Genomic DNA, 57,671 nt, shown 5'->3' with positions numbered 1-57,671 from the left:
TTCACCAAAGCCGAAAAGGATTTGGACAAAATGAACAACGTACATTATGTATCAGACTATACCGTTGAAGAAGGCGTTATAAACTTTGCATTAAAGGTAGGAGCCGATATTATTGCCATACCCACACATGGCAAAACAGGATTGGCACACTTTTTAGAAGGAAGCATTGGTGAAGACGTTGCAAACCATGCCAACTTACCAGTTATTACATTTAAAATTTAATAGTTTAAAACTCAAGAAAAGGTATGATTTAATAATTATCTTACCTTTTCTTAATTTATTCCAAAGAAGGCGATAATATATTAAACAAGTTTGCCTTTGTACTCAAAAAATCATTTTCTAGTTGAATAGCCTTTAACTTAACATCAATTAATTTTGATTCTCTAGAGTTTACCAAAAACAACGAACTTTCACCCAAAAAAAGCTTTCGCTCTTCGGCAGTAAGCATCGTACGGTAGTCTTTCACAATAGTTTCAATATAATTGTTTTGCAAAATATATGAATCCAATTCTTGATTTACAGCATCAATTTTATTTTTTAGAGCAACTCGTGTTGAGTTTATTTCCAATTCGGTATTCAATAATTTAAGTTTGGCTAGTTTTAATTCAGCACGTTCTTTTCTTAAAAATAATGGAAAGCTAACATTAACTCCCGTTTTATAAGCTGACGTACTAAACGACTGTGTAACTTCAGGTGTTTGAGATAAAAAGTTGTATTGCAAATCTATTTTAGGTAACAAATTGTTTAACTGCAATCTTTTTTCCAATGTTAAACTTTGGGACTTGTAACCCAAAGATTGAAGTTTTGGATGATTTTCTAAATTTATGTCTCCAATATCTAATGCTGATGTATTGAGTACTCCATCAACGGTTTCTAAAGTATTTGTATCAGGAATGATATGGTCTTTTATTTCAATAGGGGTGTTGTCGTTAAGCCATAAATAATTTGATAGTTCCAAAGAAGCTTTAAGGTATTTTATACGCGATTTTTCAAGATTTAATTTTCGGTCGTTTAATGCTATACGAGCTTCTAAAGTATCAATAGCCGACATTTCGCCCACTTCAAAATTCTTTTTAATGCCACTAAAACGCTGTTGTGCATTTGCAAGAAAACTTTCATAAAGCTGTTTTTCATTGTAGGTTTTAAGCCAATTAAAGTAAGTTAATGTGGCCTCATAAAGAATGCTGTTTACCAAAAGCTGCCTGTCAACTTGTGCTTGTTTTACAAATAATTTTCCTTGTTTTAGCATGGTCATACGCTTATTCGTCAAAAGACCTTGTGCCACAGATAACGACACACCAACACTGTACAATCCATCCTCTGGAAGTGTAGATTCGGGGTTTAAATACACCCCATCGTTTTCTTCAAAGTTTCCTTTTATTTCAACCCCATACCAAGTTGGTATTTTAAACGAAGCATTTAACTTATCATAATACTCGGTATTTTTAAACTTTTTCCTATCGTAATCAACTTCGAATTTGGGGTCGAATGCACCTCTAGCCTTCATAAGTTTAGCTTCGCTTTCCTTAATTACTAGGTTAGCTTGTTTAACAATTGGGTGATAGGTTTTTACATAACCTAAATATTCAGCTAATGATATAGTAGATGTACTGTCTTGGGCAAAACCTATATTGCTTATCAATAACCATATTACAAGTATAAAAGCCCTCATTATTTTTTATCTTTTAAAGCTGTTTGGGGTTGGTAATAGTTTGGGGGGAAACTATTAATCTGTCTCCACAATTCAAACCAAATTGGCACATCTTCCAACAAGGCTATGGTTTGTGCGCCAGAGCCAATTCTTATAGCCTCTGGCCATTTTTCAGCATTTGGATCGGGAGCCAATAGAATTCGATATTTGCCATTTTCACTAATAAAATTCTCTATAGCCACTATTTTAGCTCCATATGTTCCATAAGACACATTGGGCCAACCGCTAAAAACTATGGCTGGCCAACCATCAAATTGTACACGAACTTTGTCACCAATATGTAAAAGTGGTAAGTCAATAGGCCTTACAAAAGTTTCTACAGCCAAATCGTAATTCGATGGCATGATACTAACCAATTTATCTCCTTCTTTAAAAGTAACACCTATACCTCCTGTAAGCGCCTTGTTTATATAACCGTTTTGAGGAGCGGTAACATACAGCAAATCATTTCGCATTTTGTAATTGGTGTATTCATTTTCTAATTTTGAAACTTGTGCTTCAGAGTCAAATTGGCTTGATTGCGCGGTGAAGATATCACTTTGTGCTTTCGATATTTTATCGGTATACTCTGCGTTTATACGTGATAACTCTATCTTGGCATTTAATATATCGTTTTTACTAGCCAAATATTTATTTTCTTGGGCAATAAGCTTAGCTTGGGCTTCTTGTAATTTTAAACGCTTTTCTTCCACATCTTTTACGGCTTTTAAACCTTCATTTTGCAATGTTTGAACACGATCAAATTGCCTTTCTGCTATACCTATATTGGTTTTTGCCGCTTCTAAATCTATACTATCACTCTTTACTTTAAGATGTGCCTGAATTAATTTGTTTTTGCTCTGTTCTATTTTTAGTTTCTGCTCATTAAATAAGGCTGAAACTTGCCTGTTTAAAGCACTCACTTTTGATTGATAAGCATCTACCGATGATGCTTTTGCTGTAATTTGCTGATTAGTTCTTTCGGCTAGTTTATTGTCAAAGTATTCACTTTTTACCTCAGAAATCCTTAAAATAGTATCGCCTTTTTTCACAAAGTCTCCTTCTTGTACAAACCACTCTTCTATCCTTCCTGGTATTTGCGATTGTATGCTTTGTGGCCTTTGGTCAAGCTTTAAAGTTGTTACTTGCCCTTGCCCTGTAATATTCTGCGTCCATGGCAAAAAAAGAATTACAAAACCAATAATGGCAATAGCCAATAGGAATTTGTTGAATTTCTTGTAATAAGGAATATCAAAAACTGCTTTCGCTGATTTGTATTTTTTTAAATCTACTTTTTTGTTTAAACTATTATGAGATATGTTGAGCATGATTTATATTTTTTTAAAGGTAGCTTTTCCATTATCCAGTAAAATAAATTCGTCACATTTTTCCACCCAGTTTTTACTTGTACTAACAACAATTAAAGCCCAAGGTTGCGATTTATCGGTTAAATAATTAATAATACTTTTCATTTCAGATTGATTGAACCTATCTAATGGATCTTCTAACAGGAGAATTTTTGGCTCTTTTATAATGGCCCTAGCTAATATTATTTTTTTTGCAATGGTATATGGCAATTGACCTCCTTTTGGACTTATAATGGTTTGCAAACCCATATTCTGTTCTCTTATAAATTTGGTTAAGCCAACTTTGTCTAATATGTCGTAAATTTTTTCATCTGGAACATTAGGGTTTCCAAAAGTTAAATTTTCCCTTATTGTTCCTTCAAAAGGCGATTCTTCCAATAAAGACATCCCTAATTGAGTTCGATAGTGGTTTAAATACAAGCTACTAAGTGAAAGGTTGTTTACATATACATTTCCTGAAGTAGCCTTAGTAAGACCCAATATGATACGGAATAAGGTAGATTTTCCAGAACCACTTTCACCATTAACCAATATGCGGCTTTTTTGATTGATTTTAAATGATATGTTTTCTAAGATGGGCTTTTCTCTATTGGATACTTTATATGATACATTATCAAGTTCTATTTCCAAACCATCTTTAAACAAAGGTTGTTCACCTTCTTGTTTTTCCAAATCCTTATCAACTATTTGACCAATTTTTTCGATGGATGTAAGCACATCATAAAAAGGCTCCAAACCAAGTATTAATTTTTCAACCGAAGCTATAACTAGTAAAATGATAATTTCGGCCGCAACAAATTGCCCAATATTCATTTCTTGATTTAAAACCAATGCACCCCCAATTAGTAATAAGCTAGCTGTTACAATAACTTTAAAACTTACCATTTGAATAAATTGAAGCATTAAAATTTTAAAATGACTTTCTCTAGCTTCTAAATAATCGCTTACTAAATCATCGTTTTTGTTTAACCCTAAACTTGTACTTCCAGAAAGCTTAAAACTAACCACAGCACGTGCAATTTCTTGAATCCAATGAGCTACTTTATATTTGTGCTTAGATTCTTTCAAACTCGTTTCCATACCCTTTTTTGCGGTAAATTTAAAAACCACAAAAATCAACCCAAGCAAAAGGATTCCAAATACAATGAAAACGGGATGATAAAAAGACAGTAGGATTAGTGCAAATATAATTTGTAAAACGGCAGAAGGAACATCTATCAATATCTTCGATAATCCTTTTTGAATAGTTAAAGTATCGAAAAATCTATTTGCCAATTCAGGCGGGTAATAATTGCGTAATTCTTCCATCTTTATTTTAGGAAAACGGTATGCCAATTCAAAAGACGACCGCGTAAAAACCCGTTGTTGTATGGTTTCTATAATACGTAATTGCATAAGGTTTAATGCACCCGAAAAGGCAACTCCAATGGTAACTAAACTTACTAGAACAACCCAAGAAGTTGATATCTGTGCGCCTTGCAATAAATTAATAATTGCTTGGATTCCTAAAGGAAGGGATAAAGCAACAATACCCGAGAATATAGCATAATAAAATATCTGCAAAATATCTCTTCGTTCCAATTGCAATAAGCCTATTAAACGTTGCCAAGGAGTCATTGTAGATTGAGCCATATTTAGAGTTTTAAAACGTTTAAGGTTAAATTCACAAAAAAATCAGAAGGCATCACCTTTGAATTACAATCTGTTATAGTAGAAAAGTGGTCTTTCAAAAAGTGTTGGTGCAAACCGCCTTCCATAATTGTGCTTGCTAGTGATGAAGGAAATTGATAGTTAGGAGCCGCATTAATTATCATATCTCGCAAACGTTGTACAATACGTTTGTAAATAACAAAATAACCATCCTTGTTTTCTTGATCTACCTCTTTGGTTAAAAATGATTTTGAGTTTTCATTAATTATAACATTGTTAAGAGCAACCTTATTGATATGCATAAAGTTAGAATCTTCCACAGTTGTTCTGCTAAGAATTTCAATAGCTTTTATCAATTTTTCTTTATTGTTTGAAACTCCATGTGTTTCAATTACCAATTGATACTCAATCCATGCCCAGTACCAAGATGATAAATAAAGCAGTAATTTATGCTTACTTTCAAAATAGCGATAAATAGAACTTTCATTAGAACCTATATTTAAAGCTAATTTTTTAAAAGTAAAGGCATCAAATCCAATATCATCAATCAACGAAATGCTATTTTCAATAATGCGCTTTCCTAATTCAGACGATTCTGGATCTTTTATAAATATATTTTCTGGTACAGTAATCTTTAAACTGGATAGTAAGTTTTTCATAAATCAACTCATATTTACGCAAAGTTAATAGTAATACTATTAAAAATGAAAATAAAACTATCATTTAAATCAATATGAGATAAATAAAAACTATTGCTTTAAAATAATTGCAGGCAAATATTTAATTTTTGAGAAGATACATTAATGACAGTTAATGGCACTTGAAACCGTTTCATGCACTGGAGCTGGTGAGATATAAGGAATACCTAAGCTTAAGCCCCGAAGAATAAACAAAACTCCTATAAGAGCCACAAACACAGGTATCACTTTTTGGATGCGCTGTTTTGCTTTACCTTTCAAAAACTTACCAAGATAAATAGCCGAAGTCATTAACGGCATGGTTCCCAATCCAAAAAGTGCCATATACAAACTGCCCTGAACGGCGTTTTGCATGGTTAAGGATGCAAATACCGCCATGTAAACCAAGCCGCAAGGGAGAAATCCGTTAAGAAAACCAATAGTTAAAAAAGTATCGGCGGTTTTCTTTTTTAGAGCTTTACCTAAAGCCGATTTAACTTTAGATATAATGGAATAAAGCGGTTTTGAAAAATTGTATTTGTTGAATGTTTTTGTTGGCAGCAGTACAACAACAATCATTAAAACACCTATAATGATGGAGAGTTGTTGTTGCATTCCGAAAATGTAAAGACTTTTGCCTACCAAGCCAAAAAACATTCCTATGAAACTATAGGCCAATAATCGCCCTAAATGATAGGTAGCTATTTGGCTTATTTTTCGAAAAGAATGACTTCTATCTACTGGCAACATGAATGCAATTGGCCCACACATACCCACGCAGTGAAAGCTGCCTAATATGCCAAATATGAATGCCGACCACAACATTTAATAAACAATTTCTTTTTTGTACAAATAAGCTTCGCCGTTTACTTTCCAATCAACCTTCAAATTCCAACGACCTTCCAACAAACGCTTTTCTGTTATTAAAAAAGTATGATTTGATAATTGAATGGCTGTTTCAAAATCCAACAGTTTATTGGAGGGTCTGTATAAAGATATTGTTCCTGTAATATCTTCAGGTTTAAAGTTTTTCGGAAACTCAATAAGCAAACCTTCGGAAGTGCGTTTCCAAACAACATCCTGCTTTAAGGTTTGTGAATGAATTTCTTTGTTTATAGCATTTTGAAACTCCAATTCTTGACCATAATAATTATCAATAACCAAGTCGTGTTCATACTTTTTGTTGGTACTCATTGTAATAACAAAATACAATATAAAGCTGATAAAGGCTATAAACGCCACTACAATACCTGTTCCCCAATTGAATTTCATATACTTTGTTTTTTAGTTTTATTTAATTTACTTGTAACTACGTGGACCTAAAAAGTTAACTGTGGTTGTTTCAATTAAATCTTTCCCACTATAAACCTCTATCATGAGTTTATTTTTATCACCTTCCAATTCACTTTGCGGCAATTCTATAAACAGTGTTCCTTCTGCAAGTCCTTGTGCTGGCACTATAAATGTTTTTTCCGTTGAAACAATTTTAATTGTGCCTTTATATTTTCGCAATTTAAAACTGATATCGATAATATCTTTAGTGGTTTTATTAATCAATTTATAAGTGAATACGTTGCTTATAATATTATTGTCTTTATGCTCGTATAACTGCCCTGGCAAACGGAGCACTCTAGCTTCCACATCATTTCTTAACAAAAGCATGCCTATTAAAACCCCTGTAAGAATGAGTAATACAGCGCTGTAACCTTTTAATCTAGCTGTAAACTCGAATTTCTTTTTCTCCTCAATATTTTCTTCACTGGCATAACGTATTAATCCTTTTGGAAAATTAACACTTTCCATAATGTGGTCGCACTCATCAATACATGCGGTACAATTTACGCATTCCAACTGTGTACCATTTCTAATATCAATACCTGTAGGGCACACATTCACACATTGATAACAATCTATACAGTCTCCAAAACCAAGCGCTTTCCTATCTTCATTTTTTCTGAATTTTTTTCTGCCTTTTTCAGCTTCCCCACGCTTGTGGTCGTATGCCACTACAATCGATTTGGTATCCAGCAACACCCCTTGCAATCTCCCATAAGGACAAGCTATGATGCATACCTGTTCGCGAAACCAAGCAAAAACAAAATAAAATACGGCGGTAAAAATCAATAGTGATATTAAAGTACTTAAATGGCTAAAAGGCCCTTCTAAAATGTATTGAATAACTTTATCTCCTCCTATCAAATAAGCTAAAAACACATTGGCAATAACAAATGAAATAACCAAAAATAGAAACCATTTGATGCCTCTCTTTTTTATTTTATCAGCATTCCAACCTTGTTTATCCAAACGTATTTGCGCACCTCTATCCCCTTCTATCCAATATTCAATGCGCCTAAATACCATTTCCATAAAAATGGTTTGTGGACAAATCCATCCGCAAAAAATACGTCCGAATGCAACCGTAAATAAGGCTACAAAAATAACCCCAATAAGCATGGAAAGCACAAACAAATGAAAATCTTGAGGCCAAAATGGAAAACCGAATATATTAAATCGACGGTCCAATATATTGAACATCAAAAATTGATTACCACCAATTTTCACAAATGGTGCCGCCAATAAAAACAGCAAAAGCACATAACTAACCAATTTTCGATAGTTATAAAACTTACCACTTGGCTTTTTTGGATATACCCATGCACGTTTCCCGTCATTCGTTATCGTGCCAAGAGAATCTCTAAAGCTTTCGGTATCTGGTATGCTCATGGTTCTAATTACCTTAAAAGGTTTGTTGTAAACAATCTAAATAATTTGTGCTACTTTTTATATATCTAAAAAGTCCATTTAAATAGATGTAATAGTGTCTTATTCAGTTAATGTAACTGTAGAATCCACTTTTATGATATTTTCATTAATTTCAGAAGGGATTTGCAAGTCTTTCACCTGATCTGTGGACCATATATCACCTTCTGGAGCTTTTGGATTTGCTGGGATTGTTCCGTGTAATGTGAGTACATAGCTTGCCACTTGAGCAATTTCTGAAGGTTTTAAGCTTTGCTTCCAAGCAATCATCCCTTTTCCGGAACGCCCTCCTTCTGATATGGTATGGAACACATTTTTAATGCCTCCACCTAAAATCCAATGCTCATCTGTAAGGTTAGGCCCTATACCACCGCCTCCATCTGCCATATGGCAAGCTACACAATTGGTTTGAAAAATTTGTTTACCATTTGCTAAATCGGCAGCATCAGTTAAAACTACAACTGTATTGTAATCTACTAGATCTTTTGCGGTTTTTTTGTATTCTTCAAGCTCTACTTTTGCTTGTTCTAAAGTTACCTGTAATTCATCATACTGATTATTACCATTAAAGACATGGTAACGCAACATATAAATAAAAGCGAATGCAATTGAAGCATAAAAACCATATAACCACCAAGGTGGCAAATCGTTATCCAACTCTTTAATACCATCGTAATTATGGTCTAAAATAATTTCGCCTTCAGCCTCTATAGGTTTAGAACCTAATAACTTCTTGTAAGTGTTTTTTACCCATAAAATGATTTTAGGCGTTTGTTTTTTTTCAGACAAATACGATGCTTTTCCAGCTTCATCTAAACTTTGAAACAAAATATTTTCTAAAGCATTTACAATTATTTCAATAGCTATCAAAATTAGAAGCACCAATAACAGGAACAACATAATTATTGGATACTTTAGAAATGCAGGCTCATTGCCCGAATCTATACTATATTCAATGCATCCAAAAATTGCAAAGAACACTAATGGAACTCTTATATATGATGGAAGTATACGTCTCATAATGTCATGTCGTTTTGGTTATCTAAAGGAATGTTACTCATTTTGTTGACATAGGCTTTTTTAGCTGTTACAACCCACCAAAACAAGCCTACAAAAAATGCAAAGAATATTAATAATGAGATGATTGGATAGATTTCTATGCCATCAATACTATCCATATAGTTTTTGACAAATTTTAACATGGTCTATTCGTTTTGCGTGACTTTTTCTTCTAAATCTTTAACTTTAATATCGGTACCCAAACGTTGTAAGTAAGCTATAATGGCAACCACTTCACGGTTACGCATTTCTACAAAACTTGCACCTCCATTTTTCTTGTCGTTTTCATAACTATTGGCAAAATCTGGATCGGAATAAAGATTTTTTTCAATTTGTTCACCTTGTTCTGCCATGCTTTTTTGGGCATTAGCAATATCAGCATCTGTATAAGGCACACCTAAAGACACCATCACCTTCATCTTTTTTTCAGTTTCAGATTTATCCAATTCATTAGTCACTAACCATTTGTAAGCAGGCATAATAGAACCACTGGATGTGCTTTGCGGATCGTAAAGATGGTTCAAATGCCAGTTATCAGAATATTTAGCTCCAACCCTATGCAAATCGGGTCCTGTGCGTTTACTTCCCCAAAGGAAAGGATGGTCGTACACATATTCCCCTGCTTTGGAATAATCACCATATCGTTCTACTTCATCTCTAAAAGGACGCACCATTTGTGAATGGCAACCTACGCAACCTTCGCGGATATAAATATCACGACCTTCTAATTCTAAAGGCGTATAAGGTTTTACGCTAGAAATAGTTGGTATATTGGATTTTACCATAATGGTTGGTACAATTTGAATGATACCACCAATAAGTATGGCTATGGTAGCTCCAATGGTTAACTGAATTGGTTTTCTTTCCAACACTTCATGCCAACCTTCTCCTGCAGCACGTTTTTTAGAAACTTTTTGAAGTGCAGCAGCCTCAGCCAATTCATCGGTTACCTCACTGCCTCGTTTCATGGTTACCACTACATTATAAATCATGACAAACACACCAATTATATATAATGAACCTCCAATGGCACGCATCCAATACATGGGCATAATTTCAGTAACGGTTTCCAAGAAGTTACCATATACCAACGTTCCGTCAGGGTTAAATTGTTTCCACATACTAGCTTGTGTAAAGCCCGCAACATACATAGGAAGTGCGTACATGATGATACCCAATGTGCCTATCCAGAAATGTAAATTGGCCAATTTGTTTGAATATAATTTTGTTTTGAACAAACGTGGTACCAAGAAATAAACCATACCAAAGGTTAAGAACCCGTTCCAAGCCAAAGCTCCAACATGTACGTGAGCAATAATCCAGTCAGTGTAATGTGCAATAGCATTTACATTTTTTAACGAAAGCATTGGACCTTCAAAAGTTGCCATACCATAACCAGTAATGGCTACTACCATGAATTTCAATACGGGATCTGTGCGAACTTTATCCCAAGCACCTCTAAGAGTTAATAAACCATTGATCATACCTCCCCAAGAAGGCATCAAAAGCATAACAGAAAAGGCAACACCTAAATTTTGGGCCCACTCCGGTAAAGCGGTATATAATAAGTGATGGGGACCTGCCCAAATGTAAATGAAGATTAACGACCAAAAATGAACAATGGATAAGCGATATGAGTAAATAGGTCTATCAGCAGCTTTAGGTACAAAATAGTACATAAGGCCTAAAAACGGAGTCGTTAAGAAAAATGCCACGGCATTATGCCCATACCACCACTGTACCAAAGCATCTTGCACCCCTGCATATACCGAGTAACTTTTCATACCACTAACAGGCAACTCCAAACTATTAAAAATATGCAATACAGCGACCGTTACAAACGTTGCGATATAAAACCAAATAGCCACATACAAATGGCGTTGGCGACGTTTAAGAATGGTGGCAATTAAATTCCAACCAAAAACAACCCAAATTAAAGCAATGGCTATATCTATAGGCCATTCCAGTTCAGCATATTCTTTAGATGATGTGTAACCCAATGGCAACGAAATGGCCGCGGCAACAATAATTAATTGCCAACCCCAAAAGTTTATATTACTTAACACATCACTTGCCATTCTAGTTTTAAGCAAACGTTGTGTAGAATAATAAACCCCTGCAAAAATAGCATTTCCTACAAAGGCAAATATAACGGCATTGGTATGTAAAGGACGTATGCGGCCAAAACTCAACCAAGAAATACCATCTGTAAGGTTAGGAAACAAAAATAGAAATGCCAGTAATAAACCTACTAACATTCCAACAACGCCCCATAACATGGTGGCCATAAGAAATTTTTTGACAATTTTATTGTCGTAATAGAACTGTTGTACTTCCATAATAATTAAATGGTCTTTTTTGGTTTTACGGTTACTTTTGTTTGGTCTTTAACAAGTTCGTCTTCAAAAAGCATACGAACCGAAGGCGTATAGCTATCATCGTATTGCCCTTTTTTAACAGCTATTATAAAAACAGCAAAAAAGAAAACTGCAACAACTACACTAATGGTTAATAAAATATAAATAGCACTCATTTTTTATTCTGTTTACGATGTAAAACTACTATGGAGCTTATTTTTAAAATATGATATATGTCATGTTTAACCTATTTGGAATTATTTTAATTTCCTGCAGTACCAGTTGGTGGATATGGTTGTAAAAACTACAACACTAATAGAACTTAAAGGCATTAAAATAGCAGCTATAACGGGTGCCAACTGGCCTGTAACCGCAAAATACAACCCAACAACATTGTACATTAGCGACAATAAAAAACTCCATTTTATTATTTTAATGGCTGCTTTTGAAGCTTTGATATAATCGTACAACTTATTGAATTTTGAAGCTTCCAAAATAGCATCGCAGGCAGGCGAAAACACATTAACATTTTCAGAAAGCGCAATACCAACATCACTTTGTGCCAACGCGCCAGCATCATTTAAACCATCACCTATCATCAAAACTTTAGCACCTTCTGACTGGTGGTATTTAATATATTCCAACTTATCATTCGGTTTTTGATTGAATATCAATTTGGTTTTTGATGGCAATAACTTCTTTAGGTTATCGCGTTCACCCTCATTATCACCTGAAAGAATCACCAAATCATAATCTTTTTTCAGTTTGTTAAATAGTTTAGACAATCCTTTTCTATAACTAGAGTGAAATACAAACTTTCCTTTGTATTGGTTATTGGCACTAACAAAAACTGAGGTATCCAATACCGCTATCGCTTCCATTTGACCAACAAATTTTGAAGACCCCACCTTTATACTATCGTTAAGATATCTGGCTTCTATACCATGCCCCAAATGCTCCTCAAAATAATTGAGCGTTACAATGTTGTGTGCATCCAATAAATTGTAAAGCGACCTACTCAGCGGGTGGTTAGATCCTCTTAATGTGTTTTTAAGAAGGATTTCTTCAGCAGTTGAAAGTGTTTCACCTTCATAAACTACCTGATTTTTTTTACTGGATGTAATGGTTCCTGTTTTATCAAAAATAAGGGTATTGATGCTTGCCAACTGCTCTATAACGGTGGCGTTTTTTAAATAGAATTTAAGTTTCCCGAAAATTCGCAGCACATTTCCTAAAGTAAAAGGTGCCGCCAAAGCAATGGCACATGGGCATGCAATAATTAATACCGAAGTGAATACATTTAAGGCTTTTGAAGCATCTACAAACAACCAAAAGGCAGTTGATATAAATGCAATTGAAAGAACCGCAATGGTAAAACGTTTACTAATAACATTAGTTAATGTTGTGAAACTTTTAGCATCGGTTTGGTTAAAAACATCGTTGCTCCAAAGCTGGGTAAGATAACTTTGCTCTACCGTATGCAGTACTTCCACCTCAATAACACCCGTGGTTTGCTTTCCACCTGCAAAAAGTTTATCTCCCGATTTTTTAATAACGGTTTCCGACTCTCCTGTAACAAAACTATAATCGATAGATGCATTTCCATGTATTAAAATACCATCTACCGGGATAAGCTCTTCGTTACGTATTAATAAACGATCGCCTTTTTGAATATCATATACTTGAATAGGGGTTTCTTTTCCATCGGTATCAATTTTAGTAACCGCAATAGGGAAATACGATTTATAATCTCTTTCAAAAGACAAAAATTGATAGGTTTTTTGCTGAAAGAATTTCCCCAGAAGCAGAAAAAACACCAACCCTGTAAGGCTATCAAAAAAGCCCGAACCAATATTGAGTATAATTTCAACCGAACTTCTTACAAATAACACGGCAATTCCCAACGCTATGGGCACATCGATATTAAGGATTTTAGAACGCAGCCCTTTATAGGCGGAAATAAAATAATCCCAACTGGCATAAAAAACAACCGGCAGTGAAAAGAAAAACATCAACCATCTAAACAGGTGCTTGTATTGTTCCAACCAAAATTCACCCACCTCAAAATACTCTGGAAACGATAAAAACATCACATTACCAAAAGCAAAACCTGCAATGGCAACTTTGTAAACCAAAGAACGATTTACGGCCGTTTTTCCTGTTTTATAATCTTCCAACGAAATATAGGGCTCGTAACCTATGCTGCTTAAAAGCAAAACAACATCTTTAAGTGCACAGTTTGAGGCTTTATAAGTAACCCGCACCTGCTTTTTTCCGAAATTTACTTGAGATGCGTTAATATTAGCATTGAGCTTGTTAAGGTTTTCCAAAATCCAAATACAGGAACTGCAATGAATGTGTGGAATGTACAGCGTTACAATTTGCGTGTTTCCATCGTTAAATTCGGTAAGTTTCTCGATGATATTCGGTTGTTCTAAAAAATCGTACTTACCTGCTATGTCCTTGGGCGTTGCTCCAGGAGCCGATTGCAAATCGTAATAACAGCTCAAATCGTTTTCAGAAAATATCTCATAAACCGTTTTGCAGCCATAACAGCAAAATAGTTTATCGTCAAAATTTACAATTTCATTTTGACAAGAATCTCCGCAATGAAAACAGGTTTGGTCTGTCATAGTTATTTAAAATTCTAAAGTTTTGCAAAGGTTGATAAGATATACCATGGATAAAATGATATATATCAGATTTGACAATGAGCCTTATAGTTTCACTTTTAAGAAACCTATTTTTTAGGCAACTGATGTTTGAATTTTTGAAAGTGCTTCAATTTTAGAATGAATTTGCTGAAGTACTATTGTGCTTTTATCTAACTCATTTAAAATATCTTTTTTGGCATTTTTGAATATATCTTTTAAACTACCGAAGAGTTTTTGATAATACTGAACACCTTCCTTCATATTAGTAGTAAAGGTCAATAAGTATTTTTCGTCTTTTTTGTTCATGGAATCTTTTACTTCTTCCAGTTTCGCTTTAAGATATTCTAAATAAATATTCAATTCTTTAACAAATAGATTGGGACGATCGGTTCGCGTAATCATGTTATCACGACCATAAATATGATCGGTTATGTTTTTTAAGCTCATGATTTTAGAATAGTACGCCATGTTTGGACCTGGGCAAATGGAAACCCCTGCTCCTTCTGTTTTAGTATCTAAATCATATGCCAATAATGCGGAAGTACCAAGGCCCACACAGGTACAAGATTTCTCTACAATTTTATTAAACTTACTTTGATATATTTCTAAACTTAAATTTTGAGCATCTAACTCTTTTATTTTATGGTGTTGGTATTCTCTAGATGCGGTGCAAACACCGGTTTCTTTAAACTCTTTATTTAAAGCAACAAACTTTTTAGGGCAGGAACTACCTGGTCTTCCTTTGTTGATTAAATTTTCTTTCTCAGCATCTTTAGTGTTATTTCTAAGATTATTAAAAGGCACACCTAATGGTGAAATATCACTTAAATACAAATCTTCTTCCTTGGCGTTTACAAGTTTACTTAAAGTTAAATCGTCTACCGTGGTCGCTTCTGGAACCAACAAAAATGGTGTTCCCCAGCCAACAGAATCTAAATTGTAATAATCCATTAAAAAATTGTGCTCTTCCTCTGTGCCAACACCTCCTTGCGCTGTAATTTTTAATGGTAAGATATTTTCTGGTACGGGTTTTTGCTTATTTACTAGTTCTTGTATAAACAAATCGTACGTAGAAGCAATCAATTCATCTCTCTTTTCTTTAAATTCAGCTAAAACAGGCCCTAAAAGATACCCATCGGTAGCAAAGGCATGTCCACCACAGTTTAGTCCTGATTCAATTCTATATTCAGATACCCACAACCCCTTTTTTGCTAGAAACTTACCTTGAATTAAAGCAGACCTATAATCGCTAACCTTTAAAATAATTTTCTTTTTAATTACCCCATTTATATCGGGATAAAAGGCATCAAATTGTTCTATGTAACTGTACAATCTAGGGTTCATTCCTGCCGAAAGCACTACTGAGGAACACAGTTTACTGTTGGCATAACCTCGAAGTGCCGCATGCGCATCATTATATTCTGATGATAATTTAACTCCTTTTACATAGTTTTCCTTATCTACCTTTGTCATAATATTGACATCAATACTTCCCTTTTTTAAGTTTTTTGTTGCCCACTTTTTTAATTCTGTAAAATTAAAACCGTTCTCTGTTAGCTTTTTAAATTCTAATTTTAGTATGGATTGTTTTGGCAACATATCTATATATGCCTTTAGTTTTGCTTCATTTTCTTTTGTTACATTTTTTAAAGCTTCAAAGTTTTCATCACATAAATCACTAATTAAATTTAGATAGGACGTAATTCTTTTTGCTCTAAAATCTTCAATCTTATCGCTAATCTCTTTAAAAGGAAGTTTGTGTTTTTCGCAGTACATTTTCCTTAATTTCTCCAATAAAATATCATCTACCAAAGAAATTACCGAATCTATACCGTATTGTGCTACCTTTAAAGGCGTGTCTATAGTAAATCCTATTCCCATTACTGGAATATGGAATGTATGTGTATTTTTCATAAGCTTAAATATCTAACCGATACTATTTTACGGAATTAATTGGCAAATGTATTGATAGCAATTATTTAAGAATATGACAATTATCATGTTACACTAATTTTATTTTTTCTTATGATTGCTAAGTTAATCTCTTAGCAATTATATTTTTTAACTTAACGTTCAGTTCAATTTGGTAATTCCACATCTATATATTTACACTAGAAAATTTGATAGTTAAAAAAGTGGTTACCTTTAGTAAGGCTATTTAAAATCTGGAAACCCTTTAAAAATCAGTGCTTAAAGTTTTTTTTATTTTGCCCATTTTAAGCGCATAGAACAGTTACCCTAACACATTTTAGGTCCAATTCTATTAAGGGTTCCAGGATATCATGTTTCCAAAAGGCTCTAAATTTTTACTAAAAAATGAGGAACTCAGAACCATTAAAGTCAACATAACTTTTGATCTAAAAAATTCATTTAAAGATGATTACATCAATAAAAAGAAAAGAACCAAATTGAGTCTCATTTAGTAGAGCGAACAGAAAAATGTAGAACCCTTTTATATCAGAATTAGATAAGCTTGATCAAATAATTTAACTATTCTTCTACAATACTAATCGCATAACCACCTGCCTCGACACTTTTTAGTGATATATTTGATTTGCTTGTTACTTTCATCTTTTTAATAGTGTATGCCTGTGGGTTGGTTTTATAATTGGCATCTTTGGCATCGGCATAAACCGTTGCAACATATGTTTTTCCTTTATCTAAAAAGTCTAATGAAATATTGGATTCTCTATTTTGCTTTCCGTTTACATTTCCAATAAACCAATTGTTTGTGCCTTTTGCTTTTCTTGCAATGGTAATATAACTTCCCGGTTCGGCTTCTAAATACAAACTTCTATCCCAGTCTAACCCAACATCTTTTATAAACTGAAAAGCATCTAAAAATCTATTATAATTCTCTGGTAAATCGGCTGCCATTTGCAATGGACTGTACATGGTTACATACAATGCTAATTGGTTAGCGATGGTACTATTTACATGCGATTTATTATCCGAATTTAATTTACTTATGTCCATTTCAAAAATTCCTGGAGTATAATCCATGGGGCCGCCTATTAAACGCGTGAATGGTAACACGGTAACATGATTTGGTTTCGAGCCTCCAAAAGCTTGATATTCGGTACCACGCGCCGCTTCATTTCCTATTAAATTTGGGTAGGTTCTGGCAATTCCCGTAGGCCTAACCGCTTCATGAGCATTAACCATAATCTTATAATTAGCAGCTTTTTCAAGAGCATACTGATAATGATTGATCATCCATTGGCTGTAATGGTTTTCACCCCTTGGCAAAATATCTCCTACGTAACCACTCTTTACAGCGTTATAACCGTGATCTTTCATGAACTTATATGCTTCATCTAAATGCCTTTCGTAATTTCTAACTGAAGATGATGTTTCATGATGCATAATCATTTCTACACCTTTAGATTTGGCATACTCTTGAATTTCATCGACATCAAAATCTGGATAAGGGGTTACAAAATCAAACACATAATCTTTAGAATGCCCATACCAGTCTTCCCAACCAACATTCCATCCTTCAACCAAAACACCATCAAAACCATGTAATGCAGCAAAATCAATTAATTCCTTAACATGTTTATTATTTGCACCATGCGTTCCATTAGGTGTGGCTTTATTATAATTGGTAACTCCTAATTTTACTGCTTTAAAATCGTTGGTATATGCCCAAGAGCTTTTACCAGTAATCATTTCCCACCAAACGCCAACGTATTTAACCGGTTTAATCCATGAAGTATCTTCTATGAGACAAGGTTCATTTAAATTATAGGTTATTCTTGATGCTAAAATATCGCGCGCATCATCGCTAACCATAATGGTTCGCCATGGCGTATTCGCTGGTGCAATCATATAAGGTTTTACACCCTGTGAATCTGGAGTTAACCAGGCATTAAAAATGAAGTTTTCATCATCCAATTCAAGGTGTAAAACTGAAAAATCAATAAGTGCTGCCTCATGGATATTAATATATAATCCTTCATCGGTTTTCATCATTAAGGCTGTTTGAACTCCAGTTGATGAAAATGATTTTTGCGATAGGTTTTCTGTTATAGATTTATTCATTAAACCGCGTATTTCTGAAAGGCGCGATTCAGTATAATCATACTCCTGTGTATCGTAATCGCCTGGAATCCAAAAAGCATTGTGGTTGCCAGTCATCGCGAACTGCGTTTTCTCATCTTCAATAACAAAATGATTTAAATTGGGTTGTTCAGGAAACTCATAACGAAACCCTACACCTTCATTAAATACTCGAAAACGAATATTCATAACGCGCTGTGTAGTTGTTTGATTTAAACGTACCAGTAATTCATTATAATGGTTTCTAATTTCACTTTCTTCACCCCAAACTGGTTTCCAGGTTTCATTAAAAGTTGCTGTTTCACTATCTAAAAGTTCAAATCCTTTATTAAGATTTTCGGAAGCCTTAAGTGTAAATCCAAGCTTACTAGATTTAATTACTGTCTTGTTTTTATAAAAAACTTTATAGGTCGGTTCTCCTTCTGAATTTATTGAAAATTCCAAAGAAATATTTCCCCCAGGTGAGGAAACTTGCTGTGCTTTTACACCGAAAATTGTTAAAAGGGTATATAGCAATAAATACTTTTTATGCTTCATTTTTATGGTTTTATTTAGTTAGATATTTTTTATTTGCTGATTAGAATTTTGAATTCCCAAGGTATCAAAGTCATGTTTGCCCCTTGTTGATAATCAACACTAGTATTTGATTTAAAATCGACATAATCGCCATGTATAGGAAGCTCAAAAGCGTGTTCTTCTTTTGAAAAATTACCTATAAACGTAATTTTATCTTTTTTATTCGTGCGTTCCAGAAACAATATATTTGCGTTTTGAGTCTCCAAAATCTTCAATGCTGCCGATTGTTTTCCTCCATTTAAAGCAGGGTTGCTATTTTTTAAATTACCCAACGCACTTAACAAGTCCCATGCTTCACCTTTGGTTTTAGGGATGGAATCTTTTTCAAAAAACTTTAATCGATAATCTAAACCGTATTCCTGTCCGGAATAAATTAGCGGCATTCCAGGCATTACATAGCTTAAGGCTGTCATTAATTTTGAAGCATCACCAAGTCGCTCTTTAACCGTTCCATTCCAGGAATTTTCATCATGATTCGTTACAAAATTCATTAAAATATCATCGGCTTCATACTTGGTTTTATTTTTATCAATATATTTCTTTAAATCGTTTAATTTCATTTTCCCTTTAGCCATGTCATTCATAATATGATGAAATTCCCAACCGTAAGCCATATCAAAAAGACTGTCTTTCATTAACTCAGGTTGCCAAGCTTCAGCTAACATAAAAATATCTTTCTTGGCTCTTAATTCTGGAATGGCCTTAGCCCAAAAATCGGTAGGCACATTGCTTGCCACGTCGCAGCGAAATCCATCAATATTTTCCTCTGTTATCCAATAACTCATATCGGCAATCATTTCTTTTCTCAAATCTTGATTATCGTAATTAAGGTCTGCTACATCTTCCCAACCCCACGATTCGCCAGTGTCGGGATTAATTGGGTCTATTATTTCTCCCTTATCATTTTGCGTGTAATAATCTGGATGCGTGGTTATCCACTCATGATCCCAACCAGTATGGTTAGGCACCCAATCTAAAATGACATAAATACCATAATTGTGGGCTGTTTTTACAAGTTTTCTAAAATCTTCAATAGTTCCAAATTCTGGATTTATCTCCGTGTAATTAGATACAGCATAATAACTTCCAAGCATTTTTTTGCGTTCGGCTTCATCCTTTAATTTATAGGCGAAATCTCCACCAGTTGCTTTTCTTTTGGTTTCTGAAATTGGAAATACCGGCATCAACCAAATAATTTTAACTCCCAATTCTTTTAGCTGTGGAATATCTTTAGCAAAGGCATCAAATGATCCGTCTTTAGAATACTGCCTTATATTGGCTTCATAAATAACTGCCGATTCTAAAACGTTATTATCAATTGGACTTAAAACGCTTAATTCCTGAGCTACATCAACCTCCTGTACAGCCTCTTTTTTCTCATTTTTACAGGAAATAAACAGCATTAATACAGGCACGAATAACATTAATTTTTTCATTGTAATTATATTTATTAATTGTGAATTTTAGTTGAAAACAAACTAATTCCGTTGGGGTTTACTGTGATTTTATCTCCCCAAATACTTAATTCTTCATTTATAATATTTTTGATTTGTCTACCTTTCAAACCAAGTTCGTTAAAAGTTACTGTTTGTAAACTAACCTCGTTACTTTTATTTAAAATAACTATAACAACCTCATCTTCGAGTACTCTAAACAAGGCATAAACACCATTTTCAGGTGCAAAATGAATGGTTTTACCTCCATGAATGGCTTTGCTATGTTTTCTGTAATTCATTAATTGTTTTACATACAGCTGCATATCTTTTTGCGAACTTGTTAATCCTTCACCAGAAAAAGCATTAACAACATCACCATCCCATCCGCCTGGAAAATCTGTTCTTATTAAACCATGATCTCCTGGGTTGATAGAATCATTAATTAAAATCTCGGTTCCGTAGTAAAATTGGGGTATTCTAGGCAATGTAAACATGTAGCCTAATGCCATTTTTACTTTATCGACATCTTCATGTAATTGTGTACTAATTCGACTCATATCATGATTATCGGGAAAAATTAAAAGGTTTTTTGGTGATGCATAATTAAAATCGTTTGCCAAACCTTCATACATCTTAACTAAACCGTTTTCCCAACTTTCATCTTCGTTTAAAGCATTCACAATTTGATGCTGCATAGCAAAATCCATTGGAGATTTTAAATTAGAATCGTAACCATCTCGGTTTTTTGCTCCTTCCTGCCAATACCCAATAAGTAATGGATTCGTACTCCATTCTTCTCCTACAATTGAAAAATTTGGATATTCGGCCATAATTGCACCTGCCCATTTGCTCATAAAGTCTTTATCGGAATACGGGTAAGTATCTTGGCGAATGCCTCCCAATCCTGCAGTTTCTATCCACCAAATACTATTTTGTATAATATACGTTGCCATAAACGGATTTTTTTGATTTAAATCCGGCATGGATGCCACAAACCAACCATCAATCATATCCTGTTTGTCTCGCGTTGAAGCATATAAATCTTGATTAGTGGTGCGGCGATGGTTAGAGTTTTTTAAGTTTTCTTTGTTTTCAAAGGTTTTTTGTTGATTTAACCAATCGGAAAATGGTAAATCTTTCATCCACCAATGCTCAGACCCACAATGGTTCGCAACCTGATCCATAATAAGCTTTATACCTTTTTTACTAGCTTTTTCAGACAATTCCAAATACTCTTCTAAACTTCCAAAACGTGGATCAATTTCGTAAAAATTGGTCATTGCATAGCCATGGTACGAACTATTGGACATATTGTTAGTTAACAACGGACAAGGCCAAATGGCAGTAAATCCAAGGTCTTCAATGTAATCTAAATGATTGGTAATGCCTTTAATATCTCCACCATGTCTGGCATAATCATTTGTTCTATCGATGGTTTTCTCTAATAACGTTTCATTAATATCGTTTGAAGCGTCTCCGTTTGAAAATCTATCGGGTGTAATTAAATAAATAGCATCTGTACTATTAAAACCTATATAGGCTTCTGAAGGCTTCACTCTGGATTTAAGCTCGTAAGTTTGACGTTTAATCTTTCCATTTTCAAACTTAAAAAGGATATTGAATTTTCCTGGCTGCGTCTGTACATCGATATGTAAATCGATAAACAAATAATTAGGACTTTTTGCATTATGAACTGCTGAAATAGTTACTCCAGGATATTTAATTTCTGGTTTAGACCTCGAAATAACGGAATCCTTAACCAATAATTGTATGTCCTGATTTTTAAATCCTACCCACCAATTTAAAGGCTCTATACGTTCTACATCGTTGTGAACTTCGGTACTTACTTCGATATCAGATACTACTTTTTTCTCTTTTCCTAGATTATTGCATGCCACATTGAGCACGCCCAATAAAAGCATAAACAGCAGTAATTTAAAGCTACTTATTGCTATTTTATCTCGAAACATTCTCATAATTATTAGGTTTAAGAATCCTTACTGTATCATTAATTTCAATTTGTAAAGTGTCATGACCTTCCAATTCAAAAGTCGTGTCTTGTTGAGTAACATGAACCTTTAAAATTAGATTTCTAAAGTTTATTTTAAAAGAGTACCCCTTCCATTGCTTAGGTATTTTAGGTGTAAACGATAGTTTATTATCTTTTACTCGCATACCTCCAAAACCTTCAACAATACTCATCCAAGTTCCTGCCATAGAGGTGATATGAAGTCCTTCGTGAACCTCCTTATTATAATCATCTAAATCTAAACGAGACGTGCGTAAATAGAACGTATAAGCCTGCTCCATGCGGTCTAATTTAGCAGCCTGAATACTATGCACACAAGGTGACAAAGAGCTTTCGTGAACTGTAAATGGCTCATAAAAATCGAAATGACGTTCTAATTCCTGTTGCGTAAACTGCTCTTCAAAAAAGTAGAAGCCCTGCAATACATCGGCTTGTTTAATATAGGGTGAACGTAAAATACGATCCCAGCTCCATTTCTGATTAATAGGTCTTTGCGAGGTGTCTAAATTAGCCACAGTAATCAAATCTTTATCTAGGAAACCATCTTGTTGTAAATAAACCTGATGTGTTTTTGAATATGGGAAATACATATTATCGGCTACGTTTTTCCATGCGTCAATTTCAGAAATAGATAGCTTAACTTTGTTCATAATTCTTATATAATCTGAACTATACTCCGCTTCTACTTTCTTAATATTTTCTATGGCATATTGGATACACCATTGTGCTAAATAGTTGGTATACCAGTTATTATTTACATTGTTTTCATATTCATTTGGTCCCGTAACGCCAAGAATAACAAATTTATTTTTACTTTTTGAAAAGCTGGCGCGCTGATGCCAGAATCGTGCAATACCTATAAGTACTTCTAGACCTTTTTCAGGTATATAACTGTAATCGTTTGTGTAACGGTAATAATTGTAAATAGCAAAAGATATAGCCCCATTACGATGAATTTCTTCAAAGGTAATTTCCCACTCGTTATGGCATTCTTCCCCATTCATGGTCACCATTGGATATAAAGCCGCACCACTTGTAAAACCTAATTTCTCAGCATTTTCAATAGCACGCTCTAAATGATTGTAACGATACTCCAACAAACTCCTTGCTACACTTTGGTTCTTGGTTGCCATGTAAAACGGTATGCAATAGGCTTCGGTATCCCAATAAGTACTTCCGCCATATTTCTCGCCAGTAAAGCCTTTCGGTCCAATATTCAATCGGGAATCTTTTCCTAAATACGTTTGGTTTAATTGAAAAATGTTAAAACGAATACCCTGTTGTGCCTTAACATCACCTTCAATGGTTATATCGGCCATATCCCAAATGTTAGTCCAGGCCTTTTTTTGATTTTCTAGTAAGCCAGAAAACCCGATTGTTTTTGCTTGTTTTAATACTTTCTTAGCCGCAACAGTTAATTCAGATTTATCGTGATTACAATCAACGGTATAGCCACCAATTTTTTCTATGGAAAAAGTTTCTCCTTGTTTTATATTATGAAAATAACTGAATATAATAGAATTTGAAGTCGATTCAATTTCTGGAGTTATATCTACTAAACTATTATTTATAAAAACCTGAGATTCCATAAAAGTGCAAGTATGAAATGCTGTTTTCATGGTTTTAGCGTCAATAAATGCTTGATTATTATCATGATTTACACTTAGAACATCCCAAAATTTATCATCCCAATTGGTGTCTTCATTAGTGATTCCAGCATCTAAATACGGAGAAAATGTAATGGTAGCATCTGTGTTTAGAGGAGTAATCTCATATCGAATAGCGCCAACTTCATCTAAATCCAAACTTAAAAAACGCTTCGTTTTCACGGCAACCTGAACATCGTTTTGAAGCGTCGCCTTAAAACTTCTGGATAGCCAGCCTTCTTTCATATTAAGTTCTCTTCTAAAACCCTCAATACCTTTACAGGTAAACAAGTCCAAAATTTCGTTATTAACTTTTACGTTTATACCTATCCAATTTGGGGCATTTAAAACTTTTGCAAAGTATTCAGGATAGCCATTTTTCCACCAACCTACACGAGTTTTATCTGGATAATACACGCCAGCAATATAACTACCCTGAAATGTAGATCCAGAATACTGTTCTTCAAAATTGGCTCGCTGCCCCATCGCACCATTCCCGATGCTAAACAGACTTTCTGATGACTTTACGCGACTTGCATCAAAGCCTTCTTCTATTATAGACCATTGATCTGGTTTTATATAATTTTGATTCATTTTTAGTTGCAAACTGTTTTAGGATTAATTAGTTTATCTATAAATTCTAAAGACATTTCTGTAAAGTCTTTAAACACATAGTCTGCCTCATGTAAAACATGGGCGTCTCCAATACCAATACTTACCATGTTGGCTGCATTTGCAGCTTGAATACCAGCCACAGCATCTTCAAAAACAACACATTGTTCTGGTTGAATATTTATTTGTTTTGCAGCATTTAAGAACACCTCTGGATCTGGCTTTGCATGTGTTACTTGATTTCCATCAATAATAGCATCAAAAAAGGGCGTTAAATTGACTTTATTAAGAATACCGACCGCATTTTTACTAGCTGAACCTAGGGCAATTTTTTGATGCTTCTTAGATAAATAATTCAGAACTTTCGAAACATCTGGCAAAACCTCATCTTCATTCATGGTTTCAATCAAACCTAAATATTGATCGTTTTTTTCAGTCATTAAAGCCATAAACTCTTCTCCAGAAATTGTTTTTTGTCCCCAATGAAGAATCTTTTTTAAAGAATCTACCCTACTCACACCTTTGAGCTGTTCATTTTGTTCCAACGAAAACTCTACTCCAATTTTGTTAGCCAATTGCTTCCAAGCCTGGTAATGATACTTTGCAGTATCTACAATGACCCCATCGAGATCAAAAATAAAACCATTCATTATGATATTTTTTAAGATTGAATAACGTCGTCGACGTCTTTTACTTTAAATACAAGCGTAGCAGCAATTAAAAAACTAAATCCGCTTACCATAAGAGCCATAATCGCTTGATCGCCATAAGCATACTTTACTAATGGACCACCAATTAAGGCATTGATAATTTGTGGAATAACAATGAAAAAGTTAAAGATTCCCATATACACCCCCATCTTTTTAGCAGAAATAGAACCCGCCAAAATAGCATAAGGCATAGCCAAAATACTAGCCCAGGCAATACCTATACCAACCATAGAAAGGATGAGCCAGTTTTTATCTGGCATAACGTAAATGGACAACAAACCGAGACCTCCAATAATTAAAGACAAGGCATGTGTTCGTTTTCTGCCTATCTTTTTCGCTATAAATGGTAAAGCGAAAGCATACAAGGCTGAAATAAGATTGTAAACTCCAAAAAGAATACCTACCCAGTCTCCAGCATTTTGATACGAAACACTACTACTATCGCTAACCGGTAGTCCGTAAATATGCTGAGCAATCGCTGGAACGGCAAATACCCACATACCAAATAAACCAAACCATGAAAAAAATTGTACCCAGCTTAACTGGCGCATGGTGGTTGGCATGTTTTTGAAATCCTCAAAAATGGTTTTTAACCCGGTTTTTTCTGAAACAACTTCATTTATAGAATCTAAAGCATCGTCATCAAATTGAGCTAATTCTTCTGGCGTATATTCCTTGGTTGTAAACACTGTAACCAAAATAGAAAGTACCAAAATAATGGCTCCAATAATAAAAGATAAAATTAAGTTTAAAGGAACTTCACCTGCCACAGTAGTATTAGATACACCAAACCAATTGGTTAAAGTGTATGGCAACCAGGATCCAATAACTGCACCAAAACCTATTAAAGCGGTTTGCACACTAAATCCTAAGGTTCGTTGGTCGGTTCTTAAATTATCCCCTACTAAAGCACGAAACGGCTCCATGGCGATATTAAAAGATGCATCCATAATCATTAAGAATCCTGCACCAACCCAAATAGCTGGTAAAAAAGCCGTAAAAATATCTGCCTGCGGCATTAAGACAAGACCTATGGATGCTAAAATAGCACCGACTAAGAAGAATGGTTTTCTTCTTCCAAACCGTCCCCAAGTTTTATCGCTATAATACCCAACTATAGGCTGAACGATTAAGCCCATTAATGGCGCTATAATCCAAAACCATGATAACTGATGTACATCGGCTCCAAAAATTTGAAGAATTCTACTTGCATTGGCATTTTGTAGAGCAAAACCCATTTGAATTCCCATAAATCCGAAACTCATGTTCCAGATTTGAAGAAAACTTAACTTACGCTTTTCCATCGAAATAGTATTTAATTGATACTATTGATAAGCATAAAACTTATCAAAACTTACTTTGTGAGAAGTGAAAATATAAGTTTTGATTCTGCGTCAAAGATATAGAAAAGAATTTTAAATTTCCAAAAAAAAAATTATTTAGTTGATTCTCTTTCAATAATTTCCGTCTCGATAATATGGGTTTTAAAAGCTTGATCACTATTGTTTTCGGCAATACTTACATCACTTTCATCGTCTTCCATTTCTAATCTATCGATTAATAAATCGGCTGCTTTTTCCCCTATTTTTTGTCCGTGCTGACTTACAATGGTTAAACTAGGCGATGCGTGTTTTGACAAAACACCATCGGTAAAACCAATAACCTGCAGAGCATCTGGAATAGAATATCCTAATTTTTTTGCAACTTTCATAGCAGTAACTGCATACAATTCATTTACTGCAAAAACACCATCAATTTTTGGATTCTTTTTAAACAATTGTTCAATTTCAGCTTCAAGTAAATCTAAATTTTCTTCTACAGACAAATTATCATCTATCTTCAGAATAAGGTTTGGTTCGGCATAAATATGACTTTCCTCTAAAGCACGTAAATACCCTTGGGTACGCAATCTGCCCACACTTACATAATCCATTGTGGTGATTAACCCTATATTATTACAACCGTTTGTAATGAGTTTTTTTACTGCTTTAACCGAACCTTTAAAATCGTCAACTATAACTTTGTCGCATTCTACCTCGTTAACCACACGATCGAACATAACAATAGGAATGCCTTGGCTTATTGTTTCGTTAAAATGATGATAATCTTGATTAAGAAGGGTTTCTTTTGAAATAGATAAAATAAATCCATCAATACTCCCATTTGCCAACATTTCCATATTTAACACCTCTTTAGAAAAAGATTCATTAGAAAGCCCTACAATTACATTATAACCACGTTGATTTGCTACAATTTCGATGCCTCGTATAACAGTTGAAAAAAAGTGATGTACTATTTCGGGAATTAAAACTCCAATAGTTTTGGTCTTCTTGTTTTTTAAACTTAGCGCAATATTATTTGGCTTATAGTTAAGAAACTTAGCAAATGATTGTATTCGTCTTCTGGTATTCTCTCCTATTTCCTTGCTGTCTGCCAAGGCTCTAGAAACTGTAGATATCGATACATCTAACTCTCTTGCAATTTGCTTTAATGTTACTTTTTTCTTCATTTCTAAATAAATATAGGCTAATTTTAAGTGTAAAGACTATTACAAAACTAACCGAGTAAAGCTAATTTAATATGTTTCTTCTTAATAACCTAAATATCTAAAAATTATCGGTCCGCAAACGTTTCCGTTAAAAATTTCGCAAAAGTTATTAACACGCAAACGTTTCCGTTACGAATTTGATAATTTGTGTATAGGTCGAATTACTACTTTAGCAATAATTCAACGTGAGAAGTGAAGATATAATAAACTAAAACTAAGACATTAACAAAAGAAATGTATGAAGACAATTATTAATGGCATACTGCTTTTTCTCTTTTTTGTGCCCACTAACATTTTAGCACAAACAAGTATTAAAGGAACAGTAACAGAACAATCTACATCTTTGCCACTTCCTGGAGTAAATATTCTCGTTAAGGGTACTACTAATGGTACCGCTACTGATTTTGACGGCGAATATCAGCTTCAAGTAAATCAAGGAGATGTAATCACCTTTACATTCATCGGATATCAAACTCAGGAAATCACCTATACAGGACAAACTGTATTAGATGTTGTATTGGTTGAAGATACGGCCAGCTTAGATGAAGTTGTAGTTATAGGATACGGAAGTGTAAAAAAGGAAGACTTAACAGGCTCTGTTGATGTTATCTCTTCTGATGACTTTAACCAAGGAGCCGTAGTATCTCCCGATCAACTCCTTCAAGGTAAAGCTGCTGGTGTTAGAATAACAAGTGCTGGTGGACAACCAGATGCAGCACCAAACATTAGAATACGTGGTGGTTCTTCGCTATCAGGCAACAATGCCCCATTAATTGTAATTGATGGTGTACCGTTAGATAACGGTGGCGTTGCCGGAGTTGGAAACCCTTTAAGTTTAATTAACCCGAATGATATTGATAGCTTTAGTATTCTCAAGGATGCTTCGGCTACAGCTATCTATGGTTCTAGAGCTTCGAATGGTGTAATTATCATTACCACTAAAAAAGGAACATCGGGAGAAGCTAAATTCAATTTTTCTGCAAGAACTTCAATTAGTAGCATTTCAAATAGTCAGCAAATTGACATTATGGATGGTGATACTTTTGTGAAGTTTGTACAAATGTATTATCCTAATAACTTAGGAATCTTAGGTGTTCCTGTGGGGTCTGTTTCTACATCGCAGCCTGTTTCTCAAATTATTAGTACAACCGAAGGTGATAGAGCCATTTACAATACCAACTGGCAAGATGCTATTTACAGAACGGCCGTAACTAAAGATTACAATTTTGGAGTAAGGGCTAATTTATTGCAAGCTATTCCTTTTAGAGCGTCTATTGGGTATAACAATACCGAAGGTGTTGTAAAAACAAACAACTATGAAAGAATTACGGCTTCAATCCGCCTAACTCCAAAGTTTTTTGACGAACATTTAAAACTGGATATTAACGCCAAAGGAACACTTGTAGATAAAAACGCAGTAGATGATGGTGGCGCTATTGGAGGAGCTATTTCCATGGATCCAACAAAACCCATTTACGATAACAATTCTATTTTCAATAGATACTACCAACAGTTAAGAGCTTCAAATGATGCTAACAACCCAAATGCGAAAGCTGGTGCTAGTAACCCTTTAGCCGTATTGGAGCAAAGAATTAGACCTGAAAAAGTAAAACGTATTCTTGGTAATATAGAGTTAGATTATAAATTTCATTTCTTACCAGAATTAAGAGCCGTAGTAAACTTAGGCCTAGAAGCAGCAGAAGCCGACATTAAAGAACGCTTTGCAGAAAACGCTGTAAACGCATATACGTTAGTTCCCGATCCTAGTGTGACTCTAGGAACCTATATTTTCAATCCAGGATTAAGTTTTGCTGAAAGACAAACCATTACCAATACAACCTTAGAGTCTTATTTAGCTTATCGTAAGGAGTTTGACAATTTGTTTATAAACAACTTTGATATTCAAGGAGGTTATTCATACCAGAATTTTAAAAATGATGGTAATAAAGATGAATTTATGAATGATGAAACTTCTGGAGTACGTATTCCAAATGTAGATCCTTTAAATCCGAATAACAGATATTTTAATGAGTTAAACTTGCAATCCTTTTTTGGTAGAGCAAACATCAATTTAGCTGATAAATATCTATTAACGGCTTCGTTTAGAGCAGATGCTTCTTCATTTTTTACAAAAGAAAATCGTTGGGGATATTTCCCATCGGCTGCATTAGCTTGGAAAGTTAAAGAAGAATCTTTTTTGAAAAACTCAAACATTGTAAACGACTTCAAAATTCGCATAGGTTGGGGTGAAACAGGACAACAAGATATTTCTGGTCAAGTAGGGTTCTACCCTTCCATTCCTTTGTTCGAAATTGGATCTCCTCAAAGTCAGTATTTGTCTGGAGTAAATTTGTATAACGCAAAGGAATTCAATCCAGATTTAACATGGGAAAAAACAACCACTTATAATGCAGGAGTAGATTTCGATTTCTTTAAAAATAGTTTTCTATCGGGATCCTTCGATATTTACAAGAAAGAAACAACCGATTTATTAGTTTTAACAAACGTTCCTCCTGGACAAGCTTTAAGTGATCAAGTAATTCAAAATGTTGGTACAACAGAAAGTAAAGGTTTTGAATTGAATTTAAACATGAATCCTGTAAAAACAGAAACTTTTAACTTAGCGGTAAACGGAAACTTATCATACAACTATACCGAAGTAACCGATTTAAAAGGAGTACAACAAATTAATGCTAAAGATGGCGGTTTATCCTTTGGTACAGGAAACATTTTATTAAAACATGCTGTAGGCCAACAAGCAGGTTCTGCTTGGGTTTACAAACAGGTTTATGACACTAATGGTGATCCTATTCTTGGTTCATTTATTGATTTAAATGATGATGGAAGAATTACCGAAGCCGATAGGTATTACAGAGCTATTCAGCCTAATTGGACTTTTGGTTTCGGACTCAATCTAGATTACAAAAACTGGAATTTTACGGCAAGCTTTAGAGGACAGTTAGATGGAGAAATATACAACTCCAGACGTTTAACACATGGCGAAATTCAAAATGTAAAATCTCAAGATGGTACATTCTTTAATAATGCCTTAAACTTCTTTAATGGCGCTGCAAACCCTGTGTTTACAGATATTATCGACCCTATTCAGTATTCTGATTACTTTATAGAAGGTGCTTCATTCTTAAGATGTGAAAATATTGTAATAGCACATATTTTAAACAATGTGATTAAAAATGCCACCCTAAAAATTTACGGAGCTGTAAATAATCCGTTTCTATTTACTAATTACTCAGGTCAAGATCCAGAAAATTTCTTAGGAATTGACAATAACTTTTACCCGAGACCAACAGTTTACAATTTAGGTGTGAATATTGACTTTTAAACTATAAAAACAATGAAAAATAATATATTTAAATTACTACTTGGTTTGGTCTTTATTGGTACTCTAAATACTGGCTGTACCAGCGATTTAGAAACCGAACCATTAATTGAACTATCGTTAGAAGAGCTTTTATCTCAAGACCCTAAAGCTGTCGAAGGTATCTTATCGCGTCTTTACGGTTCGTTCGCTCTTTCTGGAGCAGATGGTCCTGAAAGTTCAGATATCAGTGATAACGCAGGAGAATCTCCTTTTTTAAGAGGCATTGTGAATCTTCAGGATTTTGCTGCCGATGGCATGAAAAACCGTTGGGGAGATAATGGTTTAGACCAATTAACAACTACAAGCGACTGGACCCCAGAGAATAAATTCTTTAGATATTTGTACAACAGAATTTTCTTTACCATACCCCAGTGTAACAACCTATTATCTATTTTACCAAATGTAGATGTAGAAAATAAAGATGTTATTATTTCTGAAGTGCGATTCATCAGAGCTTTAGCATACTACTACCTTATTGATGTTTTCGGAAAAGGCGTTTTAGCAACCGAAGAAAATTACGGACAAACCGCCCCATTACCAGAAGCTTCAAGACAAGAGTTATTCAATTACATTGAAACTGAGTTATTAGATATCGAACCACTTTTATTAGCCAAAAACACCTATGGTCGTGCAACCAAAGGAGCTGCTCAAATGCTATTAGCTAAATTATATTTAAATGCTGAAGTATATATTGGTTCGCCTAAATATGCCGAAGCTGCAACCTATGCGAATAAAGTTATAACCGATGGAAATTATATTTTGGCTACAAATTTTGTAAGCATGTTTTCGGCTGATAATGATTCATCAACAGAAATCATCTTTCCACTAATAGCAGATTCTCAGGTAAGTCAAAGTTTTGGAAATACCACATACATTGTTAATGGTAATTTAAATGCAGATACCATGCCTCTTGCAGAATTTGGAGCAACCGAAGGTTGGGGTGGCCATAGAGCAACAAAAGCTTGGTATGGACTTTTTGGCGATTTAGCAACCTCTACCGATGATAGGTCTAAACTTTTCTGGACCGATGGTCATACCTATGAAATGGATGATTATAAAGAATGGATCAATGGCTACCCTTCTATTAAATTTAGAAATACCAATTTTTCAGGCAGTTCGTTGTCATCAAGTTTCTCTAGCACCGACTTTCCTTTATTCAGATTAGCGGATGCGTATTTAATATATGCCGAATGTGCAGTTAGAACAGCTGCCGGAACAGATATGGGAACCGCCGTAAATTATGTTAACGAAGTAAGACAACGTTCTCATGCAAGTACAATTTCTCAAAGTGATTTAACATTAGATTTTATTATTGATGAAAGAGGAAGAGAATTAAATCTTGAAGGTCACAGACGTACCGATTTAATTCGATTCGAAATGTTTACAGGCAGTTCTTATTTATGGCCATGGAAAGGTGGTGTAAAAAATGGCACTTCCATTCCTTCAACCTATAATCTTTATCCTATTCCGTCGTCTGCCCTACAGGCAAATCCCAACTTAACTCAAAACCCAGGTTATTAAAACTAAACTAATTATCATGAAAAATATAAAAATTTTATCGCTTTTAATTTTAGCCATCATAGGCTTTACATCTTGTGATCAAGAAGACGATTTAATGTTCGTCGCTAAAGTACCTGAAGAAGGTATTCGTTTCTCGAATACATTTTTAGAGGAATATACCCTAACCACAGCTACCTCTAAAAACATTGGTGAACGCTTTATTTGGGAAGATGCATATTTTGGAGTTCCAACAAATGTAGAATACGAATTACAAAATTCTATTTTAGGAGATTTTACAGATGCAACAGTAGTAAGTACTACAGCAGGTAACGAACTTTCTATTACTATAGGAAACATGTTAAAGTATGCTGAAGCTGCAGGCTTGGATAACGACCCTAATACAGATAATCCAAATACTGGTGAGTTATACTTTAGATTAATGGCGTCTCCTGGAACAGATGGTGGACTTCCTGTTTACACAGAAATACAAACAATAAATGTGGTATTGCCAGAAGCTGTTTCAGGTGGTGGAGCATATGAAGTAGCTTCTTGGGGTGTTGTTGGTTCTGGATACAATAATTGGGGAGCCTTTGCCGATGGTAAATTTTACACCACTGCAACCGATGGTGTTATTGTTTCTTATGTTAATTTAGTTGATGGTGAAATTAAATTTCGTGAAAACAACACATGGGGTGGCGACCTTGGCGATGCTAATCTTGATGGTGTTTTAGATGCTGATGCCGATAACAATATAGCTGTTACCGCTGGAGATTATAAAATAACAATCAACACAAACGATAACTCTTATACTATTGAAGAATTTTCTTGGGGAATTGTTGGCTCTGGCTATAATAATTGGGGAGAAACACCTGATGCTAAATTATACTACGATCACACTACAGATACATTTAAAGCCAGTGTTAAGTTATTAAATGGTGATATTAAATTACGAATGAATAATACATGGGGTGGCGATTTAGGTGATGCTAATCTTGATGGTGTTTTAGATGCAGATGCCGATAATAATATAGCCGTTACTGAAGGACATTATTTAGTTACTTTAGACCTTAAAGATAATTCATACGCTATTGAAGAAGCTACCGTTTGGGGTGCTGTTGGATCTGGATATAACAATTGGGGAGAAACTCCTGATGCCGCGTTAACAGAAATTCAACCAGGTGTTTGGTTTGCTGAAAATATTACGCTCCTTGACGGTGATTTAAAATTCAGACCAGATAACGCATGGAATGGCGATTACGGTGATGCAAATGCAGATAATATTCTTGACCAAGACCCAGACAACAATATTGCTGTTACTGCTGGAAATTATGTTATAAGCATCGATTTTAACGATGTTGATGGCCCTAAATATTTCATAGGGAAACGATAAAATATGGTGACTAACTAATATTTATAATGTAATGATTAAAAGGGTTGTGTTATTGTTTACTAATACAACCCTTTTTGTTTAAACTTTAAACCAAATGAAAAAAATAATAACATTAAATCTACTACTGATGTTTTTCTTCGGTCTGGCTCAAAAGCAAAATGTAGATTTCTCAATTGCGCCTAATCCGTTTAACGAAGACGACACTATTACCATAACTTTTGATGGTGCAACCATAAACGAATCTACTTGGGGCGTTACCGATAATGGACTGTATTTATGGGCTTGGTCTTCAGATACTAATTTAAGCAATCAACAAGATTGTCCAACAAATGGCAGCTGGACCAGTACAAACGAAACCAATCGCTTAGCGTATAATGCAACAAACGATGAATACACCATTACATTTGTTCCTACAACATTCTACAACCGAACAGGTATTGGGCAAATAGGCTTTCTTGTAAAAGCAAAAGATGGGACTGGGCAAAAGCAATCTGAAGATATAATTGTTAATGTTGGCACCTTTTTATTGTCAATTACATCTCCAACAAACAACACATCAATACTTAATAACGGAGATAATTTATCTATTTCAGCTAGTAATACCGGTGGAAATGCCAATTATGTTTTAAAAGCAAACGGTATCATCATTAACTCTCAAAATAACATTACTTCATACTCTTATACAGATACAAATATCACTGAAAATAAAAACTATACTCTTGAAGCTACTTTACAAGGAGAAATCAAAACCAAAACTTTTTCAGCAATTATAGATCCTATTACTGTTTCGCAAATTATGCCCGTAAGCTACCAAGATGGCATAACATACGACGACTCAGACCCAACCAAAGCAACCTTAGTACTTTATGCGCCAGGCAAAGACTTTGTATATGTTTCTGGTAGTTTTAATAACTGGAAACCTAACACCAATTATGCCATGAAACGTGACCCCTCACGTAACAGTAAATTCTGGATAACCCTAGCGGGTTTAACGCCTGGAGAAATTGAAACATATCAATATTGGGCAGTAGATAAAACGCCAATAACCAATTCACCTGCTTTGGTTAAAACAGCCGATCCTTATTCAACATTGGTTTTATCGCCTTTTGATGACCCTTATATCCCAGCAAACTCCTACCCTAATTTACCAGAATATCCAAATGGCCAAGAATTTGAAGTTTCAGTATTGCAAACAAACCAAACCGATTACAATTGGCAGGCAACCAATTTTTCTAAACCTAAAAAAGAAGATTTGGTAATCTACGAGGTTTTAATTCGTGATTTCGACTCCAACAGAACCTTTCAGGACCTTATTGACCGCATCGATTATTTTAAAAACCTAAATATTAATGCTATTGAATTGATGCCTGTTATGGAATTTGAAGGCAATGAAAGTTGGGGCTACAACACGGCATTTCACATGGCTTTAGATAAATTTTACGGTACTGAAGAAAAGTTTAAGGAATTGGTTGACACTTGTCATCAAAATGGTATTGCTGTTATTTTAGATGTTGCTTTAAATCATGCTTTCGGTAGAAACCCAATGGTACGTTTATGGATGCAAGATGCCGATGGCGATGGTTGGGGAGATCCAAGTTCTGAAAACCCCTATTTTAACCAAACTCCAAAACACTCCTATAATGTTGGCTCAGATTTCGACCACTCTAACGGATTTACTAAAACTTATGCCAAACGCGTGGTAAAACATTGGATTGAAGAGTTTAAAATTGATGGTATCCGTTGGGATTTAACCAAAGGATTTACACAAAATTGCGAAAATAACGAAGGCTGCACCAATGATTATAATGCCGATAGAGTTACCGTATTAAAAGAATATGCAGACTACAGTTGGAGTTTAGACCCTAACCATTATGTAATATTCGAGCATCTAGGAGCCGATTGGGATGCTAACAACGATGGAAAAACATCTAGAGATGAAGAAACCGAATGGGCTAATTATCGCATTGATGAAGGTAAAGGCATTATGCTTTGGGGAAACCTTAACCACCAATACAATGAACTAACCATGGGTTATACTGGAAACATTACAGAAATGGGGCATAACTCAAGAGGGTATACCAGACCCAGACTAGTGGGATATGCTGAAAGTCATGATGAAGAACGGTTGATGTATAAAAATCTTCAATTTGGCAATAGCAATTCAAATTATGATGTTACCTCTCTAGAAACAGCCCTTTCTAGAATGTCTGCTTTAGGAGCTATTTCGTTAACCATTCCAGGACCAAAAATGATATGGCACTTTGGCGAATTAGGTATGGAAAACTCTATTTTTACATGTAATAATGGATCGGTAAACACAGCCAACGATGCAACTAGTGGCGATTGTAAACTGGATACCAAACAACAGCCCCAATGGACTAATAGTTGGTTAAGCAACGCAACTCGCAGTATAATATATAATGATTGGTCTCGCATTAACAGTTTAAAAATTAACGAGCCTGTTTTTGAGGGCAACTATAATATTAATTCAAATAATTTAACTCCTAGAATTAGCATTTATATGGGTGATGAGAGCGTTAGTGGGGCATCACTTAAAAATGTAATTATTATAGCTAATTTCGATATTGTTACTCAAGCAATAAATCCAAACTTTCCTTATTCCGGGAACTGGTACGATTTGATGGATAACACTACAAGTATTAGTGGTGCTACAACTAGTATTAATTTAAATCCGGGTGAATTTAAAATCTACGGAAACCAAGTTAGTACACTTTCAAATCAAGACAATCAAAATACAGTGAATATTAGGTTATTTCCGAATCCTGCTAAAACAGCTTTCAAAGTAAATCAAAACACTCAAAAATTAGAAATCTACGATATAACAGGTAAACTTATAAAAATCTATAATGGAACTTTTTTAAAAGGTACAGAATTTGACATATCGAACCTTTCTAAAAACATTTATCTTGTCAAAATCTATACAGACTATGAAAACACAGGTGTTTTTAAGCTAATAAAACTCTAAATAAATCTAACGTAAATTACTTTAAGAAATAAACTGTTGACGATTTGTGGACATTTAAAGTTAAAAGATGTTTTTTAATATAATCCTGAAAAATAAAAACAACCTCGCCAATCAAATAATTAGCGAGGTTTTTATTCAAAAAATCAACTTTAAAAAGCGGTCTTGATGGAACTAGAATAAGCGGAAATTATTTTGACGTGGAAAGTGGGAACAAATATTGGATTTCTGGAGTTAAAGAATACACTAGAAGGCAAGTAATTCTAAAATATTTTGCATAAAAAACGTTTTAGAATGAACTAAACTGTTTTTTTATGGGATTCTCGTCTTGTATCGTGAGCAGCAACTTTGTTTTATTATAAAGGCACATTCAGAAGTAAGAGTACTTTTGAGTAAAACTAACATAAAAAATGACCGATTTTGAAAATCAAAATTGGTCATTTTTGTTATTTGGAGTTTTTTAAGGATAATTTTATAGAAAAGAATGTGTTTTTGTTTCCAACAGGACACAAGTATCCCATCGAAGTTAGCTTTCGTTTTTTTAAGCAGCTGAGTTTTTAAATCGAGAGCTGTTAATTCTTTTTCCAATTTCAAGAGCATTGGCTGTATGGATTCCGAAGAAAATCCAGAGAATCTCGCTCTTTTGGGTTTTGGCCTTGATCTTTTTCAGGTTGTAATGTTCTTTTTCTTTACCAAAACTTCCTTCAAGACGTGTGGAACGTTCTTTTTTGATTTCTCTGGCCAAAATTATACGCTGTTCTTCGTTTTTACCAGCCTTTCCTTTTCTGATAAAATCGGTCTGGATTTTGCGGCTTGAGGTAAATGTTCGGTTTTTATTGGTAGCATAAATAGCATCTGCTCCCAGTATTTTTATTTTAGTCTTGGTCAGGTTTTGGGCGCAAGATACACTGCTCTGCAAACGGGTCCCTTCATTGAAGGCATGGTACTGGATATGCTCAATAAAATTGATTCCGTCTATTTGAACTTTGTTCACTTTTGCTCCGAATTCTACCTGTTTGGTTTCTTTGCCCCGCACAATTGGACGAATGTAACTTTTGCTGATGCTTACGATTCTATCGGGAACACTTTTTCCTGTTTTAAATACTTGTGCCTGTTGCCGGTAAACTTTGGCAATAATGGATCGTTGTCGCTTGTATTTAGCGGTGGATTCAAATGGATATTGATTTTCTATCTGACCCAGTGCACCGTTAAGTTTGTACAGTAATTTCAGTAACCCTCGGGTTACTTTTGTGCGGTATTTGGATTGTTTCTTTCGTTTTTTCGAATACTCGTTATAGCGTCTGCACCAATCCAGATATTTGGTCCTGGGCAATTTGATTTTCAAAGTGCGGCATAAGGATTCCATTTGTCTGTAGTTCCACTGAACGCATTCCCAAAGCAATTTCTGATTGGTTGGAAAACGCACTTCGCTCTCGTAACAGGTCGCATCGGTAAACATTTTGTCCAGGTCCTTCATATAAGGGATCCAGTTCTTGGCAAGTACTTCTTGGGATCTTCTAATATTTAAACCCTTGGAAAGCTCCATCCTGATTTGGCTCACGATCTTAAAGTTGGTCAGCGGTTTATCGATGGGAATTAGAATATCGCAAAAAAACTGCATGAAAATATTTCCATTCAAAAGCTCGATCAGTTTCTTGTCCGAGCATCCATAATAGTTTTTGAGCATCATCAAGGCAATTTTCCCTTTGGGACTAAAATAGCAATGGGTTCCTTTTTTAGAACCTTTCAATTTGAAAGATTGACCAAGCTCGGAAAAAGGCGTGGAAAGGTAAATTTTGCCCAAATCGGTTTTTAGAAATTGGACATAAAATCCATCAAAATCTTTATTGATGGCGAAAATTGGAATTTCGTATTGAAATTCGCTTAAACGTATTATTTTTGGCATCACACTTTAAAAGAAAACCCCGTTTTTGGCCCGTTTGGAGCAATTTCGGGGTTTGTTCCTTCTAATATAATACCTATTTTATTGAAAAACAATAGTTTATATTATTATGAATATGCCTATAAAACAGTATAAAAAAAACCGTTGCAAATTAATGCAACGGTTTCTTTAAGAGCAATTTACAACTTTACTTTACTACTATTTTTAAATTGCTATTTATGTTTTCTCCAGAAACATTAAGTATGTAAACCCCTGATAGTTTTTTGTTGGCAATACTTAAAACAAAACGACTATTTCCTAGAGATGTTAACTGATCTTTAAAAATTAATTTTCCAGTCATATCAGTTATGGTAGCTAATAAATAAGCTTGTTTATAAGAAGGAACACTTATGTTTATTTGCTCATTTACAGGGTTTGGATATACCATTACATCATCTTTATTTTGACTGAATTTATCATTACTCAACAAAACATTTTGATATAAATTTAACACTTCAGTAGCATTTAATGGGTAATTAAATATTTTAAGTTCATCTAATAGTCCTTTATAAGGTGCAGGTCCTGTTCCATTTAGCAACTCCAGCTCACCTATATTACCTAAAATTAAATCACTTACCTCGGCAATTCCGTTAACTCCAGTTTCATCAAGGTCTACTACAAAATTTCCATTTAAGTATAATTTTAACTTATGTGCCGAAACATCTCTCATTACCACAACGTGTTCCCAATTACCTGTAAAAAACGGTGTGCCACTTGTAGATAATTCCTTTTTTGTAACGTTATCGTCTATGGCAAAACGCATCTGTCCGCTTTTAAACTCAACATTAAACCGTTTTCCAGTTGCTCCAGTAGTTTGATTTGCGGTAAAAGAACCTTTGCACAGTAAATAAGAACTTACAGCATCTATTGGCAATAAGTTAGCTGCGGCCTTCATCCAAAAAGAAATAGTAAACGAGCTTTTATCGAGAAATAACTGATCTTGATTTGGAATATTTACCATATATGTACCGTTAGGAGAGGTTGAAAAATCTAAAGCATTATTTGCTTTTCCTGCTACCCTAACACTTTCATTATCATAATTAGTATCTAAAACACCATGATTTGCAAAACTTGTATTATCGGTAATTTGTCCACCATCAAAAGGAGCTTCAACAAATGGCCAATGCCCTACTATTCCTTCTGGAACATTAGAAATAGTTCTAAAAGTCCATACATCGCCTGTTGCACTTCCTTTATTGTTTGAAGCATCAATTCTCCAATAGTAATTGGTAGCCGAATTTAAACCTAATACCTGATATGAAGGTGAAGCTGAATAAGCTACATCAGCTAATTTTGTAAGATTAGAAGCATCTTCACCAAAATAAACAGCATAGTTTTCTGTATTTGAACTTCCATTCCAAGTTAATATTAAATTACCGCCTGACAACTCTACAAAATTATACCCCATTTTTGGTGTTGGATTTGTAGTTTTGTCTGGTGCCGATGGTATGGCCGGTGTTGTTAACGATGCAATAGCACTATAAACTGATGATTCTGATACATTTGTGGCTTTAACACGGTAATAATATTTTGTATTAGGAGTTAAACCTGTATCATTATAGCTGGTTATACCTGCTGCTAAGTTTGCTAGTACCGTAAAACTAGTACCATCTATAGAACGCTCTAGAATAAAGTTATCTTCATTATCGGAGTTATCGTTCCAGTTAACAGTTAATGAACTGCTAGGTGGCACTTCTACAGAAGCGGCATTCGTAAAATTAACATTTGAAGGTGGTATAATAAAATCTGGAGGTGTGGTATTTACTAATCCGTTAATATAGACTTCAATATTTAAATAAGGTGCATTGGTTGTGCTTACTGTTAGAGCATCGGCAGCATTATTTTTATTTAAGCCATTAGCATCTTCCCAAGCATCAGGCATACCATCATTATCAGTATCTAAAGGTGCAGGCGCACCATAGACGTGACCTAAACCACCGTTAATAAATGGTAAATCATATTCACGATACACATAAGAACCTCTTAAGCCTTTAGATGCTAAATCGTCAATCATTAAGCTATCAACTTGGTCGCGTCTTGGATATGAAGCACCTACATTTAATATAGCTTTATCAAAAGCTTGCTGTGCTGTTATTGAGTTGTTTTTCTCTGGATAATCATAAGGTGTTTGTTGCAAACTTAAAGCATCACCTGTTGGATAACCGGTTAAATCTTCGGACACTAAAGCACCATCTAACACCCCATTTTTATTGTTATCAAAATAATTTCCAGAGCCATATAAATAGAAATTTGAGTTTCCTCTATTAAAAGGTGTAGATACTGAACTACTTGTATATGGACCACCCATAAAATAGTTGTTAATAATATTTACTTCGGAAACTCCTGCCGAATCTCCTCCCATAATGTAAGCATCTCCAGATTCTGCATGTCCATAAGTATTACCATAGTTACCCCAGTTGTAAACGACATTATTTACAAACTCATTAATCCCTTTAACTTTAGGATTTCTAGTTTTATTGCTGATATATAAATTACCTATAATACTTATTTTGCCATCTGATGGTTGCATTAATCCACCCGCAGAATGATTATGACGGTGCAATCCTTGACCAATAATTGAATTTTGAATGGTGATATTATCTGGACTTGATCCTTTTCCATCCCAATTAATTGAAAACACCTCATCGGTACCCCAAGTAAACGTCATATGGTCAAAAATCATATTAGCACCATTTGATAAACCCGAAGCATCTTGATTTTTAGCACCACCAACATAGCGAATGCGTACATATCTGGCTATGGTATTACTTGCTCCTGTAAATGTTACCCTTGGTCCCGCTAAAACAATACCTTCTCCTGTTGCTGTTTGTCCTGCAATGGTTGTGTTTTTTGCCACAACAATTTGTGTTTGTAAATTAATGATGCCACCAACCTTAAAGATAACAAAACGCCCTTCTTGACTAACGGCATCCCTAAACGACCCAGGGCCACTATCGTTTAAATTGGTTACTAAATATATTTGAGGATTGGCATGTCCTCTTGCACCCGTTGTATATCTGCCAAACCCAGTTGCTTCAGGAAATGCTAATGTTTGAGCTTGTAGTATTGTAAAAAATAAGCTAAATATACTTATAAAAAGGCAAAATGGTAATCGATTACATGTAGTGTTTGTAAACATTATAAAAAAATTTAGTTTAGTTGTTGGAAAAAATAAATATAGATAAATGTATTTAAATAATCATACTGTATTAGTAAAAAAAAACTTTCTTTATCTTAATTTTAATTAAAACAAAAAACCCTTAATCTTTTAAAGCTTAAGGGTTTTTCATATAAAGTTGTTCTTTATCTCAACTCTGGAATTTTACAAACATCCATATCGCCATAATCTAAGTTTTCACCCGCCATTCCCCAAATAAATGAGTAGTTGCTAGTACCTGATCCAGAATGTATAGACCATGGTGGTGAAATTACCGCTTGGTTGTTTTGCATCCAAATATGTCTGGTTTCTTGTGGTTCACCCATAAAATGACATACTGATTGTCCTTCCGGAATTTCAAAATAGAAATAAACTTCCATTCTACGGTCGTGTACGTGTGCTGGCATCGTGTTCCAGCTACTTCCTACTTTTATAGAGGTCATTCCCATTTGTAATTGGCAAACATCAACCACACTATTTACAATGTACTTTCTTAAAGTACGTGCATTAGCAGTTTCAGGTGTACCCAACTCAATAACTTCAACATCATCAATTCCAATTTTTTTTGTTGGATAAGATTTATGTGCAGGTGTTGAATTGATATAAAACATAGCTGGGTTACTGCTGTATTTACTAGAAAAAACAACTTCTTTGTTACCTTGACCAACGTACAATGCTTCTTTATGGTTTAATTCATAAGCGGTACCATCTACGGTTACCATACCGGCATCCCCTATATTAATAATACCCAACTCTCTTCTTTCTAAAAAATAAGGCGCTTTAAGAGGATCGATAGTTTCTAAGGCAATAGCTTTGTTAACCGGTAAAACACCTACCGTAATAAAACGATCGTAATGTGAATAAACCAAATTTATTTTATCTGATTCAAAAAGATTTTCGATTAAAAATTCATTTCTTAATTGCGCTGTATCGTACCCTTTTACTCCTTGTGGGCTTGATGCATAACGCGATTCATAAGTGATTGACATAATTTTATAATTTTAGTTTTTATAAATAATTGTAGTGTTTGAACACCAAAGCTTGCAATTTAAACAATAAAAACGGTTAAACTTATGGCTCCGTGTGCGCCAACAACTAAACATTGTTCAATATCGGCAGTTTTTGATGGACCGGAAATAAAAACCCCAAAGGTTCTATCTCGTTTAGAAATTGCCTCGAAAACTTGGTGCATATGCAAATAAATAGCATTTTTTGATACTACCAAAATTAAATCGTTGGTAATAAATGGTAAGGCACGAACAATAACGTCATTTTCTGTAACCCAAATAGCTCCATTTTCGGCAACTGCCAACTCCCCTTTTATAATCGCTAAATCAATATCTTCTAAGGTATGTGGGTCTATTTCTTTAGAAATGGCAATGGTTCCTAATTGCGATAGCTTGGTTGTTGAAACTATTTTAGAAGCATTCGGATAAAGTTTCTTTATTTCTTCGTCCAATTGTGCTTCATTTTCTAATTGAACAGCTCTACCACCAACAAACGTTAAATTTTCAACAAAAGTTTCTATCAAATTAATCTCTTCGCTAAAAAAATCTAAATTAATTTCTGGTAAAGGCAACCCTTCCGGCTTATTTTTTTTAACTGCGTTTAGTATAGATTCTCTACTCATTTTTCTTTCTTTTTTTATACCATTCATCAAAATTATCACCTTTTACTTCAGGTAAATCTCTAGCCTTTCCCCAAGCGTTCAGTTTAGAATATACCATAAAACGTGGTGTATATTTCAACATAAAACGTGAAGATTTCCCAATAAAACCATAAATTTTGGAGTTTGACAACACATTGCCGGCCATTTTTAAAATCGTTTTTTTAACAATGGGCTGCGGTACATCTTTTACAATAACTTGGCGCCATTTGTATAACTGTTCGTGAATATTGATTTTTACCGGACAAACATCAGAACACGAACCACATAGCGTAGATGCAAACGGTAAAGAACTGTGTTTTTTCAAATCGATTCCTGGTGATAAAATAGAACCAATAGGCCCCGGAATGGTAGCTTTATAGCTGTGTCCACCACTACGTCTGTAAATAGGGCAGGTATTCATACAAGCACCACAACGAATACAGTGTAACGACGCTCTAAAATCTTCACGACTTAATTGTTCGGTTCTACCATTATCAACAATAACAATGTGCATTTCTTTACCTGGCTCAGGTTTATTGAAATATGACGAATAGGTTGTAATAGGTTGCCCTGTAGCACTTCTAGCCAACAAACGTAAAAAGACACCTAGATGTTTTTCTTGCGGAATCAATTTTTCCATCCCCATACAAGCTATATGTACTTTAGCTAGATGCGCACCCATATCGGCATTTCCTTCGTTGGTGCAAACTACAAAACCTCCGGTATCGGCTACAGCAAAATTAACGCCCGTAATAGCGGCATCGGCTTTTAAAAATTTACTGCGTAAATGCTTTCTGGCTTCGGCGGTTAAATATTGTGGGTCACCATCACACGGTTTTGTTCCTAAATGTTCTTGAAACAACACATCTACTTCTTCTTTCTTTTTATGAATAGCAGGCAGTACAATATGGCTAGGTGGTTCTTGTGCCAATTGCACGATGCGTTCACCTAAATCGGTATCGATCACCTCTATATCGTGCTTTTCCAAATAAGGGTTTAAATGACATTCTTCAGTAAGCATTGATTTACTTTTTACGATTTTCTTCGCATCATGCTTTTGAAGAATACTATGCACAATTTTATTGTGTTCTTCAGCATTGGCTGCCCAATGTACGGTAACCCCATTTTTTTGGGCGTTTTCTTCAAACTGAAGAAGATAGGTGTCTAAATTTGATAATACGTTCGCTTTAATAGCCGATGCATAATTACGGAGCTCTTCCCAACCTTTTACTTTATGGGCCGATTTATCTCGTTTTTGTCTAACAAACCATAAGGCTTTGTCGTGCCAATCTACTTTTGCTTCGTCTTTATTAAATATTGCTGCTTCGTCTGCGTGTGCCATAATTTAGATACTGCTATTTAAAATTTCTGCTATGTGCATCACCTTTAAAGGTTGCTTATTTCTATTTATCAACCCTTCTAAATGCATTAAACACGAATGGTCTGCGCCTGTAATTACTTCTACATCGCTATCAATATGATCTTGAATTCTATCTTTTCCCATTTTTACTGAAATGGCTTCTTCAAATACTGAAAAAGTTCCTCCAAAACCACAGCACTCATCTACCCTATTCAAGGTTTTCAATTCCAAACCTTTTACTTCTTTTAGTAGACTTTCTTCAGTTGAATAATGAGCATCCATACGTTCGGAACAAGACCCTAAACGCAAACCACGAAGTCCATGGCAACTTTTATGAATGCCTACTTTATGTGGAAATGATGCGCCTAAATTGGTTTTACCTAATACTTCATAGATGAACTGACACAGTTCGTAAGTGTTTTTTCTAACACGTTTTACATCTTCTGTTTGTTCTAAAATATCAAAATGTTTTTTTACATGATACACACAACTACCCGAAGGTCCGACGATATAATCGAATTCCTTAAAATTTTCAACAAATAATTGACAAATTCCTTTTGAATCGTCCTCGTATCCTGAATTACCCAACGGTTGTCCGCAACATGTTTGTCCCATAGGGTAAACCACTTCAACCCCTAATTTTTCTAAAAGTTCTAAGGTTGCAATACCTACTTGTGGATATAATTGATTGATGTAACATGGTATAAATAAACCAACTTTCATTTTTTCTTTTTTATATACTTTTTGAAATACCAAGTGCCAAACCTCGCAATTCTGCTAAACCGCGTAAACGTCCAATGGCAGTATAGCCTGCATAAGCACTTTTATTATCTAAATCTTGCAACATTTGATGCCCGTGATCTGGACGCATTGGCAATTGTATGTTTCTCCTTTTTTCAATTTCTAAAACGGCTTTTACAACCTCGTACATATCGGATGAACCCTCTAAATGGTTGTCTTCATAAAAACTTCCATCTGCTTCTCTTTTTACGTTTCTGAGATGAAGAAAGTGAATTCTGTCTGCGAATTTCCGAATCATTTTAGGTAAATCGTTATTTGGATTTGCTCCCAAAGAACCTGTACAAAATGTAATTCCGTTTGACGGACTATCTATAAAACCAACCAAATCTTCCAAATCTTTTTCCGATTTAATAATTCTTGGTAGCCCCATAATATCCATTGGTGGATCGTCTGGATGAATTGCCATTACTATTCCATTTTCTTCACAAACTGGAATCACTTCATTTAAAAAATAAGACAGATTAGCTTTTAAATCGGCATGCGATAAATTATCGTATTGGGCAATCATTTCTTTAAAAACTGGAATGGTTAAATCGTCCACCGTTCCAGGTAAGCCTTTTAAAACATTATCTTCTAAATGTTGTTTTTCTTCTGAAGTCATTTCAGAAAAACGTACTTTGGCTTTTTCTAAAATTTCAGAAGTATAAGAATCTTCAACACCTTCACGCTGCATAATGAATTTTTCAAAAACTGCCATATCCACTTTATCAAAACGTAAGGCGGTACTACCATCTGGCAATTCCCAAAATAATTCAGTACGTGTCCAATCTAAAACAGGCATAAAATTATAGCACACATTTTTAATACCACAAGAAGCAACGTTTCTTAAACTTTGTTTGTAATTTTCAATACGTTGTAAATAATCGCCTTTACGCAATTTAATGTTCTCGTGAATGGGAATACTCTCAATAAAGTTCCACTCTAAATCGTGCGCTTCAATAGCATTTTTAACTTTTAAAATTTCTTCTACTTCCCAAACTTCACCATTTGGAATATGATGCAAAGCGGTTACAATTCCTGTTGCACCTGCTTGTTTTATGTATGATAATTTTACGGAGTCTGAAACCCCAAACCATCTGAATGTTTCTTGCATTTTTACTTATATATAAATTAAACACCACTAAAAGCACTAAACCCTCCATCTACAGGAATGGTAATGCCTGTTACGAATTTTGAAGCTTCAGAGCACAAATAATGCAACGCACCATTCAATTCATCGGCATCACCAAAACGTCTCATTGGTGTGTTTGTTATGATGGTATTACCTCTATCGGTATAACTTCCATCTTCATTTAACAACAAAGCCCTGTTTTGATTGCCTATAAAAAATCCGGGAGCAATAGCGTTTACGCGTAGTCCGTCGCCATATTTTAAAGCCAACTCTACTGATAACCATTTAGTATAATTATCAATCGCTGCTTTTGAAGCTGAATAACCAGCTACTCTAGTAATAGCTCTTTCTGAAGCCATTGAGGATATATTAATAATAACACCTTGCTTGTTTTTAACCATTTCTCTACCAAAAACAATAGATGGAATAATACTTCCAAACAAGTTTAAATCGACTACTTTTTTAAAGTCGTCTAAATTGATATCAAAAAACGATTGTGTTGGACCAACGGTTGCTCCAGGCATGTTCCCTCCTGCCGCATTTATTAAAATGTCTATTTTACCATACTTAGCCATAATAGCATCAGATACTTCTTGAAGACTCTTTTCATCAACAACGTTGCAAACATAGCCATCAACCTTTTTACTGATTGATTGCATTCTTTTTATAGTTTCATCAACTGTATCCTGCTTATAATGCAAAATAATAACTATGGCATCGTTTTTTAATAAATATTCGGCCATATTGCCTCCAAGTACGCCGCCACCGCCAGTTACAAGCACTACTTTATTTTCAACACTGAATAAGTTCATATTTAACTTCTGTTATTTTTTTATCACTAAATAAAATTAAAAAACAAATTTACACATATTCTACATTAATACTGCCCTGTACTATACTGCCAGTGTAATTTAATTGGATTATTTTTTATATCATAAAGATTTTTAGCCATTTATGATATTGTGAAAATTATAAAACTATCTTTTTTATTCATTAAAGTGAAATAAATTTAAAAGATTTAAAACAAAAATTTCATAAATTTTAATAAACAATCGAAAATTACAGTACAGTACAGGATAGAAACCTTCTAATCTTGATTTATTTTTGCTTTGTAATACTTTAATATTTCTCATGAACACACTTGCAAAAAATTTCAAATACGTAGATTATCTTTGGGATAACGAAAAAGCAAACGCCTTAGGTGATGACCAAGTAGCCTTATTTTTATACCGTTCAAACATTTTAGGTGCGGATTTAAGAATCACTAACTACGGTGGTGGTAACACCAGTTGTAAAACCATAGAAAAAGACCCTTTAACCAATGAAGAAGTTGAAGTTATGTGGGTAAAAGGTTCAGGTGGAGACATTGGTACCTTAACACGTTCAGGAATTGCAGGTTTGTATACAGGAAGATTGCGTGATTTAAAAAATGTTTATGGTGGTTTAAGTGATGAAGACCGTATGGTAGGGTTGTTTAACCACTGCATTTACGACTTAGATAGCAAAGCACCATCTATTGATACACCACTTCATGGATTGTTACCATTTGCTCATATAGATCACTTACATCCAGATGCTCTTATTGCTGTAGCTGCTGCTAAAGATAGTGAGAAAGTAACCAAAGAAATTTGGGGAGATACTATGGGATGGGTGCCTTGGCAACGTCCTGGTTTCGACTTGGGTCTTCAATTGGAAAAATGTTTAGCAGATAACCCTGGAATTCGCGGCATCGTTTTAGGTAGCCATGGTTTATTTACTTGGGGAGATACATCTTACGAATGCTATATGAATAGTTTAGAAGTTATTGAAATGGCTTCTGAATATATTGAAAATAAAATAAAGGAAAAAGGTTCTGTTTTTGGTGGGAAAAAAGTTGAAAGTCTAGCAAAAGAAGAACGCTTGGAAAAAGCTGCTCAATTAATGCCTTTATTAAGAGGCTTATGTTCTTCAGAAAAACGAATGATTGGTCATTTTTCTGATAGCGATGTTGTTTTAGAATTTATAAATAGTAATGATTTGGCTAGATTAGCACCGTTAGGTACTTCTTGCCCAGACCATTTCTTAAGAACAAAAATTCAACCTTTAGTACTTACGTTAGATAAAAATGAAGATTTAACCGATTCAAAAGCCATTCTTGAAAAACTAGAACCAGCTTTTGAACAATATAGAAAAGAATACGCCGATTATTATAATACTTGCAAAAAGTCGAATAGTCCAGCAATGCGCGACCCAAATCCTGTAATTATTATTTACCCAGGCGTTGGTATGTTCAGTTTTTCAAAAGATAAACAAACAACACGTGTAGCAAGTGAGTTTTACATTAACGCTATTAATGTAATGCGTGGTGCTGAAGCGATTACTGAATACACATCTTTACCAAGACAAGAAGCTTTTGATATTGAATACTGGTTACTAGAAGAAGCGAAACTTTCTAGAATGCCTAAAGAACAACCTTTATCTCGCAAAGTTGCTTTAGTAACAGGTGCTGGCGGAGGCATTGGTAAAGCTATTGCCGATAAATTAGCTGCTGAAGGTGCCGTTGTAGTATTGACCGATATTAACGAACAAAGTTTGATTGAAGCGAACGCTACTTACAAACGTGATGTTTCTACCTATGCGATTTGCGATGTTACCGATACCGAATCTATCGCTGCTGCTTACAAAAAAGCATGTTTAGAGTTTGGTGGTGTTGATATTGTTGTGCACAGTGCTGGTTTAGCTATTTCTAAAGCTTTAGAAGATACCACTGATAAAGACTGGAACATTTTACAAAGTATTTTAGTAAAAGGTCAGTTTGATTTAGCAAAACAATTCTCTGCTATTACACGTAAACAAGGTTTAGGTGGCGATTATATTTCAATTGCTAGTAAAAACGGTTTGGTTGCGGGTCCTAACAATGTGGCGTATGGAACTGCAAAAGCAGCGCAACAACACATGGTTCGTTTATTAGCTGCTGAATTAGCTAAAGATAAAGTTCGTGTAAACACCGTTAATCCAGATGGCGTTATTGTAGGTAGCAAAATTTGGGAAGGTGCTTGGGCTGAAGGTAGAGCGAAAGCAAATGGTATTACGGTTGAAGAACTACCTGCTTTTTACGCAAAAAGAAATTTATTAAATGAAATTATAACTCCTGCTGATATTGCAAATGGTGTTTTCACTTTCGTGGGAATTCTAGATAAATCTACAGGAAATATTATAAATGTAGATGGAGGTATGGCAAATGCCTTTGTTAGATAAGAAAATTTGAGTTAGTTTTAGTTTGTAAAAAACTTCCATAGCATATTAAAATATATATGGGAGTTTTTTTTTAAAATAACCAAATTATCCCATGACAACAAATCTAAGGCTATCCTACTACTAAAGAATAAAATTACCAACTCATGAAAATAGAACAGAACAATATACAAGACGTTAACAGTAAGGATTTAAAATCACATCAAGAGCATTTTGATTTTCTATCAAATAGTTTGTCAAAAAAAGGTACTAATGTTAACAACATCATTAAAAAACTACAAGACTTTCAAGTTGCCATTCCAAGTTGGGCATTAGGCGCTGGCGGTACACGTTTTGGACGTTTTTCATTTTATGGCGAGCCTTCAAGCTTAGAACAAAAAATTGAAGACGTAGGTGTTTTACATGCTTTAACACAAACGGCTGGTGCTGTATCGCTTCACATTCCTTGGGACATTCCCCAAGATTATAATGCTATTAAAGAATTAGCAAGTGGTTTGGATATTAAGTTTGATGCTGTTAATTCAAACACCTTTCAAGATCAAAAAAACGCAAAAGAAAGCTATAAATACGGTTCTTTAAGTAATACAAGTGAAGCAGTAAGGCAACAGGCCATTCAGCATAACATTGATGTTATCAATATTGGAAACAAACTAGGTTCTAAAGCTTTAACCGTTTGGTTGGCCGATGGGTCTTGTTTTCCTGGTCAGAATAACTTTCAAACGGCTTTTCAAAACACACAAGACAGTTTAAAAACCATCTACAAAAGTGTACCGGACGATTGGAAATTATTAATAGAATACAAACCCTACGAACCAAACTTCTACAGTACGGTTATTCAAGATTGGGGCGCTTCATTAATGCTTGCCAACGAATGTGGTAATAAAGCCTTTACTTTGGTAGATTTAGGTCATCACCTTCCAAATTCAAATATCGAACAAATTGTTTCTATTTTACAATTGAAAGGAAAACTGGGTGGTTTTCACTTTAACGATAGTAAATATGGTGATGACGATTTAACCGTTGGAAGCATCAAGCCGTATGCATTGTTCTTAATTTTCAATGAATTGGTTTACGGCATGGAAAACAATCCTCAAAATCCAGATTTAGCGTGGATGATTGATGCAAGTCACAATGTAAAAGATCCGTTAGAAGATTTAATACAATCGTTAGAAGCCATTCAAGAAGCTTATGCCAAAGCACTTTTGGTAGATCAAGATTTATTAAAAGCAGCACAATTGGATAACGATGTGGTTAAATGCCAAGAAATTTTACAAGATGCTTATAGAACCGATGTGCGTCCGTTATTGGCAAAAGCACGATTGGAAAGAGGTGGTGCATTAAGCCCAATTCAAGCATATCGCTCGTTGGACGTTAGAAATTCATTAATTAAAGAAAGAGGTAAAAACACCGTAGCAACAGGTTTATAATAGTTTGGTATGATAGACGTAACAGCTGTATTTGACATCGGGAAAACCAATAAAAAATTCTTTCTTTTTGATAAAGACTATAAGGAAGTTTATAAGGAATACATACACTTTGATGAAATTGAAGATGAAGATGGTTTTCCTACTGAAAACCTAGAAGCGCTTCAAACGTGGTTGAAAAATGTATTCGAAAACATTCTTAAGGCTTCAGAATTTAATGTAAAAGCCATAAACTTTTCAACCTATGGTGCCAGTTTTGTGCATTTAGATGAAAACGGCGAAGTACTTACGCCACTTTACAACTACACAAAACCTATCGATAAAAGCATTATAGATTCGTTTTTACAAAAGTATGGCCCTAAAGAAGAGTTTCTCAAAACAACAGGGTGTTTCGATTTGAGTTTGCTAAACTCCGGTTTACAACTCTATTGGCTAAAATATAGCAAACCAGAAGTTTTTAAAAAAATCAAATACTCGTTACACCTACCGCAGTATCTTAGTTATGTTTTTACGGGCATTCCGTTAAGTGAATACACCAGTATTGGTTGCCATACAGCGCTTTGGGATTATACGAAAAAGGATTACCATGAATGGGTTTATAAAGAAGAACTGAATAATATCCTGCCCAAAATTGTTTCTACCGAAACGAGCATCAACATGAACTATAATGGGAAACGCATCAAAATTGGTGTGGGTATTCACGATAGTTCATCGGCACTATTACCTTATGTTAGAAGTGTTAAGAAAAAATTCGTATTGGTTTCTACCGGTACTTGGAGCATCACTTTAAACCCTTTTACAGACCATCCTATTATTGAAGATACTCACGATAAAGATTCTATAAATTACATGCGAATCAATGGGAAACCTGTAAAAGCAACCCGTTTGTTTTTAGGGAACGAATACAAAATTCAGGTAAAAAAATTAGATAAACATTTTGGTGTTTCTGAAGATTACCATCGCCATGTAAAATTTGATTACGATACATATTCTGAAATTATGAAAGATTTCAAACATATGTTTAAATGGGAAAGTTTAACGGATAGTAATATGCCTTCTGAAACTAAAATATCTTATACCAAGTTTGAAGATGCTTACCACCAATTAATGACAGAGTTGGTACTACTTCAAATAAAAAGCATTAAAGAAGTTATTGGTGGCGACTCTATAAAAAGATTATATATAGATGGAGGATTTAGCGATAACGATCTTTTTGTAAAATTACTATCGCACCATTTTAGAAACATGAAATTAAGAACTACCGATTCGTCGTTAGGTTCTGCCTTAGGAGCAGCTATTTCAATTTCAGATACCGAGTTAAATTCTAAATTCCTTAAAAAGAATTATTCACTAAAAAAACACGTACCTTTTATTATAAAATAACTAATTTATACTTTACCAAAACTAACTAAATAAAACCAACACTATGAGCCAAATTAATATAGAAGCTGAAGAAATAGAACAAATTGCTGGAGGCGAGTTCGAAAGAACCCCTGTACCACAATCAAAATTAAAAAGTTGGAAAAGCTTTTTAGGTATGTATGCTGGCGAACATGCTGCTGGTACCGAATTTATGATTGGTCCTTTGTTTTTAACTGCAGGTGTTAGTGCTTTCGATTTAATTATTGGACTTCTAATTGGAAATTTATTAGCCGTATTATGTTGGAGATACTTAACTGCTGAAATTGCTGTTAAAAACAGATTGACCTTATATTTTCAACTAGAAAAAATATGTGGTAAAAACTTAGTTACGGGCTATAACCTTGCAAATGGTATTTTGTTTTGTTTTTTAGCAGGTTCTATGATAACGGTATCGGCTACTGCTGTTGGTATTCCTTTTGATATGCCTATGCCCAAATTATCAGATACACTTCCTAATGGTATTACTTGGGTTGTTATTGTACTTGCGCTTGGTGCTGTAATATCTATTATAGCTGCTAGAGGTTACGATACGGTTTCTAAAGCTGCCAATTGGATGTCCCCTATTATTGTTCTAGCCTTTTTAGCCTGCGGTGTGGTAGCATTAAATCAATTAGGTGTTTCTAGCTTATCACAATTTTGGGATATTTGGGGTGAAGGTAGAGACCCTTTTCCTGGGCAAATAAAATATACTTTTTGGCATGTTGTTATATGGTCTTGGTTTGCAAATGCCGCTATGCACATTGGTATGTCCGATTTATCAGTATTTCGTTTTGCTAAAAAAGCAAGTTCAGGGTGGACAACCGCTGCAGGTATGTATGTAGGTCATTATATGGCGTGGATTGCTGCTTGTTTATTATATGCTGTATATTTAAATTCACCTGAAGCACAAACTTTTTTATCAAATGGTGAAGCACCTCCAGTAGCTCCTGGCCCGTTAGCTTATAACGCTATTGGTATTTTTGGAATTATTGCTGTTGTATTGGCTGGTTGGACTACTGCAAACCCAACCATTTACAGAGCTGGTTTAGCTTTTCAAGCCATCATTCCTAAACTGTCTACATTTTGGGTAACTATTTTAGCGGGTACTATTGCAACCATAGCGGGTTTATTTCCTGCATTCGCCATGAAATTATTAGACTTTGTAGCTCTTTATGGCTTCATATTAGCACCTGTTGGAGCAGTTATTGTTTTTGAACATTTCTTTTCTCAAAAATATGGCGTTATTAAAAATTATGCAGAACATGCCAATATAAAGTTTAATAAGTCGGTACTACTGGCTTGGGCGATTAGTTTTGGTATCTTCTATTCTTTATCTTTAAAGTTTGATATTTTCTTATCGTTTGTAACCTTACCAACCTGGTTATTATGTGGTGTTTTGTTTCTTGTTTTCAGTAAACAATTTCAAAAAAAATAATAGAAAACAGATTATATCTAAATTAAAACATGAATCCGTAAACAGTACTGTTTACGGATTTTTATTTATTAAATAATGCAATAAACAACTACAATACATACACTCTTTTATTTAAGAAATTTAACAAGCACTTAGTATATTTGCATTACTCGTATCAATAAAAAAGAAGACATTGTATACTATAAAAAAGACCTTAAACAATTCTAATCAATTAGAATATATTGAAATAGAAAACTCAAATAAATCATGTTATGCAAAATTTTGTATCAATCTGGGCGCAAGCTTGCAGGAATTAAAACTTAATGGTAAAACTATTATTGAAGATTTATCTCCCTTAACATACAACAACACTTATGCATCGTCTATATTATTTCCGTTTGCCAATAGAATAAAAGATGGTAAATATACTTTTAATGATGAAGCGTTTCAATTTGATATTAATGAAACAGGAAATAATAATGCCCTACATGGTTTGGTTTTTGATAAAACATTTCAGATTATTAATCTAAACGAAACAGAAGATTCTATTTCTATTACATTCGAGTATCTTGAAAACAAAGAATCAAGAGGTTTCCCATACACCTACTCTATTCAACTTGAATATATCATAAAAAAGAGCTCGCTAGATGTTAATGTATTGGTTAAAAATACCGATACCAAAGCATTTCCTTTTACACTTGGTTGGCACCCTTATTTTAGTAGTAGTGACTTATTTAACAGCACACTTAATTTTGAAAGTAACAAACAACTTGTTTTTGATGAGCGTTGTATAACTACTGGTGTTGTTAATATTAATAGCGAATCAAATTTTGAGATTAAAGACAAAAAATTAGATGATTGTTTTATTTTAAATACCAACCAAACACAATTTAACACGCCAGATTATAAGCTTTTAATAAGTGCTTCTTCTAAAGAAAACTTTTTACAAATTTATACACCACCAAAAGCAAACACCATTGCTATAGAACCAACCACTGGTGTGTCTGATAGTTTTAACAACAAAATGGGTTTACAGATTTTAAAACCTAACGAAACATATCAACTAAATTGGAGTGTTAAATTGATATAATTACTTTAAATCGTTGGGTGTAATTAATGAAAATCAGTTTTTATTTGATTTGAAACTCATAAGCTAATTAGAATTTAAATGTCAGTCTGAGCTTGTCGAAGACTTTAAAAAAAACATTTCGACAAGCTCAATGTGACAATTAGTATAAAATTGACTTTTTAGAATAATTACACCCAACGGGTTACTTTATTAAAGTATAATGATTAAAAGTAAGATGATAATAATAACTCCCGATGAAATATAAAGTCCATTTCCTGAAGCTCTTACATCTTTTTTAATAGTTCGTACTTCTTTACGTAGTTCCTTTCTTTCAGAAGAACTTAAAGTCGATTTGTCCATAGCTTTAATTTCTTCTAAACGATTCAACATGACTTTAACTTCCGCTGGAATTTCAGTTGGAGCCGGTGCTGTTGTATTAATAGGAGCTTTTTCAACAGCCATAACAGTGTTTGGTAATGCTACTAATGACAACATCATTAACAACAAAATAAATGATTTTTTCATAATACCCTGATTTTAAGATTATTTAATATTGTAAATATACAAGATATTAACCTTGCGGTGTTATAACATTTTTAAGTCATGTTATATAATTCAAACTTTAAACAAATTTTTACAGAATTATTAAACATGAATTTTTATCTTTCATATTCTTTTATCATGAAAATTTAAAATAAAATGCAAACTTTTGAAACTACCCTAACAGTAATTCAGAAAGATTTAGACGAACTTAATCATGTTAACAATATTAGATATGTAGAATGGGTGCAAGATATTGCCAAAGCACATTGGCTTAAAAATGCCTCACCAAAAATTACAAAAGAATATTACTGGGTAATGCTGTCTCATTACATAGAGTACAAAAGTTCGGCGTTGTTAAACGATGTTATTAAACTTAAAACCTACGTTATAAATTCTGAAGGCGTTACAACAACTCGTATTGTAGAAATATATAACGATGCCGAAAAATTACTGGCAAAATCTGAAACCAATTGGTGTTTAATAAGTAGCGAAACAAAACGTCCTGCACGAATTACACCAGAAATAATCGATTTATTTAGCTAAATAACGAATCTACATACTATAGTATCAAAACAAAAGTTATATTTTTACCCAAATTGATTTTTTTTTATGAAACGCAGTTTATACTTTCTTTTTACCATAGTTTTTTTAATACTTTGGAGCTCATGTAGAAAAGATTTCGACTTTTCACCAAACACAGGAACTCTGCAATTTTCAAAAGATACCGTATACCTAGATACTGTATTTACCAACATAGGCTCTAGTACTTACAATTTAAAAGTATATAACAGAAGTAATAACGATATTTTAATCCCTTCTATAAGACTTGCTTTAGGCAACACCTCAAATTACCGCTTGAATGTAGATGGTATGGCAGGAAAATCTTTTGAAAACATTCAAATATTAGCAAAAGACAGCTTGTTTATTTTTGTTGAAACTACCATCGATATAAATAATTTTTCCAATCCGGATGGCAAATTTTTATACACAGACCAAATTGAGTTTGATACTGGGGCTAACCTTCAAAAAGTAGAGTTAGTTACCTTAGTACAAGATGCAGTTTTTATTTATCCCGATAGAGATAACACAACTAAAGTTATTGAAACCCTTAGTTTAGACATAAATGGCGATAAAGTAGAAACTGATATTCAAGGACGTGAATTACTACCTAGCGAGCTCACTTTTACAAACGAAAAACCTTATGTTATTTATGGATTTGCTGCTGTACCTAACGGAGAAACCTTAACTATAAATGCTGGTGCACGCGTACATTTTCATGAAAATTCTGGACTGTTAATTTCTGAAGGCTCTACATTAAAAGTAAACGGAACTGCTAGTAGCGATCAAAAACTTTTAGAAAATGAAGTTATTTTTGAAAGCGACCGTTTAGAACCTGATTTCTCTGAAGTTTCAGGACAATGGGGCACCATTTGGCTGTTTGATGGTAGTATAAATAACACCATAAATTACGCCACCATA

41 protein-coding genes (2 of these 41 cut by a window edge) are annotated in these 57,671 nt (G+C 34.3%); 12 read left to right on the top strand and 29 right to left on the bottom strand.

The genetic code is table 11. From position 1 onward, the window contains the following. Window positions 1–222: the 3' end of a universal stress protein gene (locus ACGK9U_RS12480; RefSeq protein WP_394466714.1), read on the top strand. It extends 612 nt beyond the left edge of the window; only the last 222 of its 834 coding nucleotides appear in the window; the start codon falls outside the window, past its left edge; it ends in the stop codon at window positions 220–222. A gap of 55 nt (window positions 223–277) precedes the next feature. Here the strand turns inward: ACGK9U_RS12480 and ACGK9U_RS12475 are convergent, their stop codons facing one another. From ACGK9U_RS12475 to ACGK9U_RS12380, 20 genes are all read right to left on the bottom strand, one after another. After that, the gene (locus ACGK9U_RS12475; RefSeq protein WP_394466713.1) at window positions 278–1,672 is read right to left on the bottom strand and encodes a TolC family protein; all 1,395 of its coding nucleotides are present in this window, start codon (window positions 1,670–1,672) and stop codon (window positions 278–280) included. After that, window positions 1,672–3,018 carry an HlyD family secretion protein gene (locus ACGK9U_RS12470; protein ID WP_394466712.1) on the bottom strand — a complete coding sequence of 449 codons (1,347 nt, stop codon included), beginning with the start codon at window positions 3,016–3,018 and terminating at the stop codon, window positions 1,672–1,674. The genes ACGK9U_RS12475 and ACGK9U_RS12470 overlap by 1 nt, the downstream gene beginning before the upstream one ends. 3 nt (window positions 3,019–3,021) lie before the next feature. Then, the gene (locus ACGK9U_RS12465) at window positions 3,022–4,689 is read right to left on the bottom strand and encodes a peptidase domain-containing ABC transporter (RefSeq protein WP_394466711.1); all 1,668 of its coding nucleotides are present in this window, start codon (window positions 4,687–4,689) and stop codon (window positions 3,022–3,024) included. A 2-nt stretch (window positions 4,690–4,691) separates the two neighbouring features. Beyond that, a complete protein-coding gene (locus tag ACGK9U_RS12460; RefSeq protein WP_394466710.1) occupies window positions 4,692–5,366 on the bottom strand; it encodes a TetR/AcrR family transcriptional regulator in 675 nt (224 codons plus the stop codon). 141 nt (window positions 5,367–5,507) lie between these two features. Continuing rightward, complete coding sequence (locus ACGK9U_RS12455; protein ID WP_394466709.1) at window positions 5,508–6,209, bottom strand: sulfite exporter TauE/SafE family protein; 702 nt, start codon at window positions 6,207–6,209, stop codon at window positions 5,508–5,510. Next, window positions 6,210–6,656 (bottom strand): FixH family protein, encoded by a 447-nt coding sequence (locus ACGK9U_RS12450; protein ID WP_394466708.1) that lies wholly within the window; start codon window positions 6,654–6,656, stop codon window positions 6,210–6,212. A gap of 27 nt (window positions 6,657–6,683) precedes the next feature. Continuing rightward, window positions 6,684–8,108: a cytochrome c oxidase accessory protein CcoG gene (gene ccoG, locus ACGK9U_RS12445; RefSeq protein ID WP_394466707.1), complete on the bottom strand. Its 1,425-nt coding sequence runs from the start codon at window positions 8,106–8,108 to the stop codon at window positions 6,684–6,686. Between the two features lie 99 nt (window positions 8,109–8,207). Continuing rightward, window positions 8,208–9,164: a cbb3-type cytochrome c oxidase N-terminal domain-containing protein gene (locus tag ACGK9U_RS12440; RefSeq protein ID WP_394466706.1), complete on the bottom strand. Its 957-nt coding sequence runs from the start codon at window positions 9,162–9,164 to the stop codon at window positions 8,208–8,210. Further along, the gene (locus ACGK9U_RS12435; RefSeq protein ID WP_394466705.1) at window positions 9,161–9,346 is read right to left on the bottom strand and encodes a CcoQ/FixQ family Cbb3-type cytochrome c oxidase assembly chaperone; all 186 of its coding nucleotides are present in this window, start codon (window positions 9,344–9,346) and stop codon (window positions 9,161–9,163) included. Before ACGK9U_RS12435 ends, ACGK9U_RS12440 begins: the two co-directional genes overlap by 4 nt. 3 nt (window positions 9,347–9,349) lie before the next feature. Next, complete coding sequence (gene ccoN / locus ACGK9U_RS12430) at window positions 9,350–11,542, bottom strand: cytochrome-c oxidase, cbb3-type subunit I (RefSeq protein ID WP_394466704.1); 2,193 nt, start codon at window positions 11,540–11,542, stop codon at window positions 9,350–9,352. Window positions 11,543–11,547: 5 nt separating this feature from the next. Next, window positions 11,548–11,736 (bottom strand): cbb3-type cytochrome oxidase assembly protein CcoS, encoded by a 189-nt coding sequence (gene ccoS / locus ACGK9U_RS12425; protein WP_394466703.1) that lies wholly within the window; start codon window positions 11,734–11,736, stop codon window positions 11,548–11,550. 81 nt (window positions 11,737–11,817) lie between these two features. After that, the gene (locus tag ACGK9U_RS12420) at window positions 11,818–14,193 is read right to left on the bottom strand and encodes a heavy metal translocating P-type ATPase (RefSeq protein ID WP_394466702.1); all 2,376 of its coding nucleotides are present in this window, start codon (window positions 14,191–14,193) and stop codon (window positions 11,818–11,820) included. 114 nt (window positions 14,194–14,307) lie between these two features. Then, window positions 14,308–16,128: a hypothetical protein gene (locus ACGK9U_RS12415; protein ID WP_394466701.1), complete on the bottom strand. Its 1,821-nt coding sequence runs from the start codon at window positions 16,126–16,128 to the stop codon at window positions 14,308–14,310. A gap of 576 nt (window positions 16,129–16,704) precedes the next feature. Beyond that, window positions 16,705–18,813 (bottom strand): glycoside hydrolase family 97 protein, encoded by a 2,109-nt coding sequence (locus ACGK9U_RS12410; RefSeq protein ID WP_394466700.1) that lies wholly within the window; start codon window positions 18,811–18,813, stop codon window positions 16,705–16,707. A gap of 29 nt (window positions 18,814–18,842) precedes the next feature. Next, window positions 18,843–20,288 carry an alpha-amylase family glycosyl hydrolase gene (locus ACGK9U_RS12405; protein WP_394466699.1) on the bottom strand — a complete coding sequence of 482 codons (1,446 nt, stop codon included), beginning with the start codon at window positions 20,286–20,288 and terminating at the stop codon, window positions 18,843–18,845. 14 nt (window positions 20,289–20,302) lie between these two features. Continuing rightward, complete coding sequence (locus ACGK9U_RS12400; RefSeq protein WP_394466698.1) at window positions 20,303–22,264, bottom strand: glycoside hydrolase family 13 protein; 1,962 nt, start codon at window positions 22,262–22,264, stop codon at window positions 20,303–20,305. Further along, window positions 22,245–24,557: a glycoside hydrolase family 65 protein gene (locus tag ACGK9U_RS12395; protein ID WP_394466697.1), complete on the bottom strand. Its 2,313-nt coding sequence runs from the start codon at window positions 24,555–24,557 to the stop codon at window positions 22,245–22,247. Before ACGK9U_RS12395 ends, ACGK9U_RS12400 begins: the two co-directional genes overlap by 20 nt. Before the next feature lie 2 nt (window positions 24,558–24,559). Next, window positions 24,560–25,225 carry a beta-phosphoglucomutase gene (gene pgmB / locus ACGK9U_RS12390; protein ID WP_394466696.1) on the bottom strand — a complete coding sequence of 222 codons (666 nt, stop codon included), beginning with the start codon at window positions 25,223–25,225 and terminating at the stop codon, window positions 24,560–24,562. Window positions 25,226–25,236: 11 nt separating this feature from the next. Beyond that, window positions 25,237–26,589 carry an MFS transporter gene (locus tag ACGK9U_RS12385; RefSeq protein WP_394466695.1) on the bottom strand — a complete coding sequence of 451 codons (1,353 nt, stop codon included), beginning with the start codon at window positions 26,587–26,589 and terminating at the stop codon, window positions 25,237–25,239. 131 nt (window positions 26,590–26,720) lie between these two features. Next, entirely contained in the window at window positions 26,721–27,794 is a 1,074-nt protein-coding gene (locus ACGK9U_RS12380; protein WP_394466694.1) for a LacI family DNA-binding transcriptional regulator, read from the bottom strand. Window positions 27,795–28,071: 277 nt separating this feature from the next. On the opposite strand from ACGK9U_RS12380, the gene ACGK9U_RS12375 reads away from it, so the two are divergent. From ACGK9U_RS12375 to ACGK9U_RS12360, 4 genes are all read left to right on the top strand, one after another. Then, a complete protein-coding gene (locus tag ACGK9U_RS12375) occupies window positions 28,072–31,176 on the top strand; it encodes a SusC/RagA family TonB-linked outer membrane protein (protein WP_394466693.1) in 3,105 nt (1,034 codons plus the stop codon). 12 nt (window positions 31,177–31,188) lie between these two features. Further along, the gene (locus tag ACGK9U_RS12370; protein WP_394466692.1) at window positions 31,189–32,736 is read left to right on the top strand and encodes a RagB/SusD family nutrient uptake outer membrane protein; all 1,548 of its coding nucleotides are present in this window, start codon (window positions 31,189–31,191) and stop codon (window positions 32,734–32,736) included. Window positions 32,737–32,752: 16 nt separating this feature from the next. After that, a complete protein-coding gene (locus ACGK9U_RS12365; protein WP_394466691.1) occupies window positions 32,753–34,105 on the top strand; it encodes a SusE domain-containing protein in 1,353 nt (450 codons plus the stop codon). Window positions 34,106–34,199: 94 nt separating this feature from the next. Further along, a complete protein-coding gene (locus ACGK9U_RS12360; protein ID WP_394466690.1) occupies window positions 34,200–37,091 on the top strand; it encodes an alpha-amylase family glycosyl hydrolase in 2,892 nt (963 codons plus the stop codon). 538 nt (window positions 37,092–37,629) lie between these two features. On the opposite strand, the gene ACGK9U_RS12355 is transcribed toward ACGK9U_RS12360, so the two are convergent. The 8 genes from ACGK9U_RS12355 to ACGK9U_RS12320 all read right to left on the bottom strand — a co-directional run bounded on the left by ACGK9U_RS12355 (window position 37,630) and on the right by ACGK9U_RS12320 (window position 47,919). Further along, window positions 37,630–38,994, bottom strand: a complete 1,365-nt coding sequence (locus tag ACGK9U_RS12355) for a hypothetical protein (protein WP_394466689.1) — start codon at window positions 38,992–38,994, stop codon at window positions 37,630–37,632. A gap of 184 nt (window positions 38,995–39,178) precedes the next feature. Then, a complete protein-coding gene (locus ACGK9U_RS12350) occupies window positions 39,179–42,169 on the bottom strand; it encodes a LamG-like jellyroll fold domain-containing protein (RefSeq protein ID WP_394466688.1) in 2,991 nt (996 codons plus the stop codon). 164 nt (window positions 42,170–42,333) lie between these two features. Beyond that, complete coding sequence (gene kduI / locus ACGK9U_RS12345; protein ID WP_394466687.1) at window positions 42,334–43,176, bottom strand: 5-dehydro-4-deoxy-D-glucuronate isomerase; 843 nt, start codon at window positions 43,174–43,176, stop codon at window positions 42,334–42,336. Window positions 43,177–43,235: 59 nt separating this feature from the next. Then, the gene (locus ACGK9U_RS12340) at window positions 43,236–43,817 is read right to left on the bottom strand and encodes a lactate utilization protein C (protein ID WP_394466686.1); all 582 of its coding nucleotides are present in this window, start codon (window positions 43,815–43,817) and stop codon (window positions 43,236–43,238) included. Next, on the bottom strand, window positions 43,810–45,177 hold the full coding sequence (locus ACGK9U_RS12335) for a lactate utilization protein B (RefSeq protein WP_394466685.1): 1,368 nt from the start codon (window positions 45,175–45,177) through the stop codon (window positions 43,810–43,812). The genes ACGK9U_RS12340 and ACGK9U_RS12335 overlap by 8 nt, the downstream gene beginning before the upstream one ends. A gap of 3 nt (window positions 45,178–45,180) precedes the next feature. After that, window positions 45,181–45,918, bottom strand: a complete 738-nt coding sequence (locus tag ACGK9U_RS12330; protein WP_394466684.1) for a (Fe-S)-binding protein — start codon at window positions 45,916–45,918, stop codon at window positions 45,181–45,183. 10 nt (window positions 45,919–45,928) lie between these two features. Further along, the gene (uxuA, locus tag ACGK9U_RS12325) at window positions 45,929–47,089 is read right to left on the bottom strand and encodes a mannonate dehydratase (RefSeq protein WP_394466683.1); all 1,161 of its coding nucleotides are present in this window, start codon (window positions 47,087–47,089) and stop codon (window positions 45,929–45,931) included. A gap of 17 nt (window positions 47,090–47,106) precedes the next feature. Next, the gene (locus ACGK9U_RS12320) at window positions 47,107–47,919 is read right to left on the bottom strand and encodes an SDR family oxidoreductase (RefSeq protein WP_394466682.1); all 813 of its coding nucleotides are present in this window, start codon (window positions 47,917–47,919) and stop codon (window positions 47,107–47,109) included. A gap of 319 nt (window positions 47,920–48,238) precedes the next feature. On the opposite strand from ACGK9U_RS12320, the gene ACGK9U_RS12315 reads away from it, so the two are divergent. The 5 genes from ACGK9U_RS12315 to ACGK9U_RS12295 all read left to right on the top strand — a co-directional run bounded on the left by ACGK9U_RS12315 (window position 48,239) and on the right by ACGK9U_RS12295 (window position 55,670). After that, complete coding sequence (locus ACGK9U_RS12315) at window positions 48,239–50,344, top strand: bifunctional aldolase/short-chain dehydrogenase (RefSeq protein ID WP_394466681.1); 2,106 nt, start codon at window positions 48,239–48,241, stop codon at window positions 50,342–50,344. A 143-nt stretch (window positions 50,345–50,487) separates the two neighbouring features. Further along, window positions 50,488–51,768, top strand: coding sequence for a sugar isomerase (locus ACGK9U_RS12310; RefSeq protein WP_394466680.1), 1,281 nt, complete (start codon window positions 50,488–50,490; stop codon window positions 51,766–51,768). Between the two features lie 9 nt (window positions 51,769–51,777). After that, window positions 51,778–53,148, top strand: coding sequence for an FGGY-family carbohydrate kinase (locus tag ACGK9U_RS12305; RefSeq protein WP_394466679.1), 1,371 nt, complete (start codon window positions 51,778–51,780; stop codon window positions 53,146–53,148). Window positions 53,149–53,191: 43 nt separating this feature from the next. After that, on the top strand, window positions 53,192–54,601 hold the full coding sequence (locus tag ACGK9U_RS12300; protein WP_394466678.1) for a purine-cytosine permease family protein: 1,410 nt from the start codon (window positions 53,192–53,194) through the stop codon (window positions 54,599–54,601). Between the two features lie 172 nt (window positions 54,602–54,773). Next, window positions 54,774–55,670 carry an aldose 1-epimerase gene (locus ACGK9U_RS12295; RefSeq protein ID WP_394466677.1) on the top strand — a complete coding sequence of 299 codons (897 nt, stop codon included), beginning with the start codon at window positions 54,774–54,776 and terminating at the stop codon, window positions 55,668–55,670. A 189-nt stretch (window positions 55,671–55,859) separates the two neighbouring features. On the opposite strand, the gene ACGK9U_RS12290 is transcribed toward ACGK9U_RS12295, so the two are convergent. Continuing rightward, window positions 55,860–56,147: a hypothetical protein gene (locus ACGK9U_RS12290; protein ID WP_394466676.1), complete on the bottom strand. Its 288-nt coding sequence runs from the start codon at window positions 56,145–56,147 to the stop codon at window positions 55,860–55,862. A 201-nt stretch (window positions 56,148–56,348) separates the two neighbouring features. Between ACGK9U_RS12290 and ACGK9U_RS12285 the strand changes: the two genes are divergently transcribed. Continuing rightward, entirely contained in the window at window positions 56,349–56,735 is a 387-nt protein-coding gene (locus ACGK9U_RS12285) for an acyl-CoA thioesterase (protein WP_394466675.1), read from the top strand. A 66-nt stretch (window positions 56,736–56,801) separates the two neighbouring features. Continuing rightward, on the top strand, window positions 56,802–57,671 hold the 5' portion of the coding sequence (locus ACGK9U_RS12280; protein ID WP_394466674.1) for a right-handed parallel beta-helix repeat-containing protein. Its footprint extends 693 nt past the window's final position; only the first 870 of its 1,563 coding nucleotides appear in the window; it begins with the start codon at window positions 56,802–56,804; the stop codon falls past the right edge of the window.

It is taken from the genome of Mariniflexile sp. HNIBRBA6329 (genome assembly GCF_043558645.1).
Lineage (GTDB): Bacteria > Bacteroidota > Bacteroidia > Flavobacteriales > Flavobacteriaceae > Mariniflexile.
This window is presented reverse-complemented; position numbering and strand designations above follow the sequence as displayed.

Bases quoted from the DNA above. Each gene is read 5' to 3' on its own strand.
- ACGK9U_RS12475 (WP_394466713.1), bottom strand. From the start codon at position 1,672: ATGAGGGCTTTTATACTTGTAATATGGTTATTGATAAGCAATATAGGT.
- ACGK9U_RS12470 (WP_394466712.1), bottom strand. From the start codon at position 3,018: ATGCTCAACATATCTCATAATAGTTTAAACAAAAAAGTAGATTTAAAA.
- ACGK9U_RS12465 (WP_394466711.1), bottom strand. From the start codon at position 4,689: ATGGCTCAATCTACAATGACTCCTTGGCAACGTTTAATAGGCTTATTG.
- ACGK9U_RS12460 (WP_394466710.1), bottom strand. From the start codon at position 5,366: ATGAAAAACTTACTATCCAGTTTAAAGATTACTGTACCAGAAAATATA.
- ACGK9U_RS12455 (WP_394466709.1), bottom strand. From the start codon at position 6,209: ATGTTGTGGTCGGCATTCATATTTGGCATATTAGGCAGCTTTCACTGC.
- ACGK9U_RS12450 (WP_394466708.1), bottom strand. From the start codon at position 6,656: ATGAAATTCAATTGGGGAACAGGTATTGTAGTGGCGTTTATAGCCTTT.
- ccoG (WP_394466707.1), bottom strand. From the start codon at position 8,108: ATGAGCATACCAGATACCGAAAGCTTTAGAGATTCTCTTGGCACGATA.
- ACGK9U_RS12440 (WP_394466706.1), bottom strand. From the start codon at position 9,164: ATGAGACGTATACTTCCATCATATATAAGAGTTCCATTAGTGTTCTTT.
- ACGK9U_RS12435 (WP_394466705.1), bottom strand. From the start codon at position 9,346: ATGTTAAAATTTGTCAAAAACTATATGGATAGTATTGATGGCATAGAA.
- ccoN (WP_394466704.1), bottom strand. From the start codon at position 11,542: ATGGAAGTACAACAGTTCTATTACGACAATAAAATTGTCAAAAAATTT.
- ccoS (WP_394466703.1), bottom strand. From the start codon at position 11,736: ATGAGTGCTATTTATATTTTATTAACCATTAGTGTAGTTGTTGCAGTT.
- ACGK9U_RS12420 (WP_394466702.1), bottom strand. From the start codon at position 14,193: ATGACAGACCAAACCTGTTTTCATTGCGGAGATTCTTGTCAAAATGAA.
- ACGK9U_RS12415 (WP_394466701.1), bottom strand. From the start codon at position 16,128: ATGAAAAATACACATACATTCCATATTCCAGTAATGGGAATAGGATTT.
- ACGK9U_RS12410 (WP_394466700.1), bottom strand. From the start codon at position 18,813: ATGAAGCATAAAAAGTATTTATTGCTATATACCCTTTTAACAATTTTC.
- ACGK9U_RS12405 (WP_394466699.1), bottom strand. From the start codon at position 20,288: ATGAAAAAATTAATGTTATTCGTGCCTGTATTAATGCTGTTTATTTCC.
- ACGK9U_RS12400 (WP_394466698.1), bottom strand. From the start codon at position 22,264: ATGAGAATGTTTCGAGATAAAATAGCAATAAGTAGCTTTAAATTACTG.
- ACGK9U_RS12395 (WP_394466697.1), bottom strand. From the start codon at position 24,557: ATGAATCAAAATTATATAAAACCAGATCAATGGTCTATAATAGAAGAA.
- pgmB (WP_394466696.1), bottom strand. From the start codon at position 25,225: ATGAATGGTTTTATTTTTGATCTCGATGGGGTCATTGTAGATACTGCA.
- ACGK9U_RS12385 (WP_394466695.1), bottom strand. From the start codon at position 26,589: ATGGAAAAGCGTAAGTTAAGTTTTCTTCAAATCTGGAACATGAGTTTC.
- ACGK9U_RS12380 (WP_394466694.1), bottom strand. From the start codon at position 27,794: ATGAAGAAAAAAGTAACATTAAAGCAAATTGCAAGAGAGTTAGATGTA.
- ACGK9U_RS12375 (WP_394466693.1), top strand. From the start codon at position 28,072: ATGAAGACAATTATTAATGGCATACTGCTTTTTCTCTTTTTTGTGCCC.
- ACGK9U_RS12370 (WP_394466692.1), top strand. From the start codon at position 31,189: ATGAAAAATAATATATTTAAATTACTACTTGGTTTGGTCTTTATTGGT.
- ACGK9U_RS12365 (WP_394466691.1), top strand. From the start codon at position 32,753: ATGAAAAATATAAAAATTTTATCGCTTTTAATTTTAGCCATCATAGGC.
- ACGK9U_RS12360 (WP_394466690.1), top strand. From the start codon at position 34,200: ATGAAAAAAATAATAACATTAAATCTACTACTGATGTTTTTCTTCGGT.
- ACGK9U_RS12355 (WP_394466689.1), bottom strand. From the start codon at position 38,994: ATGCCAAAAATAATACGTTTAAGCGAATTTCAATACGAAATTCCAATT.
- ACGK9U_RS12350 (WP_394466688.1), bottom strand. From the start codon at position 42,169: ATGTTTACAAACACTACATGTAATCGATTACCATTTTGCCTTTTTATA.
- kduI (WP_394466687.1), bottom strand. From the start codon at position 43,176: ATGTCAATCACTTATGAATCGCGTTATGCATCAAGCCCACAAGGAGTA.
- ACGK9U_RS12340 (WP_394466686.1), bottom strand. From the start codon at position 43,817: ATGAGTAGAGAATCTATACTAAACGCAGTTAAAAAAAATAAGCCGGAA.
- ACGK9U_RS12335 (WP_394466685.1), bottom strand. From the start codon at position 45,177: ATGGCACACGCAGACGAAGCAGCAATATTTAATAAAGACGAAGCAAAA.
- ACGK9U_RS12330 (WP_394466684.1), bottom strand. From the start codon at position 45,918: ATGAAAGTTGGTTTATTTATACCATGTTACATCAATCAATTATATCCA.
- uxuA (WP_394466683.1), bottom strand. From the start codon at position 47,089: ATGCAAGAAACATTCAGATGGTTTGGGGTTTCAGACTCCGTAAAATTA.
- ACGK9U_RS12320 (WP_394466682.1), bottom strand. From the start codon at position 47,919: ATGAACTTATTCAGTGTTGAAAATAAAGTAGTGCTTGTAACTGGCGGT.
- ACGK9U_RS12315 (WP_394466681.1), top strand. From the start codon at position 48,239: ATGAACACACTTGCAAAAAATTTCAAATACGTAGATTATCTTTGGGAT.
- ACGK9U_RS12310 (WP_394466680.1), top strand. From the start codon at position 50,488: ATGAAAATAGAACAGAACAATATACAAGACGTTAACAGTAAGGATTTA.
- ACGK9U_RS12305 (WP_394466679.1), top strand. From the start codon at position 51,778: ATGATAGACGTAACAGCTGTATTTGACATCGGGAAAACCAATAAAAAA.
- ACGK9U_RS12300 (WP_394466678.1), top strand. From the start codon at position 53,192: ATGAGCCAAATTAATATAGAAGCTGAAGAAATAGAACAAATTGCTGGA.
- ACGK9U_RS12290 (WP_394466676.1), bottom strand. From the start codon at position 56,147: ATGATGTTGTCATTAGTAGCATTACCAAACACTGTTATGGCTGTTGAA.
- ACGK9U_RS12285 (WP_394466675.1), top strand. From the start codon at position 56,349: ATGCAAACTTTTGAAACTACCCTAACAGTAATTCAGAAAGATTTAGAC.